The sequence below is a fragment of the Chloroflexia bacterium SDU3-3 genome (assembly GCA_009268125.1).
Classification (GTDB): Bacteria; Chloroflexota; Chloroflexia; order Chloroflexales; family Roseiflexaceae; genus SDU3-3.
In genome coordinates this window covers 57,672-113,794 of sequence record WBOU01000011.1, presented here as the reverse complement: position 1 = coordinate 113,794, position 56,123 = coordinate 57,672, and the positions used below count along the sequence as shown (strand labels likewise).

The 56,123-nt window shown below is 66.3% G+C and carries 52 protein-coding genes and 1 riboswitch (2 of these 53 cut by a window edge); of the genes, 19 read left to right on the top strand and 33 right to left on the bottom strand.

Going from position 1 to position 56,123, the window contains the following annotated elements:
• The 4 genes from F8S13_18150 to F8S13_18135 form a co-directional block, all read right to left on the bottom strand.
• A protein-coding gene (locus tag F8S13_18150; GenBank protein KAB8141667.1) for a sugar ABC transporter permease crosses the window boundary here: on the bottom strand, positions 1-291 show its start. Its footprint begins 570 nt before the window's first position; only the first 291 of its 861 coding nucleotides appear in the window; the start codon lies at positions 289-291; its stop codon lies off the left edge, out of view.
• The gene (locus F8S13_18145) at positions 266-1,228 is read right to left on the bottom strand and encodes a sugar ABC transporter permease (GenBank protein KAB8141666.1); all 963 of its coding nucleotides are present in this window, start codon (positions 1,226-1,228) and stop codon (positions 266-268) included. Before F8S13_18145 ends, F8S13_18150 begins: the two co-directional genes overlap by 26 nt.
• Before the next feature lie 102 nt (positions 1,229-1,330).
• Positions 1,331-2,638 (bottom strand): extracellular solute-binding protein, encoded by a 1,308-nt coding sequence (locus F8S13_18140; protein KAB8141665.1) that lies wholly within the window; start codon positions 2,636-2,638, stop codon positions 1,331-1,333.
• Positions 2,639-2,697: 59 nt separating this feature from the next.
• A complete protein-coding gene (locus tag F8S13_18135) occupies positions 2,698-3,153 on the bottom strand; it encodes a response regulator (protein KAB8141664.1) in 456 nt (151 codons plus the stop codon).
• Positions 3,154-3,454: 301 nt separating this feature from the next.
• Between F8S13_18135 and F8S13_18130 the strand changes: the two genes are divergently transcribed.
• The 3 genes from F8S13_18130 to F8S13_18120 all read left to right on the top strand — a co-directional run bounded on the left by F8S13_18130 (position 3,455) and on the right by F8S13_18120 (position 10,062).
• Positions 3,455-4,195 carry a hypothetical protein gene (locus tag F8S13_18130; GenBank protein ID KAB8141663.1) on the top strand — a complete coding sequence of 247 codons (741 nt, stop codon included), beginning with the start codon at positions 3,455-3,457 and terminating at the stop codon, positions 4,193-4,195.
• 240 nt (positions 4,196-4,435) lie between these two features.
• Entirely contained in the window at positions 4,436-7,975 is a 3,540-nt protein-coding gene (locus tag F8S13_18125) for a helix-turn-helix domain-containing protein (protein ID KAB8141662.1), read from the top strand.
• Positions 7,976-8,181: 206 nt separating this feature from the next.
• Positions 8,182-10,062, top strand: a complete 1,881-nt coding sequence (locus tag F8S13_18120; protein KAB8141661.1) for an arabinogalactan endo-1,4-beta-galactosidase — start codon at positions 8,182-8,184, stop codon at positions 10,060-10,062.
• A 415-nt stretch (positions 10,063-10,477) separates the two neighbouring features.
• Here the strand turns inward: F8S13_18120 and F8S13_18115 are convergent, their stop codons facing one another.
• The 3 genes from F8S13_18115 to F8S13_18105 are packed head-to-tail and all read right to left on the bottom strand — an operon-like array spanning position 10,478 to position 12,489.
• Entirely contained in the window at positions 10,478-10,738 is a 261-nt protein-coding gene (locus tag F8S13_18115) for a hypothetical protein (protein ID KAB8141660.1), read from the bottom strand.
• Positions 10,739-10,797: 59 nt separating this feature from the next.
• On the bottom strand, positions 10,798-11,532 hold the full coding sequence (locus tag F8S13_18110; protein KAB8141659.1) for a TIGR02206 family membrane protein: 735 nt from the start codon (positions 11,530-11,532) through the stop codon (positions 10,798-10,800).
• Between the two features lie 9 nt (positions 11,533-11,541).
• Positions 11,542-12,489: a YafY family transcriptional regulator gene (locus F8S13_18105; protein ID KAB8141658.1), complete on the bottom strand. Its 948-nt coding sequence runs from the start codon at positions 12,487-12,489 to the stop codon at positions 11,542-11,544.
• A gap of 93 nt (positions 12,490-12,582) precedes the next feature.
• On the opposite strand from F8S13_18105, the gene F8S13_18100 reads away from it, so the two are divergent.
• Together F8S13_18100 and F8S13_18095 are read left to right on the top strand one after the other, a co-directional pair.
• On the top strand, positions 12,583-13,407 hold the full coding sequence (locus F8S13_18100) for an alpha/beta hydrolase (protein ID KAB8141657.1): 825 nt from the start codon (positions 12,583-12,585) through the stop codon (positions 13,405-13,407).
• Positions 13,404-14,261, top strand: coding sequence for a class I SAM-dependent methyltransferase (locus F8S13_18095; GenBank protein KAB8141656.1), 858 nt, complete (start codon positions 13,404-13,406; stop codon positions 14,259-14,261). Before F8S13_18100 ends, F8S13_18095 begins: the two co-directional genes overlap by 4 nt.
• A 2-nt stretch (positions 14,262-14,263) precedes the next feature.
• On the opposite strand, the gene F8S13_18090 is transcribed toward F8S13_18095, so the two are convergent.
• Entirely contained in the window at positions 14,264-15,538 is a 1,275-nt protein-coding gene (locus tag F8S13_18090) for an MFS transporter (GenBank protein KAB8141655.1), read from the bottom strand.
• A 126-nt stretch (positions 15,539-15,664) separates the two neighbouring features.
• Here F8S13_18090 and F8S13_18085 point away from each other — a divergent pair, with 126 nt between their 5' ends.
• The 3 genes from F8S13_18085 to F8S13_18075 all read left to right on the top strand — a co-directional run bounded on the left by F8S13_18085 (position 15,665) and on the right by F8S13_18075 (position 18,187).
• The gene (locus F8S13_18085; GenBank protein KAB8141654.1) at positions 15,665-16,282 is read left to right on the top strand and encodes a hypothetical protein; all 618 of its coding nucleotides are present in this window, start codon (positions 15,665-15,667) and stop codon (positions 16,280-16,282) included.
• 41 nt (positions 16,283-16,323) lie between these two features.
• Positions 16,324-16,416: riboswitch (TPP riboswitch) on the top strand.
• Positions 16,417-16,479: 63 nt separating this feature from the next.
• Positions 16,480-17,142, top strand: coding sequence for a thiaminase II (tenA, locus tag F8S13_18080; GenBank protein ID KAB8141653.1), 663 nt, complete (start codon positions 16,480-16,482; stop codon positions 17,140-17,142).
• A 184-nt stretch (positions 17,143-17,326) separates the two neighbouring features.
• Entirely contained in the window at positions 17,327-18,187 is an 861-nt protein-coding gene (locus F8S13_18075; GenBank protein KAB8141652.1) for an LLM class flavin-dependent oxidoreductase, read from the top strand.
• Between the two features lie 496 nt (positions 18,188-18,683).
• Here the strand turns inward: F8S13_18075 and F8S13_18070 are convergent, their stop codons facing one another.
• From F8S13_18070 to F8S13_18020, 11 genes are all read right to left on the bottom strand, one after another.
• The gene (locus tag F8S13_18070; protein ID KAB8141651.1) at positions 18,684-20,120 is read right to left on the bottom strand and encodes an extracellular solute-binding protein; all 1,437 of its coding nucleotides are present in this window, start codon (positions 20,118-20,120) and stop codon (positions 18,684-18,686) included.
• Between the two features lie 63 nt (positions 20,121-20,183).
• A complete protein-coding gene (locus F8S13_18065; protein ID KAB8141650.1) occupies positions 20,184-20,804 on the bottom strand; it encodes a DUF1295 domain-containing protein in 621 nt (206 codons plus the stop codon).
• A gap of 2 nt (positions 20,805-20,806) precedes the next feature.
• Entirely contained in the window at positions 20,807-21,748 is a 942-nt protein-coding gene (locus F8S13_18060) for an SDR family NAD(P)-dependent oxidoreductase (protein KAB8141649.1), read from the bottom strand.
• A gap of 88 nt (positions 21,749-21,836) precedes the next feature.
• Positions 21,837-22,523, bottom strand: a complete 687-nt coding sequence (locus F8S13_18055; GenBank protein KAB8141648.1) for a TetR/AcrR family transcriptional regulator — start codon at positions 22,521-22,523, stop codon at positions 21,837-21,839.
• A 157-nt stretch (positions 22,524-22,680) separates the two neighbouring features.
• Positions 22,681-23,805: a hypothetical protein gene (locus tag F8S13_18050; GenBank protein KAB8141647.1), complete on the bottom strand. Its 1,125-nt coding sequence runs from the start codon at positions 23,803-23,805 to the stop codon at positions 22,681-22,683.
• Between the two features lie 279 nt (positions 23,806-24,084).
• Complete coding sequence (menE, locus tag F8S13_18045; protein KAB8141646.1) at positions 24,085-25,584, bottom strand: o-succinylbenzoate--CoA ligase; 1,500 nt, start codon at positions 25,582-25,584, stop codon at positions 24,085-24,087.
• Positions 25,585-25,664: 80 nt separating this feature from the next.
• Positions 25,665-26,789 carry an o-succinylbenzoate synthase gene (locus F8S13_18040; GenBank protein KAB8141645.1) on the bottom strand — a complete coding sequence of 375 codons (1,125 nt, stop codon included), beginning with the start codon at positions 26,787-26,789 and terminating at the stop codon, positions 25,665-25,667.
• 87 nt (positions 26,790-26,876) lie between these two features.
• Positions 26,877-27,704 (bottom strand): 1,4-dihydroxy-2-naphthoyl-CoA synthase, encoded by an 828-nt coding sequence (gene menB, locus F8S13_18035; protein ID KAB8141644.1) that lies wholly within the window; start codon positions 27,702-27,704, stop codon positions 26,877-26,879.
• Between the two features lie 47 nt (positions 27,705-27,751).
• Positions 27,752-28,561, bottom strand: coding sequence for a 2-succinyl-6-hydroxy-2,4-cyclohexadiene-1-carboxylate synthase (gene menH, locus F8S13_18030; GenBank protein ID KAB8141643.1), 810 nt, complete (start codon positions 28,559-28,561; stop codon positions 27,752-27,754).
• Positions 28,562-28,564: 3 nt separating this feature from the next.
• Entirely contained in the window at positions 28,565-30,328 is a 1,764-nt protein-coding gene (gene menD / locus F8S13_18025; GenBank protein KAB8141642.1) for a 2-succinyl-5-enolpyruvyl-6-hydroxy-3-cyclohexene-1-carboxylic-acid synthase, read from the bottom strand.
• A 177-nt stretch (positions 30,329-30,505) separates the two neighbouring features.
• Positions 30,506-33,574: a hypothetical protein gene (locus F8S13_18020; protein ID KAB8141641.1), complete on the bottom strand. Its 3,069-nt coding sequence runs from the start codon at positions 33,572-33,574 to the stop codon at positions 30,506-30,508.
• A 311-nt stretch (positions 33,575-33,885) separates the two neighbouring features.
• On the opposite strand from F8S13_18020, the gene F8S13_18015 reads away from it, so the two are divergent.
• Positions 33,886-34,302 carry a hypothetical protein gene (locus F8S13_18015; GenBank protein ID KAB8141640.1) on the top strand — a complete coding sequence of 139 codons (417 nt, stop codon included), beginning with the start codon at positions 33,886-33,888 and terminating at the stop codon, positions 34,300-34,302.
• Here the strand turns inward: F8S13_18015 and F8S13_18010 are convergent.
• Positions 34,299-34,706 (bottom strand): MerR family transcriptional regulator, encoded by a 408-nt coding sequence (locus tag F8S13_18010; protein ID KAB8141639.1) that lies wholly within the window; start codon positions 34,704-34,706, stop codon positions 34,299-34,301. The two genes, F8S13_18015 and F8S13_18010, sit on opposite strands and share 4 nt — an antisense overlap.
• Before the next feature lie 93 nt (positions 34,707-34,799).
• Between F8S13_18010 and F8S13_18005 the strand changes: the two genes are divergently transcribed.
• Positions 34,800-35,150 (top strand): thioredoxin, encoded by a 351-nt coding sequence (locus F8S13_18005; GenBank protein ID KAB8141638.1) that lies wholly within the window; start codon positions 34,800-34,802, stop codon positions 35,148-35,150.
• On the opposite strand, the gene F8S13_18000 is transcribed toward F8S13_18005, so the two are convergent.
• Complete coding sequence (locus tag F8S13_18000; protein ID KAB8141637.1) at positions 35,134-35,661, bottom strand: hypothetical protein; 528 nt, start codon at positions 35,659-35,661, stop codon at positions 35,134-35,136. The two genes, F8S13_18005 and F8S13_18000, sit on opposite strands and share 17 nt — an antisense overlap.
• Before the next feature lie 19 nt (positions 35,662-35,680).
• On the bottom strand, positions 35,681-36,025 hold the full coding sequence (locus F8S13_17995) for a hypothetical protein (GenBank protein ID KAB8141636.1): 345 nt from the start codon (positions 36,023-36,025) through the stop codon (positions 35,681-35,683).
• Positions 36,026-36,144: 119 nt separating this feature from the next.
• Between F8S13_17995 and F8S13_17990 the strand changes: the two genes are divergently transcribed.
• A complete protein-coding gene (locus F8S13_17990; protein KAB8141635.1) occupies positions 36,145-36,510 on the top strand; it encodes a DUF1304 domain-containing protein in 366 nt (121 codons plus the stop codon).
• 55 nt (positions 36,511-36,565) lie between these two features.
• Here F8S13_17990 and F8S13_17985 read toward each other — a convergent pair whose 3' ends face one another.
• The 4 genes from F8S13_17985 to F8S13_17970 all read right to left on the bottom strand — a co-directional run bounded on the left by F8S13_17985 (position 36,566) and on the right by F8S13_17970 (position 39,994).
• Entirely contained in the window at positions 36,566-37,375 is an 810-nt protein-coding gene (locus F8S13_17985; protein ID KAB8141634.1) for a hypothetical protein, read from the bottom strand.
• 181 nt (positions 37,376-37,556) lie between these two features.
• Complete coding sequence (locus F8S13_17980) at positions 37,557-38,273, bottom strand: GNAT family N-acetyltransferase (GenBank protein ID KAB8141633.1); 717 nt, start codon at positions 38,271-38,273, stop codon at positions 37,557-37,559.
• Positions 38,063-39,010: a glutathione S-transferase family protein gene (locus tag F8S13_17975; GenBank protein KAB8141632.1), complete on the bottom strand. Its 948-nt coding sequence runs from the start codon at positions 39,008-39,010 to the stop codon at positions 38,063-38,065. The genes F8S13_17980 and F8S13_17975 overlap by 211 nt, the downstream gene beginning before the upstream one ends.
• Positions 39,011-39,028: 18 nt before the next feature.
• Positions 39,029-39,994, bottom strand: a complete 966-nt coding sequence (locus tag F8S13_17970) for an LLM class flavin-dependent oxidoreductase (protein ID KAB8141631.1) — start codon at positions 39,992-39,994, stop codon at positions 39,029-39,031.
• 134 nt (positions 39,995-40,128) lie between these two features.
• On the opposite strand from F8S13_17970, the gene F8S13_17965 reads away from it, so the two are divergent.
• The 4 genes from F8S13_17965 to F8S13_17950 all read left to right on the top strand — a co-directional run bounded on the left by F8S13_17965 (position 40,129) and on the right by F8S13_17950 (position 44,661).
• Positions 40,129-41,130, top strand: a complete 1,002-nt coding sequence (locus F8S13_17965; protein KAB8141630.1) for an LLM class flavin-dependent oxidoreductase — start codon at positions 40,129-40,131, stop codon at positions 41,128-41,130.
• Between the two features lie 241 nt (positions 41,131-41,371).
• Positions 41,372-42,769: a DUF4157 domain-containing protein gene (locus F8S13_17960; protein ID KAB8141629.1), complete on the top strand. Its 1,398-nt coding sequence runs from the start codon at positions 41,372-41,374 to the stop codon at positions 42,767-42,769.
• A 135-nt stretch (positions 42,770-42,904) separates the two neighbouring features.
• A complete protein-coding gene (locus F8S13_17955; protein KAB8141628.1) occupies positions 42,905-43,753 on the top strand; it encodes a transglutaminase family protein in 849 nt (282 codons plus the stop codon).
• Complete coding sequence (locus F8S13_17950; GenBank protein ID KAB8141627.1) at positions 43,750-44,661, top strand: transglutaminase family protein; 912 nt, start codon at positions 43,750-43,752, stop codon at positions 44,659-44,661. The genes F8S13_17955 and F8S13_17950 overlap by 4 nt, the downstream gene beginning before the upstream one ends.
• An 85-nt stretch (positions 44,662-44,746) precedes the next feature.
• On the opposite strand, the gene F8S13_17945 is transcribed toward F8S13_17950, so the two are convergent.
• From F8S13_17945 to F8S13_17925, 5 genes are all read right to left on the bottom strand, one after another.
• Positions 44,747-45,559, bottom strand: a complete 813-nt coding sequence (locus tag F8S13_17945) for an ABC transporter permease (protein ID KAB8141755.1) — start codon at positions 45,557-45,559, stop codon at positions 44,747-44,749.
• A 78-nt stretch (positions 45,560-45,637) separates the two neighbouring features.
• Positions 45,638-46,645 carry an ABC transporter permease gene (locus tag F8S13_17940; protein KAB8141626.1) on the bottom strand — a complete coding sequence of 336 codons (1,008 nt, stop codon included), beginning with the start codon at positions 46,643-46,645 and terminating at the stop codon, positions 45,638-45,640.
• A gap of 105 nt (positions 46,646-46,750) precedes the next feature.
• Positions 46,751-48,430, bottom strand: a complete 1,680-nt coding sequence (locus F8S13_17935) for an ABC transporter substrate-binding protein (protein ID KAB8141625.1) — start codon at positions 48,428-48,430, stop codon at positions 46,751-46,753.
• A 204-nt stretch (positions 48,431-48,634) separates the two neighbouring features.
• The gene (locus F8S13_17930) at positions 48,635-50,005 is read right to left on the bottom strand and encodes a divalent metal cation transporter (GenBank protein ID KAB8141624.1); all 1,371 of its coding nucleotides are present in this window, start codon (positions 50,003-50,005) and stop codon (positions 48,635-48,637) included.
• Between the two features lie 165 nt (positions 50,006-50,170).
• Positions 50,171-50,665, bottom strand: coding sequence for a ferritin-like domain-containing protein (locus F8S13_17925; protein ID KAB8141623.1), 495 nt, complete (start codon positions 50,663-50,665; stop codon positions 50,171-50,173).
• A 156-nt stretch (positions 50,666-50,821) separates the two neighbouring features.
• Between F8S13_17925 and rnhA the strand changes: the two genes are divergently transcribed.
• Together rnhA and F8S13_17915 are read left to right on the top strand one after the other, a co-directional pair.
• Positions 50,822-51,568, top strand: coding sequence for a ribonuclease HI (gene rnhA / locus F8S13_17920; protein KAB8141622.1), 747 nt, complete (start codon positions 50,822-50,824; stop codon positions 51,566-51,568).
• 127 nt (positions 51,569-51,695) lie between these two features.
• A complete protein-coding gene (locus F8S13_17915) occupies positions 51,696-52,211 on the top strand; it encodes a hypothetical protein (GenBank protein KAB8141621.1) in 516 nt (171 codons plus the stop codon).
• A gap of 44 nt (positions 52,212-52,255) precedes the next feature.
• Here F8S13_17915 and F8S13_17910 read toward each other — a convergent pair whose 3' ends face one another.
• Positions 52,256-53,158 carry an SDR family NAD(P)-dependent oxidoreductase gene (locus F8S13_17910; protein ID KAB8141620.1) on the bottom strand — a complete coding sequence of 301 codons (903 nt, stop codon included), beginning with the start codon at positions 53,156-53,158 and terminating at the stop codon, positions 52,256-52,258.
• Between F8S13_17910 and F8S13_17905 the strand changes: the two genes are divergently transcribed.
• The gene (locus tag F8S13_17905; GenBank protein KAB8141619.1) at positions 53,132-53,893 is read left to right on the top strand and encodes a TetR/AcrR family transcriptional regulator; all 762 of its coding nucleotides are present in this window, start codon (positions 53,132-53,134) and stop codon (positions 53,891-53,893) included. The genes F8S13_17910 and F8S13_17905 overlap by 27 nt on opposite strands.
• Before the next feature lie 352 nt (positions 53,894-54,245).
• The gene (locus F8S13_17900) at positions 54,246-55,055 is read left to right on the top strand and encodes an STAS domain-containing protein (protein ID KAB8141618.1); all 810 of its coding nucleotides are present in this window, start codon (positions 54,246-54,248) and stop codon (positions 55,053-55,055) included.
• A 182-nt stretch (positions 55,056-55,237) separates the two neighbouring features.
• On the opposite strand, the gene F8S13_17895 is transcribed toward F8S13_17900, so the two are convergent.
• On the bottom strand, positions 55,238-56,123 hold the 3' portion of the coding sequence (locus F8S13_17895; GenBank protein KAB8141617.1) for a glycoside hydrolase family 5 protein. 749 nt of this gene lie beyond the right edge of the window; 886 of the gene's 1,635 nt are visible here — the last part of the coding sequence; its start codon lies off the right edge, out of view; the stop codon is at positions 55,238-55,240.

Genomic DNA, 56,123 nt, shown 5'->3' with positions numbered 1-56,123 from the left:
GATCAGCAGGGTGGCCACGGTGGTCGCCAGGGCGATCTTGACACTGTTCCAGACCCACAGCAGCAGCGGGATCTGGGTCAGCACATAGCGGAAGTTGTCCAGCGTGGCGTCGCTGGGGAAGATCTGCAGCGTGGTGGTGTAGAGCTGGTTGCCGGGGCGGAGCGCGGCCTGCACCACAAAGTAGATCGGGAAGACCGAGAAGAACACGCCGATCATCAGGATGGCATACTCGGCCACCAGCATGCCGCCGCGGGTTCTGCGCAGCTTATTCATATGCCCCCCTGGTCGCATTGGTGACCTTGGTGTAGACGATCGTGACCACGAGCAGGATGAGGAAGACCACCACCGAGAACGCGCCGACCAGGCCGAAGCGCTGCGAGCCTTGGAAGCCCTGGTTATAGGCCCAGACCAGCAGCAGCTCGGTCGCGCCGGGCTGGCCGATCTTGGTGGTGGGGCCGCCGCCGGTCATCAGGAAGATCGTCTCGAAGATCTTGAGCGTGGTGATCAGGCTGAGGATGATGGCCGGGATGGCGACGGGGCGCAGCAGCGGCAGGGTGATGCTGAACAGCTTATCGGGGCGCGACGCGCCATCCAGATCGGCGGCCTCGTAGAGCTCGTCGGGGATGGACTGCAGCCCGCCGAGCAGCACCAGCATGAAGAACGGGAAGCTGAGCCAGACATTCACCACCGTGATGGCGATGAAGGCGGTGGAGCCGTTCAGCAGCCAGTCGGGCGGGTTCAGGCCGATGGCGCGCAGGGCCTGGTTGATCGGGCCATACTGCCCGTGGAACAGGAACTTCCAGATCAGCGCGGTGATCCAGTAGGGCACGGCCCACGGCAGGATCAGCAGGGTGCGCCAGAGCGACCGCGCGCGGATCGCCGGGTCGTTGAGGATGAGCGCAAAGGTCAGGCCCACAATAAAGAAGAGCGCCACGCAGAGCACGGCGTAGAGCGCGGTCTTGCCAAGCACTAGGTAGAAGTCGGCGTCTTTGAGCAGCCGCTCGTAGTTCTGCAAGCCCGTGATCCAGTAGTTGCCCTCGGCGAATCGGGTCGGCCCGTTGCGATTGGTGAGCGACAGGTAGAGGGTATAAAAAATAGGAAAGATATTTATCAGCATCAGCACCAGCGTCGCTGGGGCCAGGTAGGCCGCCGCCGTGAGCCTATCGCTCCGACGGCCACCTTTTTTGCCAGCGCTGCGCTGCGCAGAGGGCAGAGAAGCCGTTTTCATGATCTGTCCCTGTTCGTGTTCGGAAGATTCTGCGGTCGACCGCCGGGCTGTCGGTATGGGCAGGCGAGGCGGCGCGGCTGTCCGCGCCGCCTCGCCCACGCGCTACTTCAGATCGACAACCTTCTCATCGAACAGCGCAGCGCCATCTTTCACCGCCTGATCGGGGGCGGTCGCGCCGGTCCAGATCGACTCAAGCATCTTGTTGAAGGGATCCCACATCGCCGATGCGAACTCGGTGTTGGGCAGCGGCACGCCGTTGGCCGACTGCGCGATGAAGCTGGCGATCACCGGATCGCTCTTCACCTGCTCCTGGGCGGCTAGGTTGGCGGGCACCTGCTTGTTGGTGGTGGCCAGCTGGGCCTGCACCTCGGCGCTGCCGTAGTACTTCATCAGGTCCACGGCGGCCTGGGGGTTCTTGGCGTTGGCGGCCAGCATCAGCAGCTTCACGCCCACAAACGGCTTGCCGGGCTGGCCCGAGCTGCTGACCACGGGGATGGTGGCCAGGCCGAAGTCAATGTTCTTGGCGGTGTAGTCGGCGATCACCCAGGGGCCGTTCATAATGATCGCGGCCTTCTGATCCATGAATAGGGTGTTGGCCTCATCGTAGCCCAGCTCCTTGGGCATGATCTCGCTGAAGCTCTTGATCAGGGTGGCGGCCTTCACGCCGTTCTCGCTGTTCATCTCGGTGGTGCCGTCGGGCTTCACCAGCTGCACGCCCGCGCCCTGGAACCACGGGGCGGCGGTGTAGATGTCGGCCTTGGCGTTGTAGACGAACAGGTACTTGTCGGGGGCCTGGTTGTAGGTTTTGGCCATCGCGATCAGGTCGTCGGTGGTCTTGGGCAGCTTGTCCTCGGTGATCAGCTTCTTGTTATAGATGAAGGTGATGCTCTCCATGGACTCGGGCACGCCGTAGACCTTGCCGCCGTAGACCATGGCGTCGGCTGCTACGGGCGCGAAGTTGGCCTTCAGGTAGTCCTGGTTGATCCCATAGTCATCTAGGGGCTGGATGATCTTGTTGAGGGCGCTGTCGCCGATGCGGTCATCCACCCACGAGATCAGATCGGGGCCCTGGCCGGATGGGATGGCCATCTGGGCCTTGTTGGCCACATCGGGGACATAAAGCATCTCGATCTGGACATTGTTCTTGGTGGCGTAGTCGGCGAAGATCTTCTGGATCTCCTTGAAGTACGCGCCATCCCAGTGGTGCCAGAGCACGATCTTGGTGCTGCCGCTGCCCAGGATGTCAGGGGCTGCGGTCGGCTCCTCGGTGGCGGCTGCGGGGGCCTCGGTGGCGGCTGCCACAGGGGCCTCGGTGGCGGCGGGCGAGGTGGCGGCGGGCTGGCTGCTGCATGCCGCCAGCAGCACCGCGCCCAGGCCGATGCTGGTGAGGAATTTGAAGACTCGGGACATTGCGTTCGCTCCTTTGCTCTGCGTGTACTACGATGTCGCTGCCGATGTCGGGAGGGTTGCTAGGACGGCCGCCGAGGCGGCGCGGGCGCGTCGAGGGCGGCGGCGGCGACCTGGCCGGCCCGCAGCACCGCGAGAAAGTCGGGGTACATGACGGGCTGCCAGAGCCAGAAGCGCGCGCCCTCGGCCCTAGCGCGGGCCTCGTCGGCCAGCGAGCCGATCACGGTGATCGGGATGGCCTCGTCGGCGCAGTGCTGGCGGATCTGGCCCAGCAGCGACCAGCCCTGGTGGGGCCAGCTGCCCAGATGCAAAAACACCATGGCCGGGGTGTGCTCGGCTAGCCAGGCCCGCGCCTGGTCGGCGCTCTCTGCGCCCACCACGTGGCAGCCAGCCTGCTCGCTGTAGCGGCGGATGAGGTAGGCAAACTGGGGGTGCTCGGCAATCAGTAGCAGCGTGGGCTGTGCCATACAGATCTTGCTCCGTTGAACGATGGTCGGCATCATCGCACCAGCGACCATAACCCGCCAGGGCAGCGGGCCGATGGCCCACCGCCTGCGCTACCCGCGGCCCCGCGTATCGCATATCGGACGTGTGCTATGAGCATACCGCCAAGCGGGCGCGGCGTCTTGGTAAAAAGCGGGGGATTCTTGTCGAAAACCGTGCGGCACGGGATGTACAAGGCACGGGAGATCTACTATAATGCCCCTAACAGATGGCTGGCGTCGCAGGCCAGATCCCCCACCCAGGCGATGTTGGTACCCCACAGCTGCCGCGCGGCGAGAGCGATAACACGAGACGATAAGGCAGAAGGAGAAGCCGATGGCACAGAACCCTATGGGCGCAGCCTTGGATGTGGTCGGTCGGCTGCTGGAGCGCACCCAGCGGGCCATGCCGCAGGCGACGCTGGCCACGGGCGGTATCGGGCGGGCGCAGCTGGCCGAGGGCGCGGCGGTCTACACGCTGGCCCTGGCGGCGCACGCGCGCTGCTGTGCCTACGCGCTCACCCCCGCGCTGGCGCAGCAGCTCAGGGCAGCCGCCACGCTGCAGGCCCGCGCGGTGGGCGAGACGCCGCAGGCAGCGTGCCGCCCCAGCCACGCATCCGAGCTGCTCATCCGCAGCGTCGGCCCGCAGCAGGCCCAGCGCGGCATCGAGGAGATGCAGCGCAAGCTGCGTCGCCAGCTTGATAAGGTGGACCGCAACCTGGTGAAGTTGCGCGCCGAGACCGCCGTGCTTGAGGAGCTGACCGCGCTGCAGACCGAGTATAACGAGATGATCGAGCGCTGGATCGACGCGCGGCTGCAGCAGCGGGCTGCGCTGCGCGCCATGAGCAACTGGGTGGACACCTTTGTCTACAATGTCCAGGAGGTCTTCCACGACCAGCCCGACATTCTGCGCGACCTGGGGCTAGAAGGCTACGAGATGGGCATGCTCGACCGCTTCTGCCAGGTGCTGGATGAGGATCTGACCCTGTTTGAGAGCTACAGCGACTATATGGTCGATGCCGACGCGATACTGCTTGAGAAGCTGGCCGACCTCGACGAGGAGCACGAGAGCGCCTGAGCGCCGCCCGCCGCGCCTGCGACCCAGGCCCTCTGCTTCGGCAGAGGGCTTTTTTCTACCCTTCCTTGGAGCCTTGGCGGTGAACCATGGTGTTTGAGGACGCCGAGGCCCTGTGCGCCTGCGGCGGGGCGCGTGGGGTGGCGGGACAAGCTGATATAATGGTGACAGCGGGCACGCAGTGCCCAGGGCGGGCGATGGCAGCACCGCCGCGCGCAGCAGTAGCGTAGAGGCACCTGGCCCATGAGCGGCGATAGCTCGGCACCAAGCGCATACCCCCACGGCGTTCGCCCCACCATCGGCGTGTTCGGCAACCGTCAGATCTACGAGGGCACCACCATCGCCCCCTACGAGCGCACGCTGCTGCGCGGCATCCGCGCGGCGGCCCAGGCCCACGGCTGCAGTCTGCTGCTGGCCTGCGGCGTAGGGCCGCACACCGCGCCGTTCGAGTGGCTGCCCGCCTGGCCCCGGCTGCTGCCCTCCACCAACTTTGTGCCGGTGGGGCCGTGGAACACTTCCGGCCTGATCGCCATCCCGCCCTTCACCGCCACGCAGCAGGCCCTGCTGCGTAGCTTCATGCCCGAGGGCTTCCCGCTGGTGTTCACCTCGCCGCAGCCAGGCTGCGCCTCGATCGGGCCAGACAACGCCCTGGGTATCGCGCATGCCCTGGCGCACCTGGCGGGCCACGGCCACCGCCGGATCGCCTTTATCGCCGCCGATGCCCACCCCGAGGGCGACGGGGCCGAGCGGCTGGCGGCCTACCAGCAGGCGCTGGCCGCCCACGGCCTGCCCTTCGAGCAGCGCCTGGTGGGCTACGGCGGCCACAACCAGCACGACTCGTACGACGCTGTGCGCCAGCTGCTGGCCGAGGGCATCCCCTTCACCGCTGTGCTGGCCAGCAACGACGAGTCGGCGGCGGGCGCGCTGGGGGCGCTGCGCGACGCAGGCCTGCGCGTGCCGCAGGATGTGGCGGTGATCGGCTTCGACGATGTGCAGCACGCCAAGGCCCAGGTGCCGCCGCTCACCACGGTGCGCCACCCCACCTTCGAGCTGGGCTACCGCGCGGTGGAGCTGCTGCTGGAGCGCATCCGCGCGCCGCAGGCTCCGCCCAGCATCGAGCGCATCCCCACCCAGCTGATCATCCGCGAGTCGTGCGGCTGCCAGCCCACCGCCCAGCCCTGGCCTTCGGCGCGGCCCCAGGCCCAGCCCACGCTGGCCGAGGCCATGGCCAGCGCGCTGCTGCTGGCCGCGCCCGGCTACGACCGCGCCGCGCTGGGGCCGCAGTGCCGCGCCCTGGCCGAGGGCTGGCAGGATGCCCTGGCCGAGGGCGAGCCGCAGCCTTTCGCGGCGGCGCTCGACCAGATCCTGCACGGCCTGGAGCGCGTGGATGATACCCACGGCTGGCAGGCCGCGCTTGGCGCGCTGGCCAGCGCCGCCCCGCAGCACCGCGAGCTTGCCGCGCATATGCTGGACCGCGCCCGCGAGCGGCTGGGCGACCACCTGCACCGCCAGCACACCCGGCGGCTCATCCGCGACGCGCAGCGCACCGAGCGGCTGGGCCTGATCACATCGCAGCTGCTCACCGCCATCGAGCCGCAGCAGATCCTCGACATCCTCGATGCCCACCTGCCCACGTTGGGCCTCGGCCAGATCTCGATTGCGCTGTTCGCGGCCAGCGAGGGCGACCCTGTGGCATGGAGCGATCTGTATGTGCGGGCCTCGGGCGCGCTCTCCATGCGGCGCTTCGCCAGCCGCAGCTTCCCGCCGCAGGGCATGTACGACCCCGCCGCGCCGTTCTCGCTGGCGCTGCTGCCGCTGATCATCGAGGGTGGCCCCAGCGGCTTCGTGGTGTTCGACGCGGCAGATCTGGAGATCTGCGGCCTGATCGTGCGGCATATCGCGGCGGCCTTCCGCAACAGCCGCCTGCACGCCGACGCGCTGCTGGGCCGCCAGCTGGCCGAGGAGGCCAGCCGCATGAAGAGCCGCTTCCTCTCCACGGTCAGCCACGAGCTGCGCACGCCGCTGAACCTGATCGTGGGCCTGAGCGAGATGCTGCTGCACGCCCAGCCGGGGCTGGATGCGCTGCCTGACCCAGCGCGGCAGGATCTGGAGCGGATCTTCGCCAACGCGCAGCACCTGGGCCGCCTGATCGGCGATGTGCTGGATCTGGCCAGCAGCGAGGCCGGGCAGCTGCGGCTGTATCAGGAGAACCTCGATCTGGCGGAGGTGCTGGATGTGGTGGCCGCCACCGGCCAGCAGCTGGCGCTGGAGAAGGGCCTGGCGTGGCGCGTCGATCTGCCGCCCGCGCCGGTGGCGGTGCGCGGCGACCGCACGCGGCTGCGCCAGGTGGCGCTGAACTTCATCAGCAATGCGGTGAAGTTCACCGAGCAGGGCGGGGTGGCGCTGCGGCTCTCGGTGGAGGGAGGGCAGGCGATCGTGGCGGTGAGCGACAGCGGGCCGGGGGTGCCCCTGGCCGACCAGGGCCATATCTTCGACGAGTTCCGCGCATCCGAGCGCACCGCCGACCGTGGCTACGGCGGGCTGGGGCTGGGGCTGGCGATCTGCAAGCAGCTGGTCGAGCGCCACGGCGGCACCATCGGCGTGCAGTCCTCCGGCGAGGAGGAGAGCGGCGCGACCTTCTTCTTCAGCCTGCCGCTGCTGGCCACAGCCCACGTCGAGCCAGCGCCGCCCGCCACCCCGCAGCAGCTGGTGGTGTGCCTGAGCGAGCGCGAGGGCGAGGATGACGGGCTGGCCGACATCCTGGGCGGCCAGGGCCGCGCGGTGCAGCTGCAGCGGGTGGATGCGGCGTCGGATTGGCTGCCGCGCCTGATCGCCCAGCCGCCCAGCGCGCTGGTGCTGGATGAGCCGCTGGCCTCCGCGCGCGGCTGGGAGATCATGGCGGTGCTGAAGCGCCACCCGGCCACGGCGGCCATCCCCGTGCTGATGCACGCCTTCGACGCCCACATCGGGCGCGGCGCGCTGCTGGAGCTGGACTACCTGCTGAAGCCGCTGAGCGCCGAGCAGCTGGCCCGCGCCCTGCGCCAGCAGGGGGACGGCGACGGCGCGTCGAAGAGCATCCTGGTGGTGGATGATGACGGCGATACCCGCGCCCTGCACGCCCGCCTGGTGCAGCAGCAGCTGCCCGACCACCGGGTGATCGAGGCCAGCAACGGGCGTGAGGCGCTCGCCATCCTGCGCCACACCACGCCCAGCCTGGTGCTGCTGGATCTGCTGATGCCCGAGCTGGATGGCTTCGGCGTGATCGAGGCCATGCGGGCCAGCGAGGCCACGCGCGATGTGCCGGTGGTGGTGCTGACCGCGCAGATTTTGACCGGCGAGGATATGGCGCGGCTGAATGCGGGCGTGGCCTCCATCCTCAGCAAGGGCCTGTTCAGCCTAGAGGAGATCCAGGGCCACGTCGAGCTGGCGCTGGCCCGCCAGCGCAGGCTCAGCGGCATCATGCAGCAGGTGGTGCGCCAGGCCGTGGCCTTCATCCACACCCACTACGACCAGCCGATCACCCGCGACCAGCTGGCCGCCGAGGTGGGGGTCAGCGGCGATCACCTGACCGCCAGCTTCCGCCAGGAGATGGGCATCACGCCGATCGCCTACCTCAACCGCTACCGCGTCAGCCGCGCCCGCCAGCTGCTGGAGACCACCAGCCGCAGCGTCACCGATATCGCCCTGGCGGTGGGCTGCCCCGACCTGCCCAACTTCAGCCGCCTGTTCCACCGCGAGGTGGGCATGCCCCCCAACGCCTACCGCCGCGCCAAGCAGCAGTAGCCGCCCGCAAATCAACAAAAAGCAGCGCGTTTTTTACCAAGACTCTGCCGTCCCTCCCCGCTATACTCTCGCCAACGGTTTCCCAACGGCCTTTTCCATACCCGCCGACGCTGGCGGCACCGGCCCCTGCCCGCGCCCGCAGCGCTGTGATGCTGCGGATGCCCTGCCGCAGGTACGATGATGTGCACTCGCCAAAGGAAGGGACAATGCTCACAACCATGTTTCGCAGAGCCGCGACCGTTTTTGCCCTCGCCACGCTGATCGTGGCCTTCCCAGCGGCCCCCGCCCGCGCCGCATCTACCATCACCAACGCCGACTTCGGCACCACCGGCACCGCCAGCCCGGCAGGCTGGACCACATGGTCGCCCAATGGCATGGAGTCCGCCGACTTCACCGAGGCGAGCGGCGTGACCGGCTACCACCTGACCCACTGGAGCGACAAGCCCTACATCGTCTCGACATGGCAGACCCTCACGGGCCTGAAGAACGGCATCTACACGCTGCGCACCTGGGTGCGCAACGGCGGCGGCCAGAACGAGGTGTTCGTAGCCCTGCGCGGCTGCGGCGGGGCCGAGCAGCGCACCAGCGTGCCCGTGACCAAGGGCTACGACACCTGGGTGCAGATCGCCACCTCGGTGAATGTGACCAACGGCCAGTGCACGATCATCCTCTACTCCGACGCACACGCGGGCGAGTATGTGCACTTCGACGACCTGAGCTTCGCGGCTGGCGGCGCGGCGCTGCCCATGCGCGGCGGCGACCTCTCGGGCGTGAAGAAGAACGAGGACTTCGGCGGCGCGTACTACAGCGAGAATGGCACGCGCGGCGACCCCATCCAGATCCTCAAGTCGCACGGCATGAACTACGCCCGTCTGAAGGTGTGGGTCAACCCCGCCGACGGCTACAACAACAAGGCCCGCGTGCTGGAGATGTCGCGGCGGATCAAGGCCGCCGGGATGAAGCTGCTGATCGACTTCCACTACTCCGACTTCTGGACCGACCCCGGCCAGCAGGCCAAGCCGGTGGCCTGGCAGGGCTACAACTTCACCCAGCTGCAGCAGGCGGTGTACGACCACACCTACGACATCTGCCGCAGCCTGGTGGCCCAGGGCACCGCGCCCGATATGGTGCAGGTGGGCAACGAGATCAACAGCGGCATGCTCTGGGAGGACGGGAAGAACTGGACCTCGGCGGGCTGGGACAACCTGGCCGCGCTGCTCAAGCAGGGCATCAAGGGCGTGAAGGACAGCTCGCCCGGCACGCTGATCATGCTGCACAACGCCGAGGGCGGCAACAACGGCCACTTCCGCTGGTGGTACGACGCGGCCAAGGCGCGCGGCGTCACCTGGGATGTTACCGGCCTCTCGTATTACTCCTACTGGCACGGCACTTTCACCGCGCTGCAGAACAACCTGAACGACATGGCCGCGCGCTACGGCAAGCCGGTGGTGGTGGTCGAGACCTCCTACCCCTTCACGCTGGCCGACAAGGACGGCTGGGAGAATGTGATCAACGACCCTGCGACCGAGCTGACGGCGGGCTACCCGGCCACGCCTGCCGGGCAGGCGGCCATGTTCCGCGATGTGATGAGCATCGTGCGGGCGGTGCCCAACGGCATGGGCTGGGGCGTGTTCTACTGGGAGCCAGCGTGGACTGGGGTGAAGGGCAGCGGCTGGACGCCGACCGACCCTAGCCAAGGCAACGCCTGGGAAAACCAGGCCCTGTTCGACTACAGCAGCAGGGCGCTGCCAGGCATGGGCGTCTACGCCGAGGCGGCCCAGTGGGTCGGCTCGACCACCACGCTGAAGGCCGGGGTGGCGCGCGGCTCGCTGGGCGGCACCGTGGCGCTGCGGGCCACGCTCAGCGCCGACGGCGCGGCGCTGGCGGGCCGCAGCGTGAGCTTCAGCCTGAACGGCAGCGCGGTGGGCAGCGCCACCACCGACGCCAGCGGCATCGCCACGCTGGATGGGGTGAGCGTAGGCGGCCTGGTGCGCGGGGCCTACATGCGCGGCGTGCGGGCCTCGTTCGATGGCGATGGCGCGTATACGCCCAGCGCTGCGGCAAACGTGCTGGTGGTGGGGCGGTAGGTTCTCATAAAAGCAGGCCGACGCGGGTGATGCGCGTCGGCCTGCCTTTGTGTGTGAATCGACTGCGCCGCGTCGAGCCGACGTAGCCCAGCCTGCTGGCCCGATGTGATGAACATACCCAAGAACATGGCATCGTGGTTCGGTACGTGAGGCGTGCTGGCATGCCAGGCCATGTGCGACCACGTGACACCAGCCGTCATGCCGCGCCAACACGGTCATCATCGGCGTAGGGGCGGGTCTGGTGCCCGCCCCTACGCCGATGACGGAGTATTGTGGCATCGGTCCGGGGGTGATGATTACAACGCGAGATCATCAGAAACGTGACGCTGATGTTTCGTGGAAATGGAGAATATCGCCACATGGCATATATCAGCCTCTTGATATGTGGGAAGAAAGATACCTATATACTTCGCGTTTAAATGTCAGTTTTATGTGACATCACCATCGCCGGAAGCTTAATCACCATCGCCGGGAGCTTAATCACCATCGCCGGAAGCTTAATCACCATCGCCGGAAGCTTAATCACCATCGCCGGGAGCTTAATCACCATCGCCGGGAGCTTAATCACCATCGCCGGAAGCTTAATCACCATCGCCGGGAGCTTAATCACCATCGCCGGGAGCTTAATCACCATCGCCGGAAGCTTAATCACCATCGCCGGAAGCTTAATCACCATCGCCGGAAGCTTAATCGCTATCAATCACAGATACGATTATCTTTCATGGATTGCAGAACTTAGAGCTGCCTGTCGTCCCGCCGCCAGTCGTATAGCGCGAAGGGCAGGTAGGTGAGCGCCATCACCGCCGCGCCCAGCAGGATGAGCGGCGGCAGGTACCACGGCCACGGGCCGAGGTAGCCGATCACGCTGGGGAAGTTTGGGGCGCGGGCCACATACATGTAGTTGCCGCCGGTCAGCGCGTTGGCCACGCCGTCCACCGCCAGCAGCCCCAGCGTGGCGACCACGGCGCGGCCCAGCGAGGCCCAGCGCGGGCGGAAGCCCTCGGCCACCAGCATGAAGATCACGCACAGCAGCAGCGCCCCGTGCGAGGTAAAGAAGATCACGAACACGAAGTGCGGGAAGTTGAACGGCGCGACATCGGGCGTCAGCATCGCCTGGGTCGCGCCAGCGAAGCTCCAGAAGTAGCACACCTCGAACAGTAACTGGCTGCGTGTCCATAGCATCAGCGGGCAGAGCAGCATGGAGAGGACGCAGATGTGGATGGGCAGCGAGTAGGCCCAGGCCAGTGCGCCCACGCTCCACTCCCAGGCGTACCATACCACGAAGTTGAGCAGGGTGAAGAGCGCCAGGCCATGGCGCAGCGCCCCGCGCCAGCCCGCCCCCGGCGGCCCCCAGCGCAGCGCCGCCGCCAGCCCCAGGCAGCTGGCCAGCACCGCCGCCAGCGCCAGCACGTGCGTGGCCGAGAACAGCGCGAACGGCACGCCGCTGTAGGTTGTCGAGAAGAGATCCATCGCAGCCCCCTATGGCCGCGCCAGGATGGCGCGGGCGGTCTCGCGCACGGCATCCCGCAGCGCGGCAGGCTCCACCACCTCGGCCCCCGCGCCCAGGCCGAACACCAGCATCTTGGCCAGCTCCAGCGAGCTAAGGTTGATCGCCAGCGTGATCATGCCCTCCGCCTCGCCACCCAGCTGGCGGTAGCGCCCCGGCACGACCTCGCGCACGAAGCCCAGCTGCTCGGGCCGCAGCCGCAGCGTGAACTGGTACTCGCCGATCTGCTCGCCCAGGCGCTGGATCTGGCTCTGCCAGTAGCTCGGCAGGTCGAAGTCGGCCCGCCGCACGAAGTGCTCGTCTAGCAGCTTGATGCTGCGCAGGCGGGTTACGCGGTAGGTGCGCAGCTCGCCGTCGTGGTGGGCGACAAGGTACCACACGCTGGATTTCGCCACCAGGCTGTATGGCTCTAGCGTGCGCTCGATCTGCTCGCCGCTGTGGCGCACGTAGCCCGCCACGATCCGCCGATCCTCGAACACCGCACGCTGGAGGGCCTCCCACAGCGGCAGCGGCTGGGCGTCGCGCCACCACCACGCTGGGTCGATCAGCAGGCGCTGGCGGGTGCGCTCGACCTCGCCGCGATGGGCGGGCGGCAGCACACCGCGCAGCTTGAGCAGCGTGCGCTCGGCGGCGTCGCCCATGCCGAGGTCGCCCAGCAGCGCGCTGCTGTCGCTGATGAATAGCGTGCGCACCTCGCTCTGCTGCATGCCTGCGAGAGTGCTCTGGTAGCGCTCGTCGAGCGTCACGCCGCCGCCGTGGCCGCCCTCGGCGGTCAGCGGCACGCCTGCGGCGCACAGCGCGTCGATGTCGCGCAGGATGGTGCGGCGCGAGACCTCCAGCCGCGCGGCTAGGGCGCGCGTGGTCAGCTTCCCGTGGGTCTGCAGCAGCAGCATAATCGCCAGCAGGCGGTCGGCGCGCATCGTTTTTTCTCTCCTGCGGGTGTTGGGTGACAGCAGGTGTCACCCGACGCAGTATAGCATAGGCGCACAGGCAAAAACAGAAGGAGGTTCGCTATGTCCCAGGGATATGTTGACTGCGGCGGGGGCCGGATGTACTACGAGGTGGCGGGCGAGGGCGCGCCAGTAGTGCTGTGCCACGCTGGGTTTGTGGATAGTCGGATGTGGGATGACCAGTGGGCCGCGCTGGCCCAGCGCTGCCGGGTCATCCGCTTCGACATGCGCGGCTTTGTCCGCTCCGCCGCGCTGGATGGCCCGGTCTGCCGCCGCGCCGATCTCTACGCCCTGCTTGAGCAGCTGGGCGTCGGCCCGGCGGTGCTGGTGGGCTGCTCGCTGGGCGGCGAGCTGGCGCTGGATGCGGCGCTGGAGCGGCCCGAGCTGGCCTCGGCGCTCATCCTGGTCTCGGCGGTGCCCAGCGGCTTTGCGATGGCGGGCGCGCCGCCCAGCGAGCTGCTGCAGATGATCGATGCGCTGGGGCGCGGCGACCTGGGGCTGGCCGAGGATCTGCAGATGCAGCTGTGGATGGCGGGCCAGGGCCGCACGCTGGAGCAGGTGGATGCCGAGGCGGTGCGGCGGGCCAGGGCCATGGCCCGTGTGGCGCTGGCGAATGGCACATGGCAGCAGGCCGACATCTCCCCGCTCGATCCGCTCGACCCGCCCGCCGCCGCCCGGCTTGGCCAGCTGGCCAGGCCCGCGCTGGTGATCGCGGGCGCGCTGGACCACCCCGAGGTGCTGCGTGCGGCAGGCGTGCTGGCCGACGGCATCCCAGTGGCGCAGCAGGTGGTGATGGGTGGCTGCGCGCATGTGCCAAATATGGAGCAGCCCGAGCTGTTCAGCCGCCACATCTTCAGCTTTTTGCAGCAGCACGATTTTCTGCTATGATCGCCGCATCCGTATGTGAGGAGCACCAAACGATGACCGACCGCTCGTTCAGCAAAACCGCCTTTGGGGCGGCCTACATCCGCGCCGCCCACCAGAAGCTCGACCGCCCGCTGATCCTTGAGGATTCGGTCATCGGCCCGCTGCTGTTGGCGATGGAGTCGCGCCCATCGCTTGACCCATCGCAGGTCTACCAGCTGCCAAACTGGGACGCCATCCGCTCGCGGATCGCGCTGCGCTCGCGCTACGCCGAGGATCGGCTGGCCGAGTCGCTGGGGCGCGGTGTGGCGCAGTATGTGCTGCTGGGCGCGGGGCTGGACACCTTCGCCTACCGCCAGCCCGCGTGGGCCACGGCGCTGCGCATCTTCGAGGTCGACCAGCCCGCCACACAGCAGGTCAAGCGCGGCCTACTGGCCAAGGCGGGGATCGCGCTGCCGCCCAACCTCAGCTTTGTGCAGGCCGATTTCGAGCGGCAGACTCTGGGCGAGATCTTGGGCGGGCAGGGTGTGGATGCCGGGCTGCCCACGTTCTTCTCGTGGCTGGGGGTGGCGGTCTACCTGCACGAGGAGGCGATCGACGCGGTGCTGCGCACGGTGGCCACCTACCCGGCGGGCAGCGAGATCGTGCTGACCTACAACCAGCCTACGGATGCGCCATCCCCGCTGGCCCAGCGCACGGCGGACGCGGGCGAGCCGTGGGTCAGCGCCTTCACCCCCGAGCAGATGGAGGCCAAACTGCGCGGCGCAGGCTTCTCGCAGGTGCACTTTTTTACGCCCGAGGAGGCAGCGCGGCGCTACTACCAGGGCCACGCGCTGCCGGTTCCCAACCCCACCATGCTTGTTGCGGCGGTGGTGTAGCGCTAGGCCGGGCTGCTGGCCTGCGCGCCCGCATCGGGCTGCGGCATGTCGCGCAGCGAGCGCACCGGCGAGAAGAAGATCCACCCCGTCGAGAGCAGCACGCCGACCCCGGCCAGCAGCAGCGTGGGCAGCAGCCCCAGGCGCTCGCCCGCCAGGCCGCCCAGCAGGAAGCCGATCGCCGCCGCCCCCCACGAGATAAAGCGGCTGGCCGAGGTGACGCGCCCGAGCATGCCGTTTGGCGTGATATGCTGGCGCAGGCTAGCGGCGTTGGCCACGTACACTGGTGTCCAGAAGTTCCAGAGCGCGTGGATGAGCGCCAGCAGCACCAATGCCAGCGACCCGGCCAGGCTGGCCAGCGGGATGGCGATAGTGGCGATCCCGGCCACCAAGCACTCGACCAGGATCGCGCGCCCCAGCCCCATCCTGCGCGCGATCCGGTCGGCGTACCAGGCCCCGACCAGCCCGCCGATACTGCCGACCATGTAGACCGTGCCGATCTGCCCGGCGCTGAAGCCCAGCGATCTGGTCAGATACAGCACGTAGATCGCCAGATGCATGTTGATAAAGATGTTCGCGGATGCCGAGCAGAAGCTGAGCGCCCGGATGTAGGGGTTGCGGATCACCATCCGCAGCCCCTCGCGCATGTCGTGCAGCAGCGAATGCATGCCGGTCTCTTTGTGGTGGGCAGGTTCATCTACCCGGATGATGCTGATCAGCAGGGCCGAGATGATGAACGATATCGTGTTCCCAACGATCGCGATCGCGGCGGTGACGGTCTGGGCCAGCCAGCCAGCGACCCCCGGCCCCGCGATCTCGGCTGCTGCTGCGCTGGCCTGCAGGCGGCTATTGCTGGTCTGCAGATCTTCGGCGGGCACAATGGCGGGCAGGAATGCGGCGTAGGCCGCCTCGAACAGCAGGTTGAGCGTGCCGACGGCGAAGGCCACGGCGAACAGCAGCTCGATGCGCAGCCAGCCCTGCACGGCGGCCAGCGGGATCAGGGCCAGCGCGGCGGCTCGGCCTAGGTCGGCGGCGATCAGCACCGGCCTGCGCGGCAGCCGATCGACCCAGACCCCGGCCAGCAGCCCGAAGAGCAGGAAGGGGATGAACGAGGCCATCTGCAGTACGCCCATCTGGATGGGGCTGGCGGCCAGCTGGTTGATGGCCGCCAGCGGCAGCGCCAGCGTGGTGATGCTCGATCCGAACAGGGCGATGCTCTGGCCCGCCCAGAGCCTGAGGAAGTTACCATTGCGCCAGTATTTTGCTGTGAGCACGGCCATAGCGTATCCCTCCGCATGCACGATGGCGGATAACCACCTATAATGTATATGAGGGTTACATTCTACGGAGTGAGATATAACCTGTCAAACCATTTTTGATGGTTATAACAATGTTGTAAGCGAGCCATGCCTATGACCACCGAGCCACGCCCCGAGGAGCGCTGCCTGTCCTTCACCAACACCGCCCACTGGCACGCCAGCGCCGCGCCATACGAGACGATACACACCTACAGCGATCTGCTCGACTGGGCCTGCCGCATCGGCGTGCTCTCCCCGGCGGATGCTGCCGCGCTTGGCCAGGCGGCCCTGGCCAGCCCCGCCGAGGCCGCCGAGGTCTACCGCCGCGCCATCGCCCTGCGCGAGGCGATCTACCGCCTGCTGGTGGGCTATATTCACAGCGACCCGCCTAGCGAAGATGACCTACGCCTGTTTAACCAGATGCTGTGGGAGGCGCGCGGCTCGCTGTGGATCCAGCCGCTGGGCGATGGCTTCGCCTGGGCCGAGCGCGGCGGCCCGCAGCAGCTCGACCGTGTGTGGTGGTCGCTGGCCATCTCGGCGGCGGACCTGCTGACCTCGGGCGCATTGCTGCCCCGCGTGGGCCAGTGCGCCGACGACCGCGGCTGCGGCTGGCTGTTCCTCGACATGAGCAAGAATCGCAGCCGCCGCTGGTGCGACATCAACGACTGCGGCAACCGCGCCAAGCAGCGCCGCCACTACCAGCGCTCGCGCCAGGGCGGGGCTTGACAGCGCTCGCTTTTGCCGATACCATAGCGGCGAATACATAACGATAGCGGCTGGGGTGCCCGAGAGGGCTGAGAGCATACCCATCGAACCTGATCTGGATCATGCCAGCGAAGGGAGCCTGCCGATGATTCCTGTCGCATGCCGCTGCGGTGTGCTGCTCCGCCCCTCGGCCACGCCACGCCACCGCGAGGCACCCGATGACCTTCTCCACCCAGGCATGGCAGGCGATCACGCCGATCTACGCCGCCATCCTCGATCACCCCTTCAATCGCGAGCTAGCCCAGGGCAGGCTTGACCGCGCCCGCTTCCAGCGCTATATGCTGCAGGATGCCTACTACCTGCAGGACTACGCCCGCGCCCTGGCCTCGGTCGCGGCCCGCTCGCCGCAGCCCGATGCGGTGGCCAGCTTCGCCGACGATGCGGCCAACGCTGTGCGCGTGGAGCGGGCGCTGCACACCGGCTACTTCGCCGCGTTTGGCATCCCACCCGAGGCGGTGTCGGCCACGCGACCCACGCCTAGCTGCTTCGCCTACACCAGCTTCCTGCTAGCCTGCGCCCACCATCGCCCCTACGAGGTGCTGCTGGCGGCGGTGCTGCCCTGCTACTGGATCTACTGGGAAGTCGGCAAGCACATCTACCAGCACGCCGCGCCCGCCAACCCCTACCAGGCCTGGATCGACACCTACGCAGGCGAGGCGTTTGGTGCGGTGGTGCGCTCCGCCATCGGCTGGACCGACGCAGCGGCCCAGGCGGCGACGCCCGCGCGCCAGGCCGAGATGATGGAGGCCTTCCACCGCTCGACCCAGCTTGAGTGGATGTTCTGGGAGAGCGCCTACCGCGATGAGGCGTGGCCGATCTAGCACGGGCTGTCCGTAGGCTGCGCTTTGGTAGCGTGCGGTCTGCCGCGAACAATCCTGAACATCGCTTTGCCGCTTGTATCAGATGCTGCGACGCCGCCTGTCACACAGCGGGTGTACCCTAGGGGCGTGCCGAAACGCTCGGCGCGCCCTTGATTCATGCTATCTGATAGAAACGAGGCCCCCGATGCGCTACGGCATCTATCTCCCCAACTTCGGCCCCTATGGCGATGCGTGTGCGCTGGCCGAGCTGGCCTGCGAGGCCGAGCAGGCTGGCTGGGATGGCTTCTTCCTCTGGGACCATATCGCTGGCTGGGATCTGCCCATGGCCGACCCATGGGTGGCGCTGGCCGCCGTGGCCATGCGCACCAGCCGTATACGCATCGGCACCACCGTGACCCCGCTGCCGCGCCGCCGCCCCTGGAAGCTGGCCCGCGAGGCCACCACGCTCGACCACCTGTCGGGTGGCAGGCTGACGCTCGGCGTGGGCATCGGTGGCGGTGCGGACGAGTGGGAGAACCTAGGGGAGCAGCCCAGCCTGCGCGAGCGCGGCGCGATGCTGGATGAAGCGCTGGAGGTGTTGCGCGGTCTATGGAGCGGCGAGCCGTTTTCCTTCGACGGCCGCTTCTACCATGTGCGCGATGCCCATTTCCTACCCCGCCCGCTGCAGCAGCCGGGCATCCCGGTGTGGGTCGGCGGGTTCTGGCCGAACAAGGCTCCCTTCCGCCGCGCCGCCCGCTGGGATGGCGTCTTCCCGCTGTTCGACGCCGACGACGAGGCGGGCGAGCTGGCCCAGCTGGGCCAGCTGGCTGCCTTTCTCGCGCGTCAGCCCCAGCGCACGCCCGCGCCGGATCTGGTGTGCATGGGCGTTACCCCGGGTGCCTGCCCCGCCGAGGCCGCGCCGATCGTGGCGTGGCGGGCGGCGCTGGGCGCGACGTGGTGGCTTGAGTGCATCGCGCCGTTCCGCATGGGCGTGGGCTTCGACGAGCCGTGGCCGCTGGATGCCCTGCGCGAGCGGGTGCGACAGGGGCCGCCGCGCCTGCCCTAGCGGGGGTGATATTGTTTACACAGCTGTTACACGGCTGTGATGGAAATGCGATCTTGGCATGCTAGGCTGGTATCACGCCCATATCGCCGAGGTGTCTATGCGGTGCTCAAGACATGACCTAACGCTGTGGATCGCCTGCCTCATCCTCGCTGTGCTATGTCTGGTGCTGACGATTCGGCATGCGTCGCTCGATTTGCCTCAGCGAGGGGCGGCTCCTGTGGGCTGCTGGCTGCCTTCCCAGGTGGTGCGCTAGACGATCTGACGGTTGGAGTGGTGCCACCCGACCATAGGCGAGGATGTACGCTCATAGCGCCGGGCCAGAGAACACAGTGCGGTCACGGCTCCCCGCAATCCCCGACGCTGCAGGGCCTGCGACGAGTAGGGTGTGACATTGACCGAGCGGCTTGTGCCGCAGGAAAATGTAGCAAAAAGGACACCCGAGGAAGCCTGTTCTCCCTCGGGTGTCCTTTTTGTGCGGTGCTGGCGATGTGTGCGGCTATTTTGCAGCCAGCAGCGCGGTCGCCTGCTTGCGGAACAGCGCGGCGGCGTCGGCAGCGCTGATCTCGCCGCGGATGAGCTGATTGACCAGCGGGTTATAGACCTCGGACAGCACTTTCGTGTGTGCTGTTGGGTCGGGCGGGTTGATCGGCGCGGCCACCGACTCCACATCGCCGATATAGGCAAAGACCTGCTGCTGCATTGGCGGGAGCGAGCTACGGATGGCCTTGCGCACGCTGGGCAGGATGGGCACGCCACGCTCAGCGGCCAGCACCGTGTTTGCCTCTGGCGAGTTCAGGAAAAAATCGATGAACATCGCGGCCTCTTTGGGGTGCTGGGTCTTGGCCGAGATCGAGAAGAACATTGCCGGCTTTAGGTAGAGCCCCTCGCTGCCACCTGCGACGCGTGGCGTTTGGACTAGGGCAAGCTGGCGATCTTTTACCGCATTGTTGACCGCCACCGCCTGGTTGCTCCAGATGAAAAGCATTGCCGCCTGCCCCTTCACCATCAGCGAGTCCTCGACTGAAGATACGGGGTGATTCGCATCAAAATCCTGGCTGGGTATGGCCCCCGCCTTCTGCAGATCGATCAGGGACTGGAAGAAGGTGGCGGCGATCGCGTCGTTATTGTAGCCCAGCCCTGTGCCGCGCTCATTGTAGATCCACGCACCATGCTCTTTCAGGAAGAGCTTGAACATGTCGAGCTTGTAGATATCCTCCACGCCATAGATGCCAAGCTTCTGATGGATGCTGATCGCGTCGCGCTGCAGATCGCTCCACGTCCAGTCGGCGGTTGGCTCCTCAAGCCCAGCGGCCTTAAACAGCGCAGGATCGTAGAGGATGCTGGGCGAGTTGGTGCCAAGCGATAGCCCGTAGAGCTTGCCTCTTAGTCGGCCGCCTGCGATCTGCTCGTCGGCCACATCCGTGAGGTTGATCGTAGAATCTGCGACAAGCGGGTCAAGCGGCATGAGCAGATCGCGGGAGATCCAGTCGCTGATGCGGGCATAGTCCTGATTGATGACGTCGGGCAGATCATTGCTCTCTACCTGCGATGAGAGTTTGGTCCAGTAGTCGTCGAAGCTGCTGTATTCAGGAACGATGTCGATATTGGGGTAGGCCTGCTCGAACAGCTCGATAGCTTTGAGCGTGCGGTCGTGCCGGGTTTGCGAACCCCACCAGGCGACGCGGATCGTAACCGGCGTGGCGCTGGCTGCGGTTTCCGCTGGCGCGCCTACCGTTGCTATCGCCTGGGTGGGCGCGGCGGTTGGGGCCGGTGGGCTGCGCTGCGAGGTCGGTGTGCTGCATCCCGCTAGGAGGGTGATGGACAGGAGCGTAGTAGCAACTAGGCGTGATTGGTAGAAGGGCATTGCGTGACTCCTTATTCCATGAGGTGCTGATGATCTCTGTGTTGTCGAACATTCTCGTAATGGTATCATTATGCCTACCGGCGACAGATTTTGAAAGATACGTTTTCTGTTCGATCTGATTGCAATAGCGTACTACCAGATGAAGGGGATGAGCAGCTTGGTGCTGCGCTGGTATACGGCGAACTCGGGGTAGCGTGCCAACGAGCGATCCTTCTGACGCATGTTGGGCCACCACACCGCCGCCACCACCGCCGCGATGATCGCGATCGGCAGCCAGTGCTGGGCCAGCATCCCGAAGCCCAGGTAGATCAGTAGCTCGCCAAGGTAGTTGGGGTTGCGCACCACGCCCCACAGCCCGCCGCTCACCAGCGTGCCGGGCCGCTGGGCCAGCGCCATGTGCTTCTGCATGTCGGATGTGTAGTGGAGGAAGATGCCGAGCGTGTACACCGCCACGCACAGCGCCATGAGCGGCGGCGCGGCGCGCACGTCGCGGGCGATCAGCAGCCAGGGCGCGGCCCAGTACAGCGTGAGGGTGGCGGCCAGCCCCACAGCGTAGGGCGCAGACACCCGCTGCTGCCAGCGCTTGTCGGGGAACAGTGCGCTCTTGATCAGCCAGATCATGCCGTAGGTGCCGTGGAGCGCGAGGTAGAGCCATGCGGTCGGGTTGTCCCAGCGGCCATAGGCGGCCATCAGCCCCAGGATGAAGAAGCTGGTGAGCAGCTTGTGGCCATCGACGATATAGCGCTGCTTCATGATCAGGCTCCTTGCTCAACGGTTAGCGGCGCGGTGCGCTGCTGGCACCACTGCTCAAGCGTGGTCGTGGGCGCGCCCAGGATGCGCTCGGTGGCTGCGGGGTCGCCTGGCTCGCCGAGGCGCTGCGCCAGCTGCACGATGGTGAGGTAGGGGCTAAGCGCACCCCTGAGGAAGAGCGTGTTGAGCGCGCGCATCATCCAGAGCGGCGTGGTGCTGATCTTCGCGTGGGGTGCGGCGATCCGGCAGTAGGTGGCGGTCGCCTCGTATGGGGTCAGGGCCTGCGGGCCGTAGACAAATAGATCTTTGCCTGCCGCCTCGGGTGTGCGGAAGGCCCGCGCCACCAGCCCCGCGAAGTCGCTGGCGGCCACGTAGCGCAGCGGCCTGCGCTGCCCGCCGACCACGATGGCGCGGCTGCCCTGCACGCTCAGCGGCAGGGTTTCCATAAAGAAGGTGGGCTTGAAGATGGTGTAGGCCACGCCGCTCTGGCGGATGGCCTGCTCGGCCTGGTATTTGGCGTACTGCTGCGGTGCGCTGTTGGCCTCGGCGCTCACCATCGCGCCCGATACGTAGCTGATGCGGCCCACGCCCTGCTCGGCGGCCAGCCGCGCCACCAGCGCGCCGCCCTGGTGCTCCACGGCCTCGAACTCGGCGAGGGTGTGGCCCTGGAGCGAGATGTGCACGCCTGCGCAGCCGCGCAGCGCCGCCCGCACCTGTGCCTCGTCGCGCACGTCGCCGCTGGCGTATTCCACATGCTCGCCCAGCCGTTGCCGCGCGGCCTCGGGGTTGCGCACCAGCGCGCGCACGCGGTAGCCCTCGCGCAGCAGCCGCTCGGCCACGGGCGTGCCTAGCATGCCCGTGGCGCCGACTACCAAGATGATCGGTTGGCTCATACGATAGCCCTTTCTTTTAAAACAGTTATAACTTAATAAACGGTGTTCATTCATTCGCAAAAAAAGAGCGAGCAATGGCTGCTCTCTTTTTTACCGGGGAGCGGCTGTCCGAGCACGCGGCACGCTCCCCGGCGTGCCGCGCCTAGGCCTCGCGCCCCAGCGCCCGCATGATCTGGGCGAGCGCAGCGGCGAGCATCGCATCGATCCGTGCCTGGTCGAACACCACGCCCATGCTGTTGGCCAGCATTACGATGCCGTGGACGGTCGCCCACCACACGTCGGCCAGGGCCTGCACCTGGGCGGGGCTAGCGGCTCCTGCGGACAGTTCCTGGAAAAGCTGTTGGTAGGCGTCGAGCGTGGCCAGCCAGGCGGCGGCCTCGTCGGCGTGCTCTTTGAACAGCAGATCGGGCCGCTCGACGAACATCAGCCGGTAGTAGGCGGGGTACGCCAGCCCAAAGCGCACATAGGCCTGGGCCACCGCCTGCAGCCGCGCCTGCGGCTCGCTGGCCGAGAGCGCCGCGCGCTGCTGCTGCTCCTGGAACAGACGAAAGCCGGTGTCAGCCACGTGGAACAGCAGGTCATCTTTATCGCGAAAGTAGAGGTAGATGGTGCCGGGCGAGTAGCCGATCTGCTCGGCCACCTGGCGCAGCGAGAAGCCCGCGTAGCCACGCTCAAGAAAGAGCGCCCCCGCCGCATCCAGCATCAGCTGGCGCAGCTCTTGGCGCTCCTGCTCGCGCCGGTCCTGCGAGCCGCTGCGCAGCCGCTGCTCTCTGGTTGTTTTGTTTGATCGTGCCATATTGGTGCTTTTCTTATGCTGAACAGTGTTCATTTTATATGATGTGTAGGGAGATGTCAAGAGCCACCATAGGCTTTTTCAAAATGATCATGTAACGCATGCACCATTGGGCAAGCCTCCGAACCCGACAGCAAAGCGCCCAGGGATATTGCCCTGGGCGCTTGCGCAGAAGGTGAAAAATAGAGTGATGTTAGGCCTGGGCAGCCACCACATTGCGATTCCTGATCTTGACCCACGCCACCAGGCCGCCCAGCACCAGCAGCAGCAGGATGATCTGCAGGATGATGTTGTGGACGATGATCGCGATGATGATCGTGATCGCCGAGAGCACAAACGCGATGCCGAATGAGACCACGCCGATCATAAAGCCGCCGATATTGCCCAGCAGCGGCAGCACATCCAGGAACGAGGTGATCGGGCCGAAGGCCAGCATGATGCCGAACCACATCATCAGGAAGCCGGCCAGCCGCAGCACCCAGGTGAGGATATCGTGCTCGGTCTTCAGCACCGCGATGGCCTGGGTGCGGTCGCCCGCGATCGCGCGGTAGAAGCTCTCGCCCTTGTAGCTGTAGGGCGCTACGGCCATGCCCTGCTGGGTGCCAAACACTGTGGCCTTCACGTCGTTGTCCACCGCCGTGTAGCTGATCCGCAGGTCGCCGATCTGGGGCGCGTCGGGCGTGCCCTTGCCGATGAAGATGTACGGCTCAATAAAGCGGTGGCTGCTGCCCTCTTCCACCATGTCGCTGGTCAGCGGCAGGTTGCTAGCCTCGGGCATCTCAAGCTGGGCGGTGTCCAGGCTCAGCTGGCCGACCTTGGCCTGCTTGACGGTCATGGCGGCATTGTCCACCGCCTTCTTGGGGTTGGTGTGGTTGGACTGGTACTCGAAGCTGGATGAGTCCTCGGGGCTGTCGGTCCACTCCTTCACGTAGTCGTAGGTGGTGGTGGTGGTCTCGCCGCCGCCCAGGTTCTTTTTGGTCTCCGAGCGGCTCTCCTCTTTCCAGGCGTACATCTCGACCACGCGGTTGAGCTGCAGGTAGCTGCCAGCGCTCAGGTACTTGGCATCGCCCAGCGTCTCGTCGCTGTGGATGACGCCCTGCGCCGCGATGAACTTGCCGTCGCTGCTGGTGCCCGCCGACCCTGCATCCACAGCCACGCTGCTGCTGGCGACCTTTGACCAGTCGATCTTGCCCTCGTTCATCCACAGCACGAAGAACGAGCCGAAGAACAGGAGGATGCCGATCAGCGCGCCGACGAACGAGTTCATCAGCTTCTGGCCCCAGCTGGTGTGGGTGACGGTGGTGAAGTGGTCGGACATGCTGGTCTCCTTGCCCTAAAAAGAGAGCGATGATGGTGCCGCTTCGTTAAACGTGATCGTAGCACGTTTTGGTGCTCGTAGCGTGGCCAAAATTGCGGGCTACAGGGCCTATGCGTTCTTGATTTACCGGATATTTTTCACCATGAAGACGCGAAGGCTCGAAGGTGTTATTACTTTTTTGAATCTTCGCGTCTTCGTGGGTATTGTTTCTCTTCTCTCTTGGTGTTTTGGTGGTAAAAGCCTCGGCGCATGGTCGCGAACGCATAGACCTGTTGTGGGCTAGAGCAGCGGCCCCGTGTCGCCCTGGGCGTCGGCCAGCAGCTGGCGCAGCTGGGCGCGCACTACCTTGCCGCCCGCGTTGCGCGGCAGCTCGGGCAGGGCCAAGAACTGGCGCGGCAGCTTGTAGCGGGCTAGGTGCTGGGCGCAGAACTCGGCCAGAGCCTGCGGGTCGAGCGCGGCACCCTGGCGTAGCACCACGAAGGCGGCGGGCACCTGGCCCCAGCGCGGGTCGGGCATGGCCACCACGGCGGCCTCGGCCACGGCGGGGTGCTGGCGCAGCACGGCCTCGATCTGGGCGGGGTAGATGTTCTCGCCGCCTGAGATGATCAGGTCGCTGCGGCGGTCGATCACGAACAGAAAGCCCTCGTCGTCCAGGTAGCCCAGGTCGCCGCTGTGCAGCCAGCCGTCGCGCAGGGCGCTGGCGGTGGCGTCGGGGCGGTTGATGTAGCCGCGCATCAGGCTTGGCCCGCTGATCAGGATCTCGCCGATCTCGCCTGGCCTGGCCTCCTTCCTCTCAGCTTCGATCCGGATCTGGTTGGGCAGCAGGGGCTTGCCCGACGAGCCGAGCTTGCGTAGGGCGTCGGCGAAGGCCAGCGTGACCACCTGCGAGGCGGTTTCGGTCATGCCGTAGCTCTGGATGGCCGGGATGCCCAGTGCGGCGCAGCGCTCGAGCAGCTGGCGTGGCGCTGGCCCGCCGCCCAACAGCACGCAGCGCAGCCAGGTCGGCGGGGGCCTGCCCTCGACCATGCGCTGCAGCAGCGTGCTGACCACCGAGATGATCGTGCCGCGCTCGCGCTCGATGGCTAGGGCGATGTCGTCGGCGCTGTTCGAGCTGGGCAGCACGGTGGCGATGCCGTAGATGGCGCAACGCATGAGGATGGCCAGCCCACCCACGTGGAAAAACGGCAGCACCGCCACCCAGCGATCGTCGTCGCGCAGGCCCAGGTTCAGCGCCGAGCCGATGGCGCTCCACCAGTGGCTGGCGTAGGCCAGCATTGCGCCCTTGGGCTGGCCGGTGGTGCCGGATGTGTAGATGATCGTGTGGATGTTGTCGAGCCGGATGTGCTCGCGCAGGGCGGCGGGGGCCTCGGCCAGGGCGGCGAAGGCGTCCGCGTCGCAGCGCACCAGCTGCGGCAGCTGCTGGCCGATCGCCTCGGCCAGGGCGGTGAATGCGGGGTCGTAGATCAGTGCCTCGGCACCGGCATCGTTCAGCTGCCACACCAGCTCGGGCGCGGCCAGCCGCGTGTTTTGCAGCACCAGCGTGACACCCAGGCGCGGCGCGGCGTGGACAAGCGCCACAAACAGCGGCGTGTTGCGCATCAGCACGGCCACGCGGTCGCCGGGGCGCAGCCCCAGCGCGGCCAGCCGCCGCGCCGCAGCGCTAGCCTGGGCATCAAGCGCGGCGAAGCTCCAGCGGGTCTCCCCCGCGATCAGCGCGGGGGCCTCGGGCGCGATGCTGGCGCGGCGGGCCAGCCAGTCGGGCAAGGTGGTCTCGGTCATTGCGGTGGCCTTGTTCTCTGGCAGAAAAAGCCCCCTGGCCTAAGCCAAAGGGCGGCTTGTGGGAGGGTGACGGCGGCCTGCTAGATACGCTCGGCCTCTTGCCAGGGGCTGGCCCAGCGGCCCAGCTGCACATCGTCGAGCGCCACGCCCAGGCCGTGCTCGGCGGGCAGCGCCATGCGGCCCATGCGCACCGGCAGCGCGTGGCGCAGCAGGTTGCCGGCCAGCAGCGCCCCGGTGGCCAGACCGCAGGCCAGCGCGTGGGTGGGCAGCGCGGCGGCCACATGCAGCGCGGCGGCCACGCCTACACCGCTCTCGATCGTGGATGTGACGAACACGCCCAGCCCGGCCTCCAGCCCGATCTGCGCGATCTCGCGCGCCCGCCCGATGCCGCCAGCGCACATGGGCTTGACCACCAGGATGTCGGCGGCCTGGCGCTGGATGATCTGGCGGGCCTGCTCGGGGCCGGTCAGCGCCTCGTCGGCGGCGATCGGCACCACCGAGGCTGCTCGCACCTGCGCCATGCCCCACAGATCGTCGGCAGGCACCGGCTGCTCTAGCAGCTCGATGTTGTAGGGCGCGAAGGTGTGCAGGATGGCGATGGCGGTGGGTGCATCCCACGCGCCGTTGGCGTCGAGCCGCAGCTTCACATCTGGCCCGATGGCGGCCCGCACCGCCTTGATCCGCTCGATCTCCCCCTGCGGCGAGGCGGCGACGCCCACCTTCAGCTTGATCGTGCCGAACCCTAGGCCCACAGCCTGCCGCGCCGACTCGCAGGCGGCCTCGCTGGGCAGCCCGCCGATGGTGGCGTTGACAGTCACGCTGGCCGGAGCCTCGGGGGTGAGCAGGTGCGCCAGCGGCAGCTTGGCCTGGCGGGCGCGGATGTCGTGGATGGCGGTGTCGAAGGCGCAGGCGGCGGCGCTCACGCCGGGGCGGCTGTAGTCGAGCGCGGCCAGCAGGCGGTCGGCCAGGGCCAGTGGCTGGCCCAGCGCGCGCGCGGCGATAGCGCGGGCCACGGCCAGGGCCTGCGCGGCGCTGCCCCCGCCGAAGGCAGCCACGGGCGCGGCCTCGCCCAGGCCGGTGAGCCCGTCGCCCATGTCGATCTCCAGCAGCACGCCCTCGCGCCATTGCTCGCTGCCGTGCGCGGTGGTGAAGGTGGCCTGATAGGGGATGCGGTAGGTCCGCAGCAGAATGCGCTGGATGATCATGGCGGTGGCTCGGTTGTCAGGCTGATGGCGGTTGGTCTCTGGGGCGCTGGCGGGCCGCTCAGCATCTGGCCCGCCAGCGCCTTGCGCCTAGGGGAAGCGGCGGAAGCGGCGGAAGTTCGGCTTGCGCTTTTGCAGGAAGGCGTCGCGGCCTTCCTGGGCCTCCTCGGAGAGGTAGTAGAGCAGCGTGGCGTCGCCCGCGAACTGCTGCAGGCCAGCCCAGCCGTCGGTGTCGGCGTTGATCGCGGCCTTGAGGAAGCGGATGGCCAGCGGGCTCTTCTCCAGGATCTCGCGCGACCACTGCACGGCCTCGTCCTCAAGCTGGTCGAGCGGCACCACGGTGTTCACCAGGCCCATGTCCAGCGCCTGCTGGGCGTTGTACTGGCGGCACAGGTACCAGATCTCGCGGGCCTTCTTGTGGCCGATATTGCGCGCCAGCAGGCCCGAGCCGTAGCCCGCGTCGAAGCTGCCGACCTTCGGGCCGGTCTGGCCGAAGATCGCGTTGTCGGCGGCGATGGTGAGGTCGCACACCACATGCAGCACATGGCCGCCGCCGATGGCGTAGCCCGCCACCATGGCGATCACCGGCTTGGGGATGACGCGGATGAGCCGCTGAAGGTCTAGCACGTTGAGGCGGGGCACCTCGTCCTTGCCCACGTAGCCGCCCTTACCGCGCACGCTCTGGTCGCCGCCCGAGCAGAAGGCCTTCTCGCCTGCGCCGGTGAACAGGATCACGCCGATGTTTTCGTCGTCGCGGGCGTGGGTAAACGCCTCGATCAGCTCATTCACGGTCTCGGGGCGGAAGGCGTTGCGCTTCTCGGGGCGATTGATCGTGATCTTGGCGATGCCCTCGCCCGCCGCGTCGTGCTCGTAGATGATGTCGGTGTAGTCGCGTACCTTCGTCCACTCGATAGGCATAGTCTGCTCCTCTTTCAACTAATGAACGGAGAAATAATCGGGGTTTTTCATTGTTCGTCAAGAAATGCTGCTACCGTCTGCGCAAATAGGCTGGGCTGCTCAAGATGGATGGTATGTCCAGCGTCGGGGATGATGATAAGCTGCGCCTGGGGCATGCGGTCGGCCATCTGCTGGCCGATGGCGGCAAACTTGGCATCCAGCGCGCCCGCCAGCAGCAGCGTGGGCGTGGGAAGCCCGCCCAGCGCATCCCAGAGCGATGTCTGCTGGCCGGTGCCCATGCCGCGCAGACTGCCCGCCAGCCCGTGTGGGTTGCCCGCCAGCCGCTGCTCGCGCAGCCACGCCAGGGTCTCGGCGGGCAGCGCGGCCTGGCTAGCGAACAGCGGGATGGCCTGCCAGTAGCCTGCGAACCATGCCAGCCCCTCGCGCTCGATCCGCTCGGCCAGCGCATCGTCGGCGGTGCGGCGGGCCTGGCGCTCGGCCTGGCTGGCCAGCCCCGGCGAGGCGCTCTCCAGCGCCATGCGCCGCACGCGCTGGGGGGCCGCCGCCGCAAGCTGCAGCACCACCCTGCCGCCCATGGAGTAGCCCAGCAGGTCGAACTGTTCTAGCCCCAGCGCGTCGGCCAGGGCCAGCATGTCGGCCACACAGGCGGGCATGGCGTAGCGGCCAGGGTCGGCTGGCGCATCTGTCGCGCCGTGGCCGATCAGGTCGGGGGCGATCACGCGGCGGGATTGGCCAAGCTGCTGGGCCAGTGCGCCCCAGCTCGCACCGCTGCCAGTGAAGCCGTGCAGCGCCAGCAGCGCAGGCCCATGGCCCCAGCTGCGGATGTGGTAGCCGATACCATTGATCGTGAGGCGCATGCGCTACCCCCGGGCCAGCTCGGCGGAGATAGCGCGCCAGATCTCGCGGTGCATGGCCACGTTGCGCTCGCGGTCGGTGCGCAGCTCGATGATCGAAAGGCCGCTTCCGCCGGTGCTTTCGGCCAGCCGCTGGCGGAACTCGCCCCAGTCGGCCACGCTGTGGAAGCGCGCGCCATATAGCGCGGCCATATGCCGGAAGTCGAGGCCGTGCGGCGTGCCAAACAGCTGCTCGAAGTGCTCGGGGGCCTCGCTGGCCTGCGAGAGGAACGAGAAGATGCCGCCGCCGTCGTTGTTCAGCAGCACGATTGTGGCGTTCAGCTGGTGCAGCTTGGCGGCCAGCAGGCCGTTCGAGTCGTGGTAGAGCGAGAGGTCGCCGATCACCAGCACCAGCGGGCTGGCCCCAGCGGCGCTGGCGCCCAGCGCGCTGGAGACCACGCCGTCGATGCCGTTTGCGCCACGGTTGGCCATCAGCCGGATGTCACGCCCCGATGCAGGGAAGAAGGTGTCCATGTCGCGGATGGGCATGCTGTTTCCCGCGAACACCACCGCGCCATCGGGCAGGGCCTCGCCAAGCTCGCGGAAGACCTTGCCCTCGAACAGGTCGTCAAATCCATCCATCTGCTGCTGGATGGTCGCCAGAGTCTGGCGCTCGACATGCTGCCAGCGCTTGGCCCACACCATGGTGTCGCGCCCAGCGCCCAGGGCGGCGGCCAGCCGCTCGCAGAGCGTGGCCCCATCGACCGCGATCATGGCCGTGGCCAGCTGGCTTGGGTCGCTCCAGCCCGCGCCGCCATCCACCACAATGTTTGGCGCACCACCCGCGCGCTGCATGTGCTGCATCAGCGGTTTGGAGACCGGCATGGCCCCGAAGCGCAGCACCAGGTCGGGCACGAGCGGCTCAGCCACCTCGGGCAGGCGCAGGAAGGCGTCGTAGCTCTGGATGACCATGCGGCGGCTGTGCGGCCCGCAGCGCAGCCCCGACAGCGGGTCGGCCAGGATGGGGAAGCCCAGGGCCTCGGCCAGCCGCGCCACAGCGGCGGGCAGCGCCGGGTCGTCCTGCGGCCCACAGACGATGAGGCCGCGCTGGGACTGGGTTAGCGCCTCGGTTAGGCTTTCGAGCAGCGCGTTGTCGGGAGCGCGCAGTCCCGAGGCCACCTGCACGGCGGCCAGCCCAGCGGGTGCGACATCCCAGGGCGTGGGGCCAGGGCCGGGGTGCGGCACCAGCGGCTCGCGGTAGGGGCAGTTGATATGCACCGGCCCGGCTGGCCCCTGCCGCGCCAGCGCCGCCGCGCGGCCCGCCACCAGCCGTGTGTAGCGCTGGATGTCCGCCGAGGCGTCCGGCTCGGCCAGGTCGACGAACCACTTCACGTGGCCGCCGTAGAGCCGCAGCTGGTCGATCGTCTGTGGCGCGCCCCAGTCGCGCAGCTCGTGGGGGCGGTCGGCGGTCAGCACCACCAGCGGCACGCGGGCGTAGAAGGCCTCGACCACGGCGGGCAGGAAGTTCGCGGCAGCCGTGCCGGATGTGCACACCAGCGCCACCGGCTCGCGCAGCAGCTTGGCCATCCCTAGGCCAAAGAACGAGGCCGAGCGCTCGTCGGTGTGCATCCAGATCCGCGCGCCGGGGTGGTGGGCCACCATCAGCGCCAGCGGCGTCGAGCGCGAGCCGGGGCAGATGCAGAAATGCCGCACGCCCGAGCGCACAAGCTCATCGACAAAGCCACCGACGGTGGCGTAGGCTACCTGCTGAGTTGAATGTATCGCTGTCATGAGTCCGAACTTCCTAGCGCCGCACCTCGGCGGGCCTGCCTCCCTATTATAGCATTGTGAATAGTATCACTTCTCTGCGGATTTGCAATAATGTGCTCTTCGGCGCGAGCTAGACATGACATAAAAATAGGCCAGGGCATAGGGCCCTGGCCTATCTGCTTCGTTCGTATGGGGCGGCTAGCGCACAGCCATGGGGATGTAGATCGTGTAGTTCGGCTCCTCTTCAGCTTTAGCGCTGCTCAGCACGCCCCAGGTGGAGAAGTGCGAGGGCATGGCTGTCAGGGTCTTGCTGGCCGCATCGTAGCTGCTGCTGGTCTCGCGCTGCCAGTCGCCATCCCACCAGTAGAGCGCGGGCTGTTGCTCGCCGCTCTGCTCCACGCCAGTGATGCTCACCGTGTAGGGCTTCTGCGGTACAGCGGTCTTGCCATCGACGGTGGTCGCCAGGATGTCGTAGCATACCCCGCCGTAGATGAGCGCGCCCGCCGGAGGCACCGCGCCAGCGGCGCAGGGGCTGTAGCTCAGCGTCACCGTGCTGGCGAAGGTGCCAGCGGCGAAGGTGAACAGCGGCCCACCGTCGGGGGCCTGGAAGCTGCCGCCCGTAGTCGGGATGGTATTCTCGTCGGGCGCTGTGGGGCCGCTCAGCACGCCCCAGGTGGAGAAGTGCGAGGGCATGGCTGTCAGGGTCTTGCTGGCCGCATCGTAGCTGCTGCTGGTCTCGCGCTGCCAGCCGCCATCCCACCAGTAGAGCGCGGGCGGCTGCTCGCCGCTCTGCTCCACACCGGTGATGCTCACCGTGTAGGACTTCTGCGGCACAGTGGTCTTGCCGTCGGCGGTAATCGCCAAGATATCGTAGCATACCCCGCCGTAGATGAGTGTGCCCGCCGGAGGCACCGCATCCGCCGCGCATGCGCTGTAGATCAGCGTCACCGTGCTGTTGAATGTGCCAGCGCCGAAGGTGAACAGCGGCCCGCCGTCGGGGGCCTGGAAGGTGCCGCCCGTGGCCGGGATAGTGTTGCCTGCAGGCGGGGTGGCGGGAGCATCGATGCGCAGCACCTGCAGGCCGCCCTGGGGCGTGGCCACATAGGCGTAGTCGCCCTGCACATACACATCGGTTGCGTTGCTATCGAGCCTATAGGCCGCTTCCATCTTCGGGTTGGCAGGATCTGACATGTCAAAGATCGAGAAGCTGCCACGATCCGATACATAGTTGGTTTCAGCGACATAGACTTTTCCATTGACGACATCGATACCCTGTGCCTCTGCTGAAGGGATAGACGGCCACATGCCGTTAAGGGTTTTCGGCTGATCAGGGTTGCTCACATCAATGGGTAAAACCTTTCCGCTATCACGCTGAATAATATAGAGAATGGTCGCTTGTAACTTCATATCATCTACAGAAAGCCAAGAGATCTGGCTATGCACCTGCCAGTTATTCAGGTTGTGCACATCAAAGATGCTCAATCCTGCGGAATTGCTCGCATAGACCTTTCCCTTACCCACCTGAAGCGATGTCACATAGGTGAGCGAGGTATTTACCGCTACCTTCTGTGGGTGCTCGGCATCCTGGAAGCTGTATATCTCGATGCCGGTTTCGGTACCGATGAAGGCGGTGGTACCCTCAATCGCAATGGAAAGCGGTGCGCTGACCGTCGTGGTCGACTTCAGCGTCGGCGGGTTTGTGCTCGTATCAAAGATCTGAAGCGCGCCACCCTCGCCATGGAAGGTGACCGGATTTTCCGTGCCCTCTTCGGCCACCAGCGCCAGCGTGCCGGTGATCACCACGTCGCGGGTGGGGGCAACGGTTGCGATGCTTGCAGTGTGCGTGGGCGCAGTCGGGTTCGAGATGTCGACCATGCTGAATGTGTTTGTATCGCTAGCGACAGCGATCGTGGTTCCGCTGCCTGCAAGCACCTTGGGCGATAGCACGCCATACTGCCCAAGCAGCACAGGATCGCCAGCCTGCGACACGTCGAAAATCTTCATGCCGCCCTTGCCATCCAGCAGGTAGGCTCGTCCGTTCCTCGCCCGCACATCCCAGCTATTGCCGTCGCCGCTGTAGGTGCCGACCGTCTGGATGTTCTTCAGATCGGTCACATCGAGCACGATCAGTTTGCCAGTTGTTGTTACCACATAGGCGCGATTGCCATCCACGTCGACATCGCGGGCAAAGCTATCATTTGCCGCCCAGTAGTGCAGACTTGGGGCGCTTGTGTCGATGATATGGAGCCCCGATTGTTTTTCTGTGACATAGATCCGATTGCCGATAGCGCGCACACCGTAGGATACATTTCGCACATTGACATAGGAATTGACGAGTGTGATATTTGTCGGGTCGCTGATATCATAGCTCATCAGTGGGTTATCATTGCCAGTAACATAGAGTGTGTTGCCAGCAATATCGATATCGTAGGCGTTGATATTGCTGCGCCCTATGAGTTTTGGGGCGCTTGGGTTGCTGATATCGAAGGCGCTCAGCCCAGGAATGTTGAAAACACCAGCGCCCCCATCATATTCCGGCCCATCGGCGAGATACAGCGTATTCCCCGACACGGCAAGATCGTAGGCGCTGCCTGCGGTGATGTAGCTTCCCAGCTTGGCTGGCTTGGTGGGGGTGCTCACGTCGATGATCACAAACCCATAGCTGCCGATGGCGGCGTAGAGCTTGCTGCCCACAAGCTCAAGGTTGTGGATCTTCCCTGGCGCCTCGATGCTGCCGATCTTGGTCGGCTGGGCTTCGTTGGTCAGGTTTAGCACGCTAATGGTGCGACCCTCGCTCACATAGGCGGTGCTGCCATCAATGGCTGCTGCCGATACGCCGCCGCTCAGGCTTGCGACATTGGTGATCCCCACGGGCAGTGGGATGATATTGGATGCGCCACCCCCTGGCTGCGGGTTGCTCACCCACACCCCAAGGCTTTTGGCGTAGCTCTGGCTTTCCAGCGTCGCCCGCAGTTGGGTGCTGCTGATGAACGTAGTGGGGGCGTCGGCCCCGCTGATTTGTACGACCGATGTGGGGACGAAATTATTTCCAACGATGCTGATCGTCACCGGACCCGCGTTGATCGGAAGCGCTGCCGGGCTGATGCTGGTGAGAATGGGGGTCTCGTTGTTGGTAGCAGTGTGGGGGGCTGGCGATACGGCTGAAGGGACACGCTTAAGCTGTTCTGCTGCTGCGTTGTTTGGTAGCAGCATCCCCACGCTGAGTGCGCTAAGAATGGCCAGAGAAGCAATCGATGTTCGGCGCATATAGTCCTTACATAGTAATTAAGTCAAATCTGGGCTGTATATGCAATACCTATACATTCTGATATATGATATGTCAAAATGTGTCTCTAGTATACTGCTTCAGATTCTCATATTGCTCATATTAACATATGAAGAAGATTCCATATGGTGAAAAATAGGTTATATTTAAGGTGGAGAAATTTCCCTAAGAGGTGATTTTGTTAAAAAACAACTATTTTTGCTATGCTACTTGACAAAATAGAAAATATGTTCTAGTATAGATCCGCTGGCAACAGCACCCTGGAAGAAATCTGCTCAGAGTGGAGGATTGCATGGCGATCTCATCCCAGTTTGGCCACATGCAGGTCAATGTCCACCCCGCGAATATCTCGTTCTACAAAGATCTGTTCAGCTTTCTCGGCTGGCACGTGCTCTACGAGGATGCCAACACGATGCTGGGCTTGGCATCTACCGGCGGCCCCTCGATCTGGTTCGTCGCTGCGACCAAGGAAGCGCCAAACGACTACGACGGTGTGGGCGTCAACCACCTGGCCATCCAGACCAGCGCCCAGGCCGATGTCGACGCCACCGCCGCCTACCTGGCCGAGCGCAGCATCCCGGCGCTGTTCGAGACCCCGCGCCACCGCGCCGAGTTCTCGGCTGGCGAGGGCAAGACCTACTACCAGGTGATGTTCGAGACCCCCGACCACCTCCTGATCGAGGTTGTCTACGAGGGGCCGAAGGCCTAGCAGCCCCCGCCTGCGCCGCACTCGGCGCACACGCACTGCATGCACGACCCGAGGTCATCGCAGGCGCAGCCCAGGCCCTGGCTCAGCTGCTGGCGGATCTGCTGGGCATGCTGGATGACCCGGTCGATCTCGCCCAGCTTCTGCTGGGCGAGCGTGCGCCAGAGCGCGGGCAGGGCCACGCCGCCGCGCTGGTGATCCAGCAGCTGCTGGACCTCGCCAAGCGAGAAGCCGATCCGCTGCGCGGTGCGGATGAAGGCCAGCCGATCCAGCACATCCGCGCCATAGCGCCGCTGCCCGCCCACCCGCTCTGGCGCGGGCAGCAGGCCGATCTGCTCGTAGTAGCGGATGGTCGATGCCTGCACCCGCGCCCGGCGCGCCACCGCGCCGATGCTGAGCTCTTCCATATTTCCCCTCTTGACTTAAAGCCGACTTGAAGCGCTACACTCCCCCCACTGCCCGCCGCATGTGCCGGCGGGGTGATCGAGGAGAGGTGCGCTATGTCCCGTGTACCGCAGGTGTCCGATGCCGAGTTCGAGCAGGTGGTGCTGCGCGCCGAGCTGCCGGTGGTGGTGGATTTTACCGCGCCCTGGTGCCCGCCCTGCCGCAGGATCGCCCCGCTGCTCGATCAGCTGGCCGAGGCCTACCAGGGCCGCCTGCTGATCGTGCAGGTGGATGTCGACCTTGACCAGCGCTATGCCAGCCAGCTTGGCATCCGCGGTGCGCCTACGCTGGTCATGTTCTGGGGCGGTGCCGAGGTGGAGCGGCTGGTGGGCGCGCAGCCGCTGGCCACCTATCAGCAGCGCTTTGCGGCGCTGGTCGATCGGCGCGCCGCTACTCCCCTGGTGTGAACCCGCCCTTCTGGGCCTCCTCGGCGGTCTCGTAGCAGGTCACGTTGTTGAAGGTGGCGTCGTAGAGCGGGTGCTGCGGGGTGAAGTAGCGTAGCGCGGCATTGTCGGCCTTGATCTGGCCCGACTTGCAGGGCCAGAACGCGGGCGAGACGCGGTTGAGCTGCCCATCGTTGCGGAAGGTCGGGTTGTAGTTGGCTGCTGGCGGGCCTGCGACGATGGTGATGGCTGGCGGTGCGGCCTCGCCGGTGGCGGCGGGGGCCACGGTGGGCAGCGTGCTGGGCGCGGTGGGCAGTGCGGTGGGCGTGGGCGGCACCGCGCTGGCGGTGCTGCTGGGCGGCGCGGCGGTGGCGCGCGCCAGCCGCTCGGGCTGGGCGGTGCCGCGCTGATCGGCCTGCTGTGTGCTGAATGAGGGGAAGACGGCGTTCTCAAGCACCGTCCACCCGCCTATCACACAGATGAGCGCCAGAAAGAGCTTGAGCGCGATTCGTCGTTCGGGAGGCTGTGCTTGCATCGGCCTTCTCTATGCGGGGCTAGCTGGCCCGCCTGCGCTCGGACGAGATCTGGAGCCGACCGGCCAGCTCGCTTTCCACCTGGCACGCCTCGATCTCCTGGGCCATCGGCTCGTTGCCGCTCTCGCGCAGGCTCTGGATCAGCTCGCGCAGCCGGTCGGGGCTGAATCGGCGCGTGGTTGACGGGCGGGTCATTGTGACCGAGCCGATGCCGGGCACCTTCACCGGCCCATCGAGCGGCGCTATGAGCATGGCGATAGCGGTCTCGATCTGGGCGAGCTCGGCCTGCTGCCGTGCGATCTCGTCTTTGATCTCCGCCCGATCGGAGAGCAGGGCGCGCAGCTGGTGGAGGAGTTCGTTGCTCATGTGGATTCCCTTAACATACCCATCGCCGGGCAGTATAGCATAGAACGGCGGGCGGCGACTTGCGAGTATAATAGCCGCTTTGGCCGATCTATGTTCTGGCAGATGAGAGGAATTGCGCTATGCTCACCATTCTGGCTCAGGTGTTTGCGGGGCTGGTTGCCCTGGAGCACTGCTACATTTTGTACCTTGAGATGTTCGCGTGGACCCAGCCCCGCACCATGCGCTCGTTTGGCCTCACGCCTGAGCAGGCTGCCCAGACAAAGGCTATGGCGGCCAACCAGGGCCTGTACAACGGCTTTCTGGCGGCGGGGCTGGTGTGGGGGCTGCTGCACCCCGATCCGGCGGTTGGCGCGCAGATCCGGCTGTTTTTCCTGGGCTGTGTGCTGGTGGCGGCGGTCTATGGCAGCCTGACGGCCAAGCGCTCGATCCTGTGGGTGCAGGGCGGCCCTGCGGCGGTGGCGCTGCTGCTGGCGCTGCTGGCCTAGGCTGGGGTGTGGGGCGGCACGGGCGCGCTGGTGTTCCCAGCGCGCCCTCTTTGTTTTATACGGGCTTTTCGAGGATGGCGGCGTAGAACTCCAGCCCAACGTCCTCGTGCTCCTCGGGGGTGATGTATCCCTCGGGCAGCCCCAGGAACTGCTGCAGCGGCACCAGCCCGCTGGGCGGCAGGCTCCACGGGCGGCAGAGCGTCAGGCTCTCCTCGTAGGTGTAGAAGTGGAAGGGCGCGCCAGCCTGGCGGAACATGTCGACAAACTGCTCCATGCGCGGCGTGGTCTTGTCGGCCTCTTTGGTCTCGAAGGTGGTGTAGAGCACCGACCCCGGCGCGGCCCAGTCGTAGAGATCGGCCACCATGCGCTGCATGTCGTCCATGTCCAAGAACGAGCTGACGCCGCTGATCCCGATGGCCACTCGCCTATCGTCGCCAAGGAATTCCTGCACCTCGGGCTTCTCCAGCAGGTCGAGCGGGTCGATCACATCGTGGAGAAAGTAGCGCACGTTGGGCAGCCCGCCGATCAGCTTTTGCGCGGCGGCGTAGGTCTCGGGGTCGTTGTCCGAGTAGATCACGCGCAGGCCAGGGGCGGCGGCGTGGATGTGCTCGTCGGTGGGCAGCCCCGAGGCAAAATCGACGAAGGTGGTGATGCCTTTTTCCTTCACAATATGCTGGGTGGCCGCCTGCAAAAAGTCGCGGAGCATGTGCACCCACTTTTTTGTGGATGGCACCAGCGAGAACATGTACTCGGCGGCGGCCTGATCGGGGGGGTAGTAGAAGCTGCCGCCGAGGGTGTAGTTGTAGATCCGTGCGGCGTTGGGAAAGGCGGGTGTGGCTCCATCCGGTGTCTGCGGTGCTTCCATCGGCGCAATTCCTTCTTTTGTTTGGGAAGAAGAGCTGTGGATCTATTGTAGCGTGTATTTTGCGCTTGTTGATGAGAAGAACGTGATCAGTTTTGAAATACTCGGGGCGGATCAGGCGGTGAATGTGATGCCGAGGATGGTCAGCGACAGCTTTCTGATCGTCTCCACGGCATCTTCTTGCCTAGATCTTGAGCCGGTAGCCCATCACCAGCTCGGCCCCAGCGGGCTGGAAGTCGTACTGCGGCGCGCGCACGAAGCCTAGCCGCTCGTAGAGGCGGATGGCCGCCCGCAGGCTGTGCGAGGTGTGCAGGCCGATCTCGCTGGCCCCGGCCCGCCGCGCCCGCCGGATGCACTCGTGCACCAGGGCCTCGCCCAGGCCCTGCCCGCGCGCCTCGGGCGCGACGGCCAGCATGCGGATCTCGGGCGCGCCCTGGCCGCCCGCCGCGCCGCCGTAGGCGTTGGCCTCGGGCGAGAACAGCAGCACGCTGGCCACCACCGTCCCGCCGTGCTCGGCCACGATCCGCTCGGCAGGCTCTTCCGACCCCAGCGCGCTGCGGATGGCCTCGTGCAGCCCTTCCCACGCGCTCGGCTGCATCGCCGCCGCGTGCTCGGCGTAGGCCCGCAGCGTCAGCTCGCGGATGATCGCCCGCTCGTCGGGGCGGGCGTCGCGGATCAGGGTTTCGCCGATCACGAGAGCGCCTCGCGACCATGCGGCGCATCCCAGTCCACGGCGGGGCCTTTCGGTACGATCCTCGTTGGGTTGATCTGATCGTGGGTCATGTAGTAGTGGCGCTTGATATGGTCGAAGTTGACCGTCTCGCCAAACCCTGGCCGCTGGTAGAGGTCGCGGGCGTAGCCCCAGAGGCTGGGGTAGTCGACCAGACGCCGGATGTTGCACTTGAAGTGGCCGTGGTAGACCGCGTCGAAGCGCACCAGCGTGGTGAACAGCCGGATGTCGGCCTCGGTCAGCTGTCCGCCCACCAGGTAGCGCTGGCCTGCCAGCCGCTGCTCTAGCCAGTCGAGCCGCGCGAACAGCGCATCGACCGCCTGCTCGTAGGCCTCCTGGCTGGTGGCAAACCCGGCCTTGTACACGCCGTTGTTCACATCGTGGTAGATCAGGTCGCTCACCGCGTCGATCTCCTCGCGTAGCGCCTCGGGGTAGAGGTCGGGCGCACCAGCGCGGTGGTAGCGCGTGAACTGGGTCTCCATGTCGATGGTGATGTCGGGGTAGTTGTTCGTCACCAGGCGCTGGGTGATGCGGTCCCAGAGGCAGGGTACGGTATAGCGCCCGGTGAAGCTAGGGTCGGTGCGCAGGTAGGCCTCGGAGAGGAACAAGAAGCCGTTTACGGGGTCGGGGCCGTGGCCCGGCCCCTCGCGGAAGGCCCAGCCGCGCTCGTCGCGGATGGGGTCAACCACCGACATGCTGATCACATCCTGCAGCCCCAGCAGGCCGCGTACGATGATCGAGCGATGCGCCCACGGGCAGGCCAGCGAGACATAGAGGTGGTAGCGCCCCGGCTCGGCTGGGAATCCCGACGAGCCGTCGGCGGTGATGCGGTCGCGGATGCGGTAGGCCTGGCGCACGAAGGCTCCGCTGTCGCTGGTCTCGGCGGGGAACTGGGCCGAAGTGGTCATGTTTTTCTCCTCCTCTTGTTAGGCGATGCTTCCGATGAGCTGGAAGAGCCGCGACTGCTCCTGCGCCGCATCGCCCACCGCCGCGCTGGTGAGGAGCAGCTCGTCGATGCCCTGGTCCAGCAGTTCGCGGATCTGCTCGCGGATCTGCTCCTCGGTCCCCGCGATCACCAGGGCGTCGGCCAGCTCGTCGCTTACGCCGCCGCCCTGCGGCACCGGGTAGCCTGCGGCGGCGAACATCTTGGCGTAGAATGGCAGCGTGGGGTAGTATTCCAGGCCTTTGCGCATGGCGGCACGCACCGCATCCCGATCGGTGCTGAGCGAGATCCAGAAGTGGGCCACCAGCGTGGGTCGGGGGCGGCCTGCCTGCGCGGCACCATTGTGCAGGGCGGGCAGCGCCACATCGCGTAGGTAGGGGATCGGGCAGTTCCACGAGATAGCGCCATCGGCGTGCTGGCCCGCGTGGCGGAACGCCTGCTCGCCCAGCGCCGAGACCAGCACGGGTACATGAGCGGTGGGGGCGCTGGACAGTTTGGCTGTTAGGTACTTGCCGCTGAAGTCAACCGCACCATCGTGCAGCGCCGCCCGCACGATCGTCACATACTCGTCGAGATGGGTTAGCGGCTCGCTCATTGGGATGCCGTAGATCGGTTCGATGATCGGCTTGTGGCTTGGACCGATGCCCAGCCGCAGCCGCCCCGGCCCCAGCGCATCGACGGTGGCGGCCTGCTGGGCCATTACCAGCGGGTGGCGCGGGTAGGTCGGCACGATAGATGTGCCCAGCCGGATGCGCGATGTCTGGCTGATCGCGGCGGCGTAGAACGTCAGCGCGTCAATAATCCTGGGGTTCTGGGTCATCCACACCTGGGCCACGCCTGCCGCCTCGGCCTCGCGGATGGTGTCGAGCAGTGCCGGGGCGCTGGGGTTGCCGATAGAAATGCCGATCCGATCACGTATTTCTCGCTCTTCCGATGCTGATGTGGTCATGTTCATGGTCTCTTTCTGGCTGGCGTGCACTGCGCCAGTTTGATCGAAATTAGGCTATACTTACGTAAGCTGATTACCTAAGTATACACGAACGTCAACCATCCGCAGGAAGTATAGCAGAGAGAAGAGATGCGATGATCCCACTTTCTATCCTCGACCTCACGCCAGTGAGCGCGGGCAGCACTGGCCCGCAGGCGCTGCAGAACACGCTCGATCTGGCCCGCCGCGCCGATGCGCTGGGCTACACCCGCTACTGGCTGGCCGAGCACCACAACATCGTGAGCGTGGCCAGCACCGCGCCCGAGGTGCTGATCGGCCAGGTGGCCCGCGAGACCACGCGCATCCGCGTTGGCTCCGGCGGGATCATGCTGCCCAACCACGCCCCGCTGCACGTGGCCGAGACCTTCCGCACGCTGGAGGCGCTGTTTCCTGGCCGGATCGACCTGGGCCTGGGCCGCGCCCCCGGCACCGACCAGCTGACTGCCTACGCCCTGCGCCGCTCGCGCGAGGCCCTGGGTGCCGACGACTTCCCCGCGCAGCTGGCCGAGCTGCAGGCCTTCGGTGCGGCATCCTTCCCCGACGACCACCCCTTCCACACGATCATGGCTGGGCCGCCCGATGTGGCGCTGCCGCCGATCTGGGTGCTTGGCTCCAGCGGCTTTGGCGCGCAGCTGGCCGCCGAGCAGGGCCTGGGCTTCGCCTTCGCGCACCACATCAACCCGCACGCCGCTGTGGCCGCCGCCCGCACCTATCGGCAGAACTTCCGCCCCTCGCCATGGCTGGCCAAGCCCCAGGTGATTGTGGCCGTGGCCGCCGTGGTCGCCGAGACCGACGAGCTGGCCCGCGAGATCTCGGCCTCGCTCGACCTGGTGTACCTGCGGCTGCGCGGCGGTCGCCCTGGCCGCATCCCGAGCCCCGCCGAGGCCCGCGCCTACCCCTACACCCCCGCCGAGCGCGAGGTTGTCCAGTCCATGCGCGCGCCGCAGCCGGTGGGCAGCCCGGCCACCGTGCGCGAGCGCCTGCTAGAGATCGCCGAGCAGACCCAGGCTGATGAGCTGATGGTCAACACCACGCTCTACGACCACGCCGCCCGCGTGCGCTCGTACGAGCTGCTGGCCGAGGCCTGGGCGCGCTAGCCCCAGCGCCCAGGTGAACATCGTATCACAGCGCCGCGTTCGCTCTGCTCCGCCTAGCGCCTGTAGAAGAACTATACGGACGCTGGGCGGAGCATTTTGAGCAAGATAGATGATTGACACCGCTGGGCAAATATGCTACGCTCAGCACACAGTTGGGGGTCATATATACCCACTATTTGCTGTGATTGTTCGTTTATTGATATAGATATGTGCCGCCCTCTTGTCGAGGAGATCACGTTCTATGGGTGAGTTTTCAAAGCGCAGTCGCATGCGGGCACCGCGGGTGGTGTCCTCGATATCCCCCTCGGTCGCGCCCGACCGCCCTTTTAGCGCTGCTCCCATCCAGCGGCGCTCCGCCGCGCTGGCGACCCACAGCTTTGGCAAGGTCGCGCTCCATGGCCGCTCGTCGCGGCCGGTGCAGCGCCGCTCGGGTGGCGGCTCGCAGCCCCAGGCCGCCTCGCAGCCCAGCGCCGAGGGCACGGCCACCACGCTTCCCAAACATGTGAAATCCGGGGTTGAGCAGCTCTCGGGCGTGCCGATGGATGATGTGCGTGTCCACCTCAACTCCTCGGCCCCTGCAGATGTGGGCGCGCTGGCCTACACCCAGGGTGCCGATATCCACGTGGCCCCTGGCCAAGAGCAGCACATCGCCCACGAGGCCTGGCACGTGGTGCAGCAGAAGCAGGGCCGCGTGCGCGCCTCCACCCAGTTCAAGGGCGTCGAGATCAACGACGACGCCGGGCTGGAGGCCGAGGCCGACGCGATGGGCGCGCAGGCCATGCGCCTCGGCAGCAGCGCCGAGGAAGCCCCAGCCATGCGCCAGGGCGAGCATGAGGTTGAGGGGGCCGAGAACGCTCAAGGTGCCGAGGAGACTATCGCCAGCGGCCCGGTGCAGCGCCGCGCCGACCCCAAGGCAGGCCCGATCAACCGCCAGTCGGTCGAGGGCGCGCTCTCCATGGCCAACGTCGAGGGCAAGAAGCCAGAAGAGCAGGTGAAGGCGCTGCTTCAGGCCCACGACGACACCTTCGTCTACGGCAAAGACCCCAAGAACGACGAAGAGATGGAGCGCATGGGTAGCTCGAACTACCTGCTGGAGCGCAAGCTCAACTGGCAGCAGGAGCTGCTGAAGATGATGGAGAGCCTGCCCGCCGAAGAGGCCGCCCCCGCGATCGAGAGCGAGGATGAGGCCCAGGCACTGGCTGCCCAGGCAGCCCAGTCCGAGTCGGCAGAGGCCCAGGGCGATGACAAAGAGCTGGCCGCCATGCGCTATATGCAGATGGCCTCGCAGCTCTTCGAGGCGGGCAAGCTCACCCAGGAGAAGGCGATGGACGTGATGTCGTTCGCTATCTCCGATCTGGTCAGCGGCGAGGAGTACACCATCCCCGAGTCGCTCGAGTCGTTCCTTGACGCGGTAAAGACGCTTGCGCCATGGAAAGATCTCGACCTGAACCTCACCGACCCCAAGGCCTCGCTCGACACCTGGCTTGAGCTGGTGGATCACAACACCGAGAAGGTGATGTACGAGCAGAGCCGCAAGACCCTGGTCGATATGCTCAAGGCCCAGGATTCGGACTACAAGGTCTTCAAGACCATGGTGAGCCTCGGCAAGAAGCTCTACCGCGGCGCGCAGGAGAGCTAGTCCGCTGGCGGTGCTGGTCGTCGATGGCACGCATCCTGCCACGCCACAGCCTATAGGTACAACGACGTAGCGGCGGCCCAGCTGGGCCGCCGCTGCTGTTCTTTTTCGCAGAAGCGCTTATAGGTGGAGGATGGTATGCACGTGCGAGTTGGCTGCGAGTTCGTGATCGAGAGCGAGACCCCAACGCCCACCGCCGCCCTGGTGCGCCCGCGCGAGCGCGGCTGGCACACCCTCCTGACCGAGCGGCGCGAGATCGCGCCAGCGCTGCCCGTGCGCGCCTACGCCGACAGCTTTGGCAACCAGGTCTGGCGCTGGGTCGCCCCTGAGGGCCAGATGACGATGCGCTACGATGCGGTGGCCGAGGTGCCCGACGACGCCGACCCGGTGCGCGTCGATCTGCCTGGCACCCCCGTGGCCGCCCTGCCTGACGATGTGCTCGTCTACACGCTGCCGAGCCGCCACTGCCAGTCCGATCTGGTGATGGGCGACGCCTGGAGCCTGTTCGGCGAGGTTCCCGATGGCTGGGCCAGGGTTCAGGCGATCTGCGACTGGGTGCACCAGAACATCGAGTATGGCTATGGTAATAGCACATCAATCACATCCGGGTACGATGTGTACCAGCAGCGGCGCGGGGTCTGCCGCGACTTCGCCCATCTCTCGGTCATGTTCTGCCGGGCGATGAACATCCCCGCCCGCTATGTGTGCGGCTACCTGCCCGACATCGGCGTGCCCGAGAACCCGACGCCGATGGACTTCCACGCCTGGTTTGAGGCGTATGTGGGCGGATCGTGGCACACCTTCGATGCCCGCCACAACACCCCGCGCATCGGGCGGGTGCTGATCGCGCGCGGGCGCGATGCGGTGGACACCGCGTTTCTCACCAGCTATGGGCCGAGCAAGCTGGTCGGCTTCACCGTCTGGGCCGATCAGCTTCGCGAGGACGACCAGGGGGTTCCTCTCCAGCAAGTTGAGGTGCATCAATGAAAAAGTTCAGCTCAGCCAACCCTTCGCCTTCTGAAGAGGCCATGTTCATCGACCACCAGAGCGTGCGCTGGAGCAGTGTGCGCTCCTCGTCGTACTGGCTGCACAAGCGGTTTCACTACGCCTACCCCGGCCCCATCCGCGAGCTGCGCCAGCGCCTGGTGGTGGTGCCGCCCGAGCAGTATGGCGACCAGCGGCTGAGCAGCTTTGCGGTGCATGTGCTGGGGGCCGAGCATACCGCCAGCAGCGCCTTCGACATGTTCGGCAACCGCGTGCTCTCCTTTCACCTGCCCCAGGTCGAGCGCGAGGTCACGTTCGAGGTCAGCCTGGCCCTAGAGCGCGTCGGCTCGCCCGACCTGCTGCCCCACCTCAGCGATGCCCAGGCCCGCGCCTTCCGCGCCGACACGCCGCTGACCGCTCCCGATCACCGCATCGCGCAGGTGGCCCGCGAGCTGGCCGCCCAGCACCGCGACCCACTGGCCCTGGCCGAGTCGATCAACACCTGGGTCTATGGGGCGATGCGCTACGGCGCGGGCGCGACCACCGTACAGACCCCCGCCGCCGAGGCGCTTGCGATCGGCGAGGGCCTCTGTCAGGACTACACCCACATCATGCTGTCGATCTGTCGCGCCGCCGGTCTGGCGGCGCGCTACGTTTCTGGCCACCTGCTGGGCGAGGGCGGCTCGCACGCCTGGCTCGAGGTGCTGCTGCCCCAGGGCAGTGGCTGGGTGGCCATGCCCTTCGACCCCACCAACCACCGCCGCGCCAACCTCAGCTACATCACCATTGCGGTGGGCCGCGACTATGGCGATGTAGCCCCTACTTCGGGCAGCTACATCGCGCCCTACCAGGGCCTGCTCACCGCCAGCAAGCGCGCTGGCTTGGTACGCGTGGAGTACGCGGTGGCTTAGCCTTTTAGCCTTACAGACAGGCGGGCCGGGATCGGGTTCTACCTCGATCCCGGCCCGCCTTGTTGTTATCGCGTGCCCCTGCGTGCTAGCGCCCGCGCAGCCGTGGGTCGAGCAGGTCGCGGATGCCGTCGCCCAGCAGGTTGAAGCTGGCCACCACCAGCAGCATGGCCACGGCAGGGAACGAGGCCAGCCACCACTGGGTGGCTAGGTAGTTGCGGCCCTCGCTGATCATCACGCCCCACTCGGGCGTGGGTGGCTGCGCCCCGAAGCCGATGAACGACAGGCCCGCCACCGACAGGATCGACCCGCCTAGGTCGAAGCTAGCCTGCACCAGCAGCGGGGCCAGCGAGTTCGGCAGGATGTGCCGCAGCAGGATGCGCCACTGTGGTACGCCTACCGCCCGCGCCGCTGAGATGAACTCCTGCTCCTTGAGCGTCAGCACCTGCCCGCGCACCAGACGCGCGTAGATCGGCCACGAGACCGTGATGATCGCGATCAGCGCGTTCTGCAGGCTCGGCCCCAGCGCCCCGGCGATCGCCATCGCCAGGATCAAGCTGGGGAAGGCGAAGAATACATCCGTGACCCGCATCATCAGCTCGTCGGCCCAGCCACCTAGGTACCCGGCCAGCAGCCCGATCAGCGTGCCGATCACGCTTGATACTAGCACCACGCTCAGGCCCACGAACAGCGAGATCCGCGCGCCGTAGATCATGCGGCTCAGGATGTCGCGCCCGAGCTTGTCGGTGCCCATCAGATGCGCCGGAGAGGGCGGCTTGAGCCCCTGGATGATCTCCTGCTTCAGCGGATCTTGGGGGCTGATTAGCGGCGCGGCCACCGCCACGATCAGGAAGAAGACCAGCAGCACCATGCCGATGGCGATGGTCGGCTGCCGCAGCATCCAGCCGAGCGTGCGCGCCAGCGGCGAGCGCCTGGGCGGGGCCTGCGCGGCCAGGTTGAGATGTGAGGCTTGCATAGATTACCCAATCGAGACACGCGGGTCGAGCGCGTTGTAGCCGATGTCGACCAGCATGTTAATCAACGGATAGAGCACCGCCGCGATCAGCGTGACGCCCATCACCGCCGGGAAGTCGAGGCTGGTGGCGGATGCGGTGGCGTAGCGCCCCACCCCCGGCCACCCGAAGATTGTCTCGGTGAGCACCGCCCCCGAGAGCAGGCTGCCGAATGTGATGCCCACGGTGGTGAGCACCGGAATCATAGCGTTGCGCAGCGCGTGCCGCACGAACACCGCGCGATCGCGCAGGCCCTTGGCGCGGGCGCTGCGGATGTAGTCCTGGCCCAGCACATCCAGCATGGCGGATCGCGTCATGCGCAGGATGACGGCGGTGGAGTAGTAGCCCAGCGTGACGGCGGGCAGGACCATGTGGGCGATGCTGTTGCGGAACGCGGCCCAGTCGCCCGCCAGCGCGCTGTCGATGATGTACATGCCGGTCACGTTCGGCGGCGGCTCGATCAGGGCATCCAGCCGCCCGGGGCCGGGCAGCCAGCGCAGTTTGGTGTAGAACAGCGTTAGTCCCAGCAGGCCCAGGAAGAAGATCGGCAGCGAGCCGCCCACCAGCGCCAGCGTGCGCGCCAGGGCATCCACCCAGCTGTTGCGGCGCACCGCCGCCACCAGCCCCAGCGAGATGCCCAGCGCCATGGCCACCACCATCGCGCATAGCGCTAGCTCCAGCGTGGCCGGGAAGTAGTCGCGCAGGTCGTCGGCCACAGGGCGGCGGGTGCGGATGGACATGCCCAGATCGCCGTGGGCCAGCCGCCAGACATAGGTGAGATACTGCTGCACAGGCGGCTGATCCAGCCCGTACTCGGCGCGGAAGGCCTGGATCTGGTCATCGCGCGCGTTCTGCCCCAGCGCGGCCACCGCCGGGTCAATGGGCACCAGCTGCGAGAGCACAAAGGTGATGATCGAGACGCCGACCAGCACCAGGGCGAAGCCCAGCAGGCGTCGGATGAGGAAACGAAGCATAGCGTTTTCCAGGCTATGGTGCGGGGTGACGCAGAGAAAAAGAGAGACAGGGGCGCGATAGCCGCGCCCCTGTGTTGCCGTCGGCGGTACGGTGGGTGCCCGCCGCTACTTCTTGCTGATCGTCCAGAACCAGATGCTGGGCGTGCTGGCCGCCGAGTACTGGAAGCCGCTGATGCTCTTGCTCACGCCGTAGGCGCGGGTAGGCTGGTAGAGCATGGCGTAGGGGCCCTCGTTCAGCACGCGCTCGGTCACCTGCTTGTACAGCTCAAGCCGCTTGTTCGAGTCCTGCTCCACGGCGGCCTGCGCGCCCAGGTCGCCGATCTCCTTGTTTTCCCAGCTGTTGCGCCAGGCGATCGACTTGGCCGCAAAGTTGGTGAACGGGGTCACGTTGCCATCCGGATCGGGGAAATCCGGCCCCCAGTTGATCAGCACCAGCTGGCCCTTCTGGGCGCGGTAGGTGTTCAGCAGCTCGGACTGCTGGATCTGCTTGATGGTGATCTTCAGTCCGATCTTGCCCAGGTCGTCCTGGATCTTGGCGGCCAGCAGGCTCCACTCGATGCCGCCCGGCGCGGGGCCGGTGGGCACCAGCAGCTCCAGCTCGGTGTTCTCGGCCACGCCGGCCTGGGCCAGCAGCCCCTTGGCCTTCTCGATGTCCTGCTTGAAGGGCAGCTCGCCGGTGTGTCCGAACAGCCCCGAGGGGATGATCTCCTGCGTCACCGTGCCGTTGCCGCCCAGCAGCGTTGTGATGTCGTCGTAGTTCAGCGCGTAGCGGATGGCCTGGCGCACCTCGACCTTATCCAGCGGCGCGAAGGTGGCGTTCATGCCGATGTAGACCAGCAGCGTGCTCTCGGCCTTTACGATGTCTACGTTGGGGTTGCCGCTCAGCGCCTGCACCTGCTCGGCCCCCAGATCCTGCACGATATCGGCGTCGCCGGTCTCGATCGCCGATTGCAGGTTGGCCAGCTCGGTCACGTTGCGCATGATCACGCGCTTGATCGCGGGCGCGCTGCCCCAGTAGTTGGGGTTCACATCCAGCACGTTTTGGGTGTTGCGCTCCCAGCTGCTCAGCACATACGGCCCGCTGCCCGCCGAGTGGTCGTTCAGCCAGCTCGACCCCATGTCGCTGCCTGCGTTGGCCTCGACGGTGGCCTTTTCTACCACACCGGCCACGCTAAAGCTGATCACCGAGAGGAACACCTGCGGGCTGACGGTCTTAGCCAGCTTCACCTCGAAGGTCTTGGCGTCGACGGCCTTGAAGCTGTCCTTCTTTAGCCCGCCCACATCGCTCAGCAGGAACGCGGGCGACTTGTTCAGATCCAGCACACGGCCCCACGAGTAGGCCACATCCTCGGCGGTCACAGGGTTGCCGCTCGCAAACTTAGCCTTCTCATCTAGCGCAAAGGTGATGGTCCACCCGTCGTCGGTGCCCTTGACATCCCACGATTTGGCTAGCGACGGGCTGACGGTGGTCTGCCCTGGTACCAGTGTCACCAGCGACTGGTAGATGTTGCCCACCACCTGAATGCCGCCAAACTCGTAGACCACCGCAGGGTCGAGCGAGATCTGGTCGGACAGATCGGCGGCGAAGATCAGCGTCTCTTTTGCATCCACGCTGCCGCCCTCGGCGGGCGCGGCGGATGCGGCTGGGGCAGCGGTGGCCGCTGCCCCGGCGGTGGTGGCGGGCGATGGCTGCGAGGTACTTGTCCCACCCCCGCACGCGCTGAGCAGCGCGCCGAGCGAGAGGATGATGGGGAACGAGCGCACGTGGGCAATCCTCCGAAGCATGGGGAGTCCTTTCTAACGTCCAGGGGATTCTGGCCGCCAGCGCTGGCGTTGTTCACGGGATGCTGCCTCTGCACAGAAGGTGGCTCGGGCGACGTTCATTGTCGGCGAGGTTCCAACATTGTGAGTATTATAGGCGGGCGTCGCATCCAATGTCAAGGTTTGTTAACCCAGCGTACTTCATTTTTGCCCATTCTAGTGCCTTGCTTACCCTTGCACCCAGCCCGTAATCGTCTGCAACAGCAGGTAGGCGTTCAGCCCGGCGATCACCAGCGCCATGCCCCAGGCCACGAGCTTGAGCCAGGTGGGGTTGGCGAACTGGCCCATCTTACGCTTGTCGCTGGTGAACATCACCAGCGGGATGACCGCGAAGCTCAGCTGGATGGACAGGATGACCTGGCTTAGCACCAGGAGCTCGCCGGTGCCGTGCTCGCCATACAGCGCTGTGACAATCACCGCCGGGATGATCGCGATCATGCGTGTGATCAGGCGTCGCAGCCAGGCGGGCAGGCGGATGTTGAGGAAGCCCTCCATCACGATCTGCCCGGCCAGCGTGCCGGTGAGCGTGCTGTTCTGCCCGGATGCCAGCAGCGCCACGCCAAACACCACGCTGGCGAAGGTCGCGCCCAGCACCGGCGTCAGCAGCTGATAGGCGTCGCTGATGTCGGCCACGCTGGCGTGCTCGGTGCCGTAGAATGCCGCCGCCGCAGTCACCAAGATAGCCCCGTTGATGAAGAAGGCCAGCAGCAGCGATACGGTCGAGTCGATGGTGGCGAAGCGGATGGCCTCGCGCTTGCCCTCGGGGCTGCGCTCGAAGCGCCGCGTCTGGATGATGCTTGAGTGCAGATAGAGGTTATGCGGCATCACCGTGGCCCCCAGGATGCCGATGGCGATGTAGAGCGCCGAGGGGTTGGTGATGATCTGCGGCGCGGGCACCAGCCCCGCCAGCATGCCCGAGACCGAGGGCTGCGAGGCGATGATCTCGTACAGGAAGCATCCGGCGATCACAAATACCAGCCCGCCCACCAAGCTTTCGATCAGGCGGAAGCCCTTGTGCTGCAGCAGCAGCACCACCAGCACATCCAGCGCGGTGATGATCACCCCGGCCACCAGCGGGATGCCAAATAGGAGGTTGAGCGCGATCGCCGAGCCGATCACCTCGGCTAGGTCGCAGGCCGCGATCGCGATCTCGCACAGCACCCACAGCACTAGGGCCACGGGCCGCGAGTAGTGGTCGCGGCAGGCCTGCGCTAGGTCGCGCCCGGTGACGATGCCGAGCTTCAGCGACAGGTGCTGCAGGATCATCGCCATGAAGTTCGAGATCAGAATGACCGAGAGCAACATATACCCAAACTGCGCGCCGCCCGCTAGATCGGTCGCCCAGTTGCCAGGGTCCATATACCCGACCGAGACCATGAGCCCCGGCCCAACGAACGCCAGCATCTTGCGCCAGAAGCCTGCGCCCTGGGGGACATGTACGCTGGAGAAGACCTCGGGCAGCGAGGGGGCGTGGCGCTCATGCCGCCACGCCCCCTTTGGCTGTGATTCGGTTGGCGGAGTGATGGTGGTTGCCGACATAGCTGACTCCTCTCGACAAATGCATATTTAGGCTGGCCTAAATATTACATGGATAGGGAGAAAAGTCAAGACATGTTTTGGCAAAAAGTCTGATTTCGCCTGCGCTACAGCGAAGGGCGGGCGCAGCAGCGCTGCACCCGCCCTTCGCTGTTCATCCGCGCGGCGCTAGGCCCGCTCGGCCTCAAGGTTGATCACCTGCTCGGCCAGCTGGGTCAGCTTCTTGTCGGCCATCCCTTCCTCATCCAGGGTCTGCTGGAGGATGTCGACACACGATTGATCGCCCAGCTGGCTGGCGTAGGTGCGCACGCAGCCATAGCCTGCGATCTCGTAGTGCTCCACGCGCTGGGCGGCGGCGATCAGGCCCGCGTCCCTCGCGGCGGGGTCGCCCTTGGCCTTGATCATCTCCTCGCCCTCTTTGATCAGACCCTTCATGGCCTTACATGTCTGGCTGCCGGATTTCTCGCCGATCTGCTTGAAGATCTGCTCAAGCCGCTTGACATGGGTCTTGGTCTCGCCCAGGTGCTCCTGGAAGGCGGTCTTCAGCAGCGGGTTTGTTGCCGCCTGGGCCATCAGTGGCAGGGCCTCTACCAGCTGTGTCTCGGCGCTGTAGAGATCCTGAAGCTGCTCGATATAGAGGTCACGCAAGGTTTCGACGCGCATACCATCCTCCTTTGCATCTCTGCTTGTCGTCACACGCTTGTGGTTAGGGCAACAACTGTGCCGCCATACCGAGCGGCGTGCCTCGCCCCGCCACAGATTCTCGGGTGCTGTGGTATCCTGTGCCTCGGTTTTTTGCACAGCACAGAGGCAGGCAGAATGACAAAGCGCAAATACTACGCGGTGGTCCGCGGCAAGCGGCCCGGCATCTACGACGCCTGGGATGGCCCCCAGGGCGCAAAGGCCCAGGTCGAGAGCTTCCCGCAGGCGGTCTACAAAAGCTTCCCCACCGAGACCACCGCCGAGCAGTGGTACCGCGAGCGCGGCGGCCCCATCCCCATCGCGCACGTGCGCAGCCTGCCCCCGCCGCCCCCGGCCTCCGCCGCCTTCCCCGCAGGCCTGGCCCCCGAGGATCAGCTGCTGGCTGGTCGGGTGGTGATCTTCACCGATGGCGCGTGCACCGGCAACCCAGGGCCGGGCGGCTACGGCGTGGTGCTGCGCTACCGCGACAGTGTGCGCGAGCTATCGGGCGGCTTCGCCCGAACCACCAACAACCGCATGGAGATGCTGGCCATGGTCGAGGCGCTGGCCTCGCTCAAGGGCCAGCCAGCTATCACGCTCTATAGCGACTCGTCGTATGTGATTGATGCCCTGCAGAAGGGCTGGGCCGTGCGCTGGCGGCGCGATGGCTGGCAGCGCACGGGCGATGCAGGCCGCGAGGATGTGAAAAATGCCGATCTATGGCAGCGCCTGCTGCCGCTCTACGAGCAGCACGATGTCACGCTGGTGCAGGTGAAGGGCCACGCCGGGATCGCCGACAACGAGCGCTGCGACCAGCTAGCCGTGGCCGCCTCCCAGCGGCGCGGCCTGCCGCCCGACCCCGGCTTTGCGGCGGGCGGGCGCTAGACGGCACCAGCGCCGCTCGCCCAACCTTCGCAAAACATCAGGATAGGCGCAGGTGGATTGACAGGACGCAGATGCGCAGGATCGCTAGACTAGGTGGCAAGAAGTCTGCTACCGAAAGAGGTCTGCTATGCGATTTCACGCCGCCATGCGCCCCATCTTGGGCAGCGCCTGCGCCCTGCTGCTCTGCTCTATCTACGCTCTAGGCATCCACGCCCAGGCCCGCGCCGATGAGTACAGTCTGTTTTTGCCCATGACTACCGCGCCCAGCCCCTTCACCCACCGCTGGTATACGCTCGATATGCAGAGGGCACAGTGGCAGGAGCTAACCATCACCAGTGATGATCAGATCCTGCATGTCGAGGAGCGCTGGGATTGCATCCGCCCGATGTACTGCACCGTGCTCAGCGGCTCGTTGCCGCTGGCCAACGCCCAGGCCAGCACGGTCGAGCTGTCGCTTTCGGGCACCAACGACATCATCGCCCCCCAGGTCATCACCGAGACCCAGCGCCTAGAGCTGGTATCGCCCACGGTGCTGCGCATGACCCGCTCGCCCGAGAGCGCCGCGCCAATCGTGTACGATTTCCAGCGCTGTGCCAGCGATGAGCCTGGCGGCGCGTGCTATTCGGAAGAGCTGGCGCGATAAGCCTTTTTACCCCGACGCCGGGGCTGCTATGGCGGAGCGCCTGCCTACGCCGCGCCCCGCTGGTGCGCATAGGCGTGCTCGTCGGCTGGCAGCGCCAGCCCGTGCTGGGCCAGCAGCTGCGCTGCCGCATCCCAGGCCTGCCGCGCCAGCCCCGCGTCGTAGGCCAGCGGCTCTGGGGTGAGCCGTTTAGGATTGGGCAGTATCGCACCATGGGCCGCGCTGGCATCGGCCATGGCCAGCAGCCGCACGATGTTCTGTGCCGAGACCTCGGGTGTGACCGCTATCAGGCGGTAGAGGCCCCACACCCAGCCTTTCAGCGCGGCGATGTGGGTGGTGTGCGTCGCCCCCACACTGGCCAGGGTTGCGGTGATCGGCCTGCCCGCCCAGCGGCGGCGCAGCTCCTGCACATGCAAGCCTGTTAGCTTGTGGGTGTTGGAGATAGCCCGCACCGCGCTCCAGCGCTGGCCATCCATCGCCAGGTTGGCAATGTCGGGCATGCCCCACGGCAGCGCCTTGCCAACCACATGGATGATCCGGCCATCGCCCGAGGCCGCCAGCAGGTCGCCCAGCAGCCGGTCGAGCGCATAGCGCATCAGGTACTGGCTGGCGAAGATCGCCTCGACCCCATCGGCGGTGGTGGCGCGCTGGAACTGAAACATGGTGGCGGTGTGCACTAGCCCGTGCAGCGCGGGCCGCCACTGCCCGATCTGCTCGGCGGCCCTGGCCGCGCCCGCCGCCGTCGAGATGTCGGCGGGCAGCCATGTGGCATCGCGCCCGCCCGCCGCCCGCACCGCCTGCTCGGCGGCCCGCCCCCGCGCCGCATTGCGCCCCACCAGTAGCACCGCCGCGCCACGCCGCGCCACTGCCTGTGCCGCCGCTAGGCCGATGCCGCCCGTGCCACCCACAAATACCATGTTCGTATGATGAAGATCGCGCTCGTCTACCATGTTCTGCTCCTTGCCGCATCGGGATGCGCCCGCTATACTACGTGCTCAAATGGTAGCGTCCAGCGCCCCGGCCTTCAACCGACAGAATGGGCGCGCTGGCGACTAAGCGACAAAGAGGCGGATATGTTGTCGAAACACGAGCGGGCCGACCCGCGCGCGACCCGCACGCGCATGTGGCTGGTGCAGGCCTTCGAGCAGCTGGTGGAGCAGCAGGACTTCGCCGATGTGACGGTGCAGGCTATCGCGGCGCAGGCCTCGGTGAACCGCGCCACCTTCTACGCCCACTTCACCGACAAAAGCAGCATGATGGATGAAGTGTTCCGCGAGCGCTTTCACCAGCTGCTCGCCCAGCGCATGCCTGCGCCGCCGCCTACGGCGGAAGATCTGACCCAGGGCATGTTTTTGGCCCTGGCCGATGGCTGGCGCTGCATCCCACGGCGCTGCAATCACGTCTATCTACGCCACGCCGCCGAGTTTGAGGCTAAGCTGGAGCTGATCATGCGCGACGAGGTGGATGCCTGGCTCACCCGCCAGCCGGGCTTCCGCACCATGCCCGCCGACCAGCGCGGTGTGGCCGCCGCCCTGGCTGCTGGGGCCATCTACGGCGCCGCCGCCCAGTGGCGCTCCGGTGGTATTGCTACCCCGCCCGATCCAGCCGCCCACATGGCCAGCACCGCTGTGGCCACGCTGCTGGCCGCGCTGCGCCCCGCTGTGCCCGAGCCTGCCCGCCCCTAGCCTGCGGCTGGCAAAGCAAGGGCGGGGGTGGTGCCAATAGGAATGGCACCGCCCCCGCCCTGCCGCGCACATGTGTTGGCCCCCACCGCACGGCCCCGTGATGAGCTTGATGAGGATGCACCCTAGGCGATACGCCTGGATAGCGCCGCAGAGCTAGGCAGCATGAGCACAGCCAGACTTGCGTTACATCCGGCTGTGCTCATGCTGCTTTCTGTATGCGCGCCTGAGGTTGGGCTTCCGTCGCCCTGTTCGCATAACGGGAAGAGGCGCAGCGCTATCGTTGGGTAATAGCGCGGTAGGCCCAGGTGCTATAGTTGAGCTAAGAAATTATCACGACGCAACGGGGCCACCCATGACAACATCTGCCGAGACGCTACTTCAAGACATGATGGACAGCCTGCCCATGCTGGCGGTCATCTACGAGCGCCTGCCCGATGGCGCATACCGCATGGTCGCGGGCAGCACGCCTATCCTGCACACCCCGGCGGGCGAGTGCAACGTGGGCAAGCTGATCACCACCATCCTGTGCGAGGATGACGCCGCCCGCGCCACCGCCGATTTCGAGCGCTGCCTGGCGGAGGGTGTACCACGATCATCGGTGGAGCGCTACACCATGAATGATGCCACCGCAAGCAGCCTGGGCAAGACGATCTGCACCGAAAATATCTGCGTGCCGCTGCCACAGCACCCTGGACAGAACCGACAGATCATGATCCTGCTGAAAGATATTACCGCCCAGATGCAGCAGGAGCAGCAGGAGCGCGAGCACCAAGAGGCGCTGATCGCCCAGCAGGCGGCGGCGCTGGCCGAGCTTTCCACCCCGCTGCTGGCGATCACCGACGAGACGGTGGTGATGCCGATCATCGGCACGGTCGACTCGCGCCGCGTGGTGCAGATCATGGGCGCGCTGCTGGAGGGCGTAGCCGCCCAGCACGCCCGCACCGTGATCCTCGATATCACCGGCGTGCCGATTGTCGACACCCAGGTGGCCAATGCGCTCATCCACGCCTCGCAGGCGGTGAAGCTGCTGGGCGCGCAGGTGGTGCTCACCGGCATTCGCCCCGAGGTGGCGCAGACGATCGTGGGCCTGGGTGTGGAGCTAGGCGGGGTGGTCACGCTCAGCTCGCTGCAGAGCGGTATCGCCTATGCGCTGCGGCGCTAGGGCCGCCCCGCTTGTCTTCGCGTAGAGCCTGTGGTGGCAGCACCGCAGGCTTTTTGCTGCTAGCACTAAGAAGGCCGAGAGGCAGGCTGCCCTTACCCCGCAGCCTGCCTTTCAGCCTTCGCTTGTCATATCGCCCGCATCATGGTAGATGGCCTCTATAGGCGATCTACCGTAGGGGCGCGCTACTTGGCCTCGAAGTGGCTCCAGGCGTAGCCCCCCGAGTAGCTCACGTACCACGAGCCATTGATCTTTGCGGGCAGCTGGCTGGGCGTGGTGTACTTGTTGGCGAAGCTCACGCCGTTGATCGTCAGGCTAGTCAGATTCCACGAGTTGATGTAGCTCGGGATGCTGTCGATTTTCCAGCAGTAGCTGCCCGCGCCGTCGAAGCTGAATGGGGCGGCGACTGCGGTGGCCGGGCTGCAGGCCGCGCCGCTCAGCGGCGTGGCGGTAGGCGTGGTGGGCGGCACCGGCGTGGCGGTGCGGGTGGGCGTGGCGGTGCCGCTCACCGGTGTGGCGGTGCGGGTGGGCGTGGCGGTGGCGGTGCGAGTGGGCGTGGCGGTGCCGCTCACCGGTGTGGCGGTGGGCACAGTGGTACCTGCACCGCGCAGCACGGCGCTCAGCGCGCCCTGGTCGATGACTGCGCCGGTGCTGCGGTTGAACAGTGCGAAGCCGTTGCTCTGCGAGGGCAGCACACCGTTGTCCCAGTAGAAGGTCTTGATGCCGTTCTTGGCGGCGGCTTTGTTGGTGTACTCCAGGTAGTACTGCCGCGAGGCCAGGTCGAGATTGGGCCGCGTGGCCACGCCATACTCGCCGATGATCACCGGTACGCCCTTGGCGACCCACTTGGCGTTGACGCGGGCGAACAGGTCGTCGACGTAGCTTTCCTGCGCCCACGAACAGGCGCTCTGGGCCGGGTAGGGCGCGCCCCAGTAGAGGCAGCTGCCGCTCATGTTCAGGGTGTAGTCGTAGGGGTCGTAGTGGTGGATCTCGACCATCAGCCGGTTGCTCACGGTGTCGGTGGGCAGGGTGAAGTAGTCGAGGCCGTGCCAGGCGTTGGTGTTGTAGGTC

Bases quoted from the DNA above. Each gene is read 5' to 3' on its own strand.
- F8S13_18050 (KAB8141647.1), bottom strand. From the start codon at position 23,805: ATGTCCGACCACTTCACCACCGTCACCCACACCAGCTGGGGCCAGAAG.
- F8S13_18120 (KAB8141661.1), top strand. From the start codon at position 8,182: ATGCTCACAACCATGTTTCGCAGAGCCGCGACCGTTTTTGCCCTCGCC.
- F8S13_18090 (KAB8141655.1), bottom strand. From the start codon at position 15,538: ATGGCCGTGCTCACAGCAAAATACTGGCGCAATGGTAACTTCCTCAGG.
- F8S13_18125 (KAB8141662.1), top strand. From the start codon at position 4,436: ATGAGCGGCGATAGCTCGGCACCAAGCGCATACCCCCACGGCGTTCGC.
- F8S13_17965 (KAB8141630.1), top strand. From the start codon at position 40,129: ATGATCCCACTTTCTATCCTCGACCTCACGCCAGTGAGCGCGGGCAGC.
- F8S13_18005 (KAB8141638.1), top strand. From the start codon at position 34,800: ATGTCCCGTGTACCGCAGGTGTCCGATGCCGAGTTCGAGCAGGTGGTG.
- F8S13_18130 (KAB8141663.1), top strand. From the start codon at position 3,455: ATGGCACAGAACCCTATGGGCGCAGCCTTGGATGTGGTCGGTCGGCTG.
- menD (KAB8141642.1), bottom strand. From the start codon at position 30,328: ATGACAGCGATACATTCAACTCAGCAGGTAGCCTACGCCACCGTCGGT.
- F8S13_18010 (KAB8141639.1), bottom strand. From the start codon at position 34,706: ATGGAAGAGCTCAGCATCGGCGCGGTGGCGCGCCGGGCGCGGGTGCAG.
- F8S13_18135 (KAB8141664.1), bottom strand. From the start codon at position 3,153: ATGGTCGCTGGTGCGATGATGCCGACCATCGTTCAACGGAGCAAGATC.
- F8S13_17960 (KAB8141629.1), top strand. From the start codon at position 41,372: ATGGGTGAGTTTTCAAAGCGCAGTCGCATGCGGGCACCGCGGGTGGTG.
- F8S13_17910 (KAB8141620.1), bottom strand. From the start codon at position 53,158: ATGGTAGACGAGCGCGATCTTCATCATACGAACATGGTATTTGTGGGT.
- tenA (KAB8141653.1), top strand. From the start codon at position 16,480: ATGACCTTCTCCACCCAGGCATGGCAGGCGATCACGCCGATCTACGCC.
- F8S13_18020 (KAB8141641.1), bottom strand. From the start codon at position 33,574: ATGCGCCGAACATCGATTGCTTCTCTGGCCATTCTTAGCGCACTCAGC.
- F8S13_17935 (KAB8141625.1), bottom strand. From the start codon at position 48,430: ATGCTTCGGAGGATTGCCCACGTGCGCTCGTTCCCCATCATCCTCTCG.
- F8S13_18015 (KAB8141640.1), top strand. From the start codon at position 33,886: ATGGCGATCTCATCCCAGTTTGGCCACATGCAGGTCAATGTCCACCCC.
- F8S13_18115 (KAB8141660.1), bottom strand. From the start codon at position 10,738: ATGGTGATTAAGCTTCCGGCGATGGTGATTAAGCTTCCGGCGATGGTG.
- F8S13_17940 (KAB8141626.1), bottom strand. From the start codon at position 46,645: ATGCTTCGTTTCCTCATCCGACGCCTGCTGGGCTTCGCCCTGGTGCTG.
- F8S13_18065 (KAB8141650.1), bottom strand. From the start codon at position 20,804: ATGAAGCAGCGCTATATCGTCGATGGCCACAAGCTGCTCACCAGCTTC.
- F8S13_18085 (KAB8141654.1), top strand. From the start codon at position 15,665: ATGCCTATGACCACCGAGCCACGCCCCGAGGAGCGCTGCCTGTCCTTC.
- F8S13_18110 (KAB8141659.1), bottom strand. From the start codon at position 11,532: ATGGATCTCTTCTCGACAACCTACAGCGGCGTGCCGTTCGCGCTGTTC.
- F8S13_17945 (KAB8141755.1), bottom strand. From the start codon at position 45,559: ATGCTGCGGCAGCCGACCATCGCCATCGGCATGGTGCTGCTGGTCTTC.
- F8S13_17930 (KAB8141624.1), bottom strand. From the start codon at position 50,005: ATGTCGGCAACCACCATCACTCCGCCAACCGAATCACAGCCAAAGGGG.
- menH (KAB8141643.1), bottom strand. From the start codon at position 28,561: ATGCGCCTCACGATCAATGGTATCGGCTACCACATCCGCAGCTGGGGC.
- F8S13_18075 (KAB8141652.1), top strand. From the start codon at position 17,327: ATGCGCTACGGCATCTATCTCCCCAACTTCGGCCCCTATGGCGATGCG.
- F8S13_18095 (KAB8141656.1), top strand. From the start codon at position 13,404: ATGATCGCCGCATCCGTATGTGAGGAGCACCAAACGATGACCGACCGC.
- F8S13_18000 (KAB8141637.1), bottom strand. From the start codon at position 35,661: ATGCAAGCACAGCCTCCCGAACGACGAATCGCGCTCAAGCTCTTTCTG.
- F8S13_17985 (KAB8141634.1), bottom strand. From the start codon at position 37,375: ATGGAAGCACCGCAGACACCGGATGGAGCCACACCCGCCTTTCCCAAC.
- menB (KAB8141644.1), bottom strand. From the start codon at position 27,704: ATGCCTATCGAGTGGACGAAGGTACGCGACTACACCGACATCATCTAC.
- F8S13_17905 (KAB8141619.1), top strand. From the start codon at position 53,132: ATGATGAAGATCGCGCTCGTCTACCATGTTCTGCTCCTTGCCGCATCG.
- F8S13_18055 (KAB8141648.1), bottom strand. From the start codon at position 22,523: ATGAACACTGTTCAGCATAAGAAAAGCACCAATATGGCACGATCAAAC.
- menE (KAB8141646.1), bottom strand. From the start codon at position 25,584: ATGACCGAGACCACCTTGCCCGACTGGCTGGCCCGCCGCGCCAGCATC.
- F8S13_18100 (KAB8141657.1), top strand. From the start codon at position 12,583: ATGTCCCAGGGATATGTTGACTGCGGCGGGGGCCGGATGTACTACGAG.
- F8S13_17970 (KAB8141631.1), bottom strand. From the start codon at position 39,994: ATGACCACATCAGCATCGGAAGAGCGAGAAATACGTGATCGGATCGGC.
- F8S13_17975 (KAB8141632.1), bottom strand. From the start codon at position 39,010: ATGACCACTTCGGCCCAGTTCCCCGCCGAGACCAGCGACAGCGGAGCC.
- F8S13_17925 (KAB8141623.1), bottom strand. From the start codon at position 50,665: ATGCGCGTCGAAACCTTGCGTGACCTCTATATCGAGCAGCTTCAGGAT.
- F8S13_17915 (KAB8141621.1), top strand. From the start codon at position 51,696: ATGCGATTTCACGCCGCCATGCGCCCCATCTTGGGCAGCGCCTGCGCC.
- F8S13_17950 (KAB8141627.1), top strand. From the start codon at position 43,750: ATGAAAAAGTTCAGCTCAGCCAACCCTTCGCCTTCTGAAGAGGCCATG.
- F8S13_17995 (KAB8141636.1), bottom strand. From the start codon at position 36,025: ATGAGCAACGAACTCCTCCACCAGCTGCGCGCCCTGCTCTCCGATCGG.
- F8S13_17900 (KAB8141618.1), top strand. From the start codon at position 54,246: ATGACAACATCTGCCGAGACGCTACTTCAAGACATGATGGACAGCCTG.
- F8S13_17990 (KAB8141635.1), top strand. From the start codon at position 36,145: ATGCTCACCATTCTGGCTCAGGTGTTTGCGGGGCTGGTTGCCCTGGAG.
- F8S13_18145 (KAB8141666.1), bottom strand. From the start codon at position 1,228: ATGAAAACGGCTTCTCTGCCCTCTGCGCAGCGCAGCGCTGGCAAAAAA.
- rnhA (KAB8141622.1), top strand. From the start codon at position 50,822: ATGACAAAGCGCAAATACTACGCGGTGGTCCGCGGCAAGCGGCCCGGC.
- F8S13_18040 (KAB8141645.1), bottom strand. From the start codon at position 26,789: ATGATCATCCAGCGCATTCTGCTGCGGACCTACCGCATCCCCTATCAG.
- F8S13_17955 (KAB8141628.1), top strand. From the start codon at position 42,905: ATGCACGTGCGAGTTGGCTGCGAGTTCGTGATCGAGAGCGAGACCCCA.
- F8S13_18140 (KAB8141665.1), bottom strand. From the start codon at position 2,638: ATGTCCCGAGTCTTCAAATTCCTCACCAGCATCGGCCTGGGCGCGGTG.
- F8S13_18105 (KAB8141658.1), bottom strand. From the start codon at position 12,489: ATGCGCGCCGACCGCCTGCTGGCGATTATGCTGCTGCTGCAGACCCAC.
- F8S13_18060 (KAB8141649.1), bottom strand. From the start codon at position 21,748: ATGAATGAACACCGTTTATTAAGTTATAACTGTTTTAAAAGAAAGGGC.
- F8S13_18070 (KAB8141651.1), bottom strand. From the start codon at position 20,120: ATGATACCATTACGAGAATGTTCGACAACACAGAGATCATCAGCACCT.